Annotated in this window: 43 protein-coding genes, 1 rRNA gene and 1 pseudogene (1 of these 45 cut by a window edge); 12 read left to right on the forward strand and 33 right to left on the reverse strand. The window is 72.1% G+C overall.

Going from position 1 to position 47,255, the window contains the following annotated elements; genetic code table 11:
- Positions 1–45: the beginning of an acyl-CoA dehydrogenase family protein gene (locus tag ACFXI4_RS29895; protein WP_384996787.1), read on the reverse strand. Its footprint begins 1,149 nt before the window's first position; the window shows 45 of its 1,194 coding nt (coding positions 1–45); the start codon lies at positions 43–45; its stop codon lies off the left edge, out of view.
- Between the two features lie 81 nt (positions 46–126).
- Positions 127–1,734, reverse strand: coding sequence for an MFS transporter (locus tag ACFXI4_RS29900; RefSeq protein WP_384996789.1), 1,608 nt, complete (start codon positions 1,732–1,734; stop codon positions 127–129).
- Positions 1,735–1,994: 260 nt separating this feature from the next.
- Here ACFXI4_RS29900 and ACFXI4_RS29905 point away from each other — a divergent pair, with 260 nt between their 5' ends.
- Together ACFXI4_RS29905 and ACFXI4_RS29910 are read left to right on the forward strand one after the other, a co-directional pair.
- Complete coding sequence (locus ACFXI4_RS29905) at positions 1,995–3,326, forward strand: mannosyltransferase family protein (RefSeq protein WP_384996791.1); 1,332 nt, start codon at positions 1,995–1,997, stop codon at positions 3,324–3,326.
- 238 nt (positions 3,327–3,564) lie between these two features.
- Positions 3,565–4,599: a phosphatase PAP2 family protein gene (locus ACFXI4_RS29910; RefSeq protein ID WP_384996793.1), complete on the forward strand. Its 1,035-nt coding sequence runs from the start codon at positions 3,565–3,567 to the stop codon at positions 4,597–4,599.
- 110 nt (positions 4,600–4,709) lie between these two features.
- Here the strand turns inward: ACFXI4_RS29910 and ACFXI4_RS29915 are convergent, their stop codons facing one another.
- Positions 4,710–4,925 (reverse strand): I78 family peptidase inhibitor, encoded by a 216-nt coding sequence (locus tag ACFXI4_RS29915; RefSeq protein WP_362726997.1) that lies wholly within the window; start codon positions 4,923–4,925, stop codon positions 4,710–4,712.
- Positions 4,926–5,387: 462 nt separating this feature from the next.
- Positions 5,388–6,068: a transglycosylase family protein gene (locus ACFXI4_RS29920; RefSeq protein ID WP_384996795.1), complete on the reverse strand. Its 681-nt coding sequence runs from the start codon at positions 6,066–6,068 to the stop codon at positions 5,388–5,390.
- Between the two features lie 541 nt (positions 6,069–6,609).
- Between ACFXI4_RS29920 and ACFXI4_RS29925 the strand changes: the two genes are divergently transcribed.
- Both ACFXI4_RS29925 and ACFXI4_RS29930 read left to right on the forward strand, forming a co-directional pair.
- Positions 6,610–7,395: a hypothetical protein gene (locus ACFXI4_RS29925; protein ID WP_362726991.1), complete on the forward strand. Its 786-nt coding sequence runs from the start codon at positions 6,610–6,612 to the stop codon at positions 7,393–7,395.
- A 100-nt stretch (positions 7,396–7,495) separates the two neighbouring features.
- Positions 7,496–7,903, forward strand: coding sequence for a hypothetical protein (locus ACFXI4_RS29930; RefSeq protein ID WP_384996797.1), 408 nt, complete (start codon positions 7,496–7,498; stop codon positions 7,901–7,903).
- Positions 7,904–7,981: 78 nt separating this feature from the next.
- Here the strand turns inward: ACFXI4_RS29930 and der are convergent, their stop codons facing one another.
- From der to ACFXI4_RS29960, 6 genes are all read right to left on the reverse strand, one after another.
- Positions 7,982–9,460, reverse strand: coding sequence for a ribosome biogenesis GTPase Der (der, locus tag ACFXI4_RS29935; RefSeq protein WP_362726986.1), 1,479 nt, complete (start codon positions 9,458–9,460; stop codon positions 7,982–7,984).
- Positions 9,461–9,522: 62 nt separating this feature from the next.
- Positions 9,523–10,230, reverse strand: coding sequence for a lysophospholipid acyltransferase family protein (locus ACFXI4_RS29940; RefSeq protein ID WP_384996799.1), 708 nt, complete (start codon positions 10,228–10,230; stop codon positions 9,523–9,525).
- On the reverse strand, positions 10,188–10,874 hold the full coding sequence (cmk, locus tag ACFXI4_RS29945) for a (d)CMP kinase (protein ID WP_384996801.1): 687 nt from the start codon (positions 10,872–10,874) through the stop codon (positions 10,188–10,190). The genes ACFXI4_RS29940 and cmk overlap by 43 nt, the downstream gene beginning before the upstream one ends.
- A 95-nt stretch (positions 10,875–10,969) precedes the next feature.
- On the reverse strand, positions 10,970–12,055 hold the full coding sequence (locus ACFXI4_RS29950) for a prephenate dehydrogenase (RefSeq protein ID WP_384996803.1): 1,086 nt from the start codon (positions 12,053–12,055) through the stop codon (positions 10,970–10,972).
- The gene (gene aroH, locus ACFXI4_RS29955; protein ID WP_384996805.1) at positions 12,052–12,414 is read right to left on the reverse strand and encodes a chorismate mutase; all 363 of its coding nucleotides are present in this window, start codon (positions 12,412–12,414) and stop codon (positions 12,052–12,054) included. The genes ACFXI4_RS29950 and aroH overlap by 4 nt, the downstream gene beginning before the upstream one ends.
- 106 nt (positions 12,415–12,520) lie before the next feature.
- Complete coding sequence (locus tag ACFXI4_RS29960; RefSeq protein WP_384996852.1) at positions 12,521–12,964, reverse strand: YidB family protein; 444 nt, start codon at positions 12,962–12,964, stop codon at positions 12,521–12,523.
- A 12-nt stretch (positions 12,965–12,976) separates the two neighbouring features.
- On the opposite strand from ACFXI4_RS29960, the pseudogene ACFXI4_RS29965 reads away from it, so the two are divergent.
- From ACFXI4_RS29965 to ACFXI4_RS29975, 3 genes and pseudogenes are all read left to right on the forward strand, one after another.
- A pseudogene (locus ACFXI4_RS29965) lies at positions 12,977–13,117 on the forward strand (hypothetical protein); the annotation flags it as partial.
- Between the two features lie 81 nt (positions 13,118–13,198).
- Entirely contained in the window at positions 13,199–13,654 is a 456-nt protein-coding gene (locus ACFXI4_RS29970; RefSeq protein WP_384996854.1) for a Rieske (2Fe-2S) protein, read from the forward strand.
- A gap of 22 nt (positions 13,655–13,676) precedes the next feature.
- On the forward strand, positions 13,677–14,420 hold the full coding sequence (locus ACFXI4_RS29975; RefSeq protein ID WP_384996807.1) for a DNA polymerase beta superfamily protein: 744 nt from the start codon (positions 13,677–13,679) through the stop codon (positions 14,418–14,420).
- Here the strand turns inward: ACFXI4_RS29975 and ACFXI4_RS29980 are convergent.
- The 12 genes from ACFXI4_RS29980 to ACFXI4_RS30035 all read right to left on the reverse strand — a co-directional run bounded on the left by ACFXI4_RS29980 (position 14,346) and on the right by ACFXI4_RS30035 (position 27,844).
- Positions 14,346–15,092: a DNA polymerase beta superfamily protein gene (locus ACFXI4_RS29980; RefSeq protein WP_384996809.1), complete on the reverse strand. Its 747-nt coding sequence runs from the start codon at positions 15,090–15,092 to the stop codon at positions 14,346–14,348. The genes ACFXI4_RS29975 and ACFXI4_RS29980 overlap by 75 nt on opposite strands.
- Positions 15,093–15,096: 4 nt before the next feature.
- Complete coding sequence (locus ACFXI4_RS29985; protein WP_384996811.1) at positions 15,097–16,119, reverse strand: ADP-ribosylglycohydrolase family protein; 1,023 nt, start codon at positions 16,117–16,119, stop codon at positions 15,097–15,099.
- On the reverse strand, positions 16,116–16,865 hold the full coding sequence (locus tag ACFXI4_RS29990; protein ID WP_384996813.1) for an NUDIX domain-containing protein: 750 nt from the start codon (positions 16,863–16,865) through the stop codon (positions 16,116–16,118). The genes ACFXI4_RS29985 and ACFXI4_RS29990 overlap by 4 nt, the downstream gene beginning before the upstream one ends.
- Positions 16,866–17,029: 164 nt before the next feature.
- The gene (locus ACFXI4_RS29995; RefSeq protein WP_384996815.1) at positions 17,030–18,151 is read right to left on the reverse strand and encodes a pseudouridine synthase; all 1,122 of its coding nucleotides are present in this window, start codon (positions 18,149–18,151) and stop codon (positions 17,030–17,032) included.
- Positions 18,151–18,804 (reverse strand): SMC-Scp complex subunit ScpB, encoded by a 654-nt coding sequence (gene scpB / locus ACFXI4_RS30000; RefSeq protein ID WP_362731970.1) that lies wholly within the window; start codon positions 18,802–18,804, stop codon positions 18,151–18,153. The genes ACFXI4_RS29995 and scpB overlap by 1 nt, the downstream gene beginning before the upstream one ends.
- Positions 18,801–19,802, reverse strand: a complete 1,002-nt coding sequence (locus tag ACFXI4_RS30005; protein ID WP_384996817.1) for a segregation and condensation protein A — start codon at positions 19,800–19,802, stop codon at positions 18,801–18,803. The genes scpB and ACFXI4_RS30005 overlap by 4 nt, the downstream gene beginning before the upstream one ends.
- An 18-nt stretch (positions 19,803–19,820) precedes the next feature.
- A complete protein-coding gene (locus ACFXI4_RS30010; RefSeq protein WP_384996819.1) occupies positions 19,821–20,447 on the reverse strand; it encodes a hypothetical protein in 627 nt (208 codons plus the stop codon).
- Positions 20,432–21,559: a ParA family protein gene (locus ACFXI4_RS30015; RefSeq protein ID WP_384996821.1), complete on the reverse strand. Its 1,128-nt coding sequence runs from the start codon at positions 21,557–21,559 to the stop codon at positions 20,432–20,434. The genes ACFXI4_RS30010 and ACFXI4_RS30015 overlap by 16 nt, the downstream gene beginning before the upstream one ends.
- A gap of 412 nt (positions 21,560–21,971) precedes the next feature.
- Positions 21,972–23,096: an alanine dehydrogenase gene (gene ald, locus ACFXI4_RS30020; RefSeq protein ID WP_362729941.1), complete on the reverse strand. Its 1,125-nt coding sequence runs from the start codon at positions 23,094–23,096 to the stop codon at positions 21,972–21,974.
- Between the two features lie 135 nt (positions 23,097–23,231).
- Positions 23,232–25,289: a tetratricopeptide repeat protein gene (locus tag ACFXI4_RS30025; protein ID WP_384996823.1), complete on the reverse strand. Its 2,058-nt coding sequence runs from the start codon at positions 25,287–25,289 to the stop codon at positions 23,232–23,234.
- A gap of 174 nt (positions 25,290–25,463) precedes the next feature.
- Entirely contained in the window at positions 25,464–26,090 is a 627-nt protein-coding gene (locus ACFXI4_RS30030; RefSeq protein ID WP_384996825.1) for an NUDIX domain-containing protein, read from the reverse strand.
- 83 nt (positions 26,091–26,173) lie between these two features.
- A complete protein-coding gene (locus tag ACFXI4_RS30035) occupies positions 26,174–27,844 on the reverse strand; it encodes a CTP synthase (protein WP_362726072.1) in 1,671 nt (556 codons plus the stop codon).
- Positions 27,845–28,348: 504 nt separating this feature from the next.
- Between ACFXI4_RS30035 and ACFXI4_RS30040 the strand changes: the two genes are divergently transcribed.
- From ACFXI4_RS30040 to ACFXI4_RS30050, 3 genes are all read left to right on the forward strand, one after another.
- Positions 28,349–30,151, forward strand: a complete 1,803-nt coding sequence (locus ACFXI4_RS30040; RefSeq protein WP_362726075.1) for a glycoside hydrolase family 15 protein — start codon at positions 28,349–28,351, stop codon at positions 30,149–30,151.
- A gap of 148 nt (positions 30,152–30,299) precedes the next feature.
- On the forward strand, positions 30,300–31,682 hold the full coding sequence (locus ACFXI4_RS30045) for an FAD-binding oxidoreductase (RefSeq protein WP_384996827.1): 1,383 nt from the start codon (positions 30,300–30,302) through the stop codon (positions 31,680–31,682).
- 43 nt (positions 31,683–31,725) lie between these two features.
- Positions 31,726–33,366 carry a PucR family transcriptional regulator gene (locus ACFXI4_RS30050; RefSeq protein WP_384996829.1) on the forward strand — a complete coding sequence of 547 codons (1,641 nt, stop codon included), beginning with the start codon at positions 31,726–31,728 and terminating at the stop codon, positions 33,364–33,366.
- 3 nt (positions 33,367–33,369) lie between these two features.
- Here the strand turns inward: ACFXI4_RS30050 and ACFXI4_RS30055 are convergent, their stop codons facing one another.
- The 5 genes from ACFXI4_RS30055 to ACFXI4_RS30075 all read right to left on the reverse strand — a co-directional run bounded on the left by ACFXI4_RS30055 (position 33,370) and on the right by ACFXI4_RS30075 (position 38,828).
- Positions 33,370–34,503, reverse strand: a complete 1,134-nt coding sequence (locus ACFXI4_RS30055) for a glycosyltransferase family 4 protein (protein ID WP_384996831.1) — start codon at positions 34,501–34,503, stop codon at positions 33,370–33,372.
- Between the two features lie 262 nt (positions 34,504–34,765).
- Complete coding sequence (gene recN, locus ACFXI4_RS30060) at positions 34,766–36,484, reverse strand: DNA repair protein RecN (protein WP_384996856.1); 1,719 nt, start codon at positions 36,482–36,484, stop codon at positions 34,766–34,768.
- A gap of 289 nt (positions 36,485–36,773) precedes the next feature.
- Entirely contained in the window at positions 36,774–37,679 is a 906-nt protein-coding gene (locus ACFXI4_RS30065; RefSeq protein ID WP_384996833.1) for an NAD kinase, read from the reverse strand.
- Positions 37,676–38,491, reverse strand: a complete 816-nt coding sequence (locus ACFXI4_RS30070; protein ID WP_384996835.1) for a TlyA family RNA methyltransferase — start codon at positions 38,489–38,491, stop codon at positions 37,676–37,678. Before ACFXI4_RS30070 ends, ACFXI4_RS30065 begins: the two co-directional genes overlap by 4 nt.
- A gap of 7 nt (positions 38,492–38,498) precedes the next feature.
- A complete protein-coding gene (locus tag ACFXI4_RS30075; protein WP_384996837.1) occupies positions 38,499–38,828 on the reverse strand; it encodes a hypothetical protein in 330 nt (109 codons plus the stop codon).
- Positions 38,829–38,870: 42 nt separating this feature from the next.
- On the opposite strand from ACFXI4_RS30075, the gene ACFXI4_RS30080 reads away from it, so the two are divergent.
- The gene (locus ACFXI4_RS30080; protein ID WP_384996839.1) at positions 38,871–39,218 is read left to right on the forward strand and encodes a sterol-binding protein; all 348 of its coding nucleotides are present in this window, start codon (positions 38,871–38,873) and stop codon (positions 39,216–39,218) included.
- On the opposite strand, the gene ACFXI4_RS30085 is transcribed toward ACFXI4_RS30080, so the two are convergent.
- The 4 genes from ACFXI4_RS30085 to ACFXI4_RS30100 form a co-directional block, all read right to left on the reverse strand.
- Positions 39,202–40,068, reverse strand: coding sequence for an ABC transporter ATP-binding protein (locus ACFXI4_RS30085; RefSeq protein WP_384996841.1), 867 nt, complete (start codon positions 40,066–40,068; stop codon positions 39,202–39,204). The genes ACFXI4_RS30080 and ACFXI4_RS30085 overlap by 17 nt on opposite strands.
- Positions 40,065–41,132, reverse strand: a complete 1,068-nt coding sequence (locus ACFXI4_RS30090) for a FecCD family ABC transporter permease (RefSeq protein WP_384996858.1) — start codon at positions 41,130–41,132, stop codon at positions 40,065–40,067. The genes ACFXI4_RS30085 and ACFXI4_RS30090 overlap by 4 nt, the downstream gene beginning before the upstream one ends.
- A gap of 26 nt (positions 41,133–41,158) precedes the next feature.
- On the reverse strand, positions 41,159–42,202 hold the full coding sequence (locus ACFXI4_RS30095; RefSeq protein WP_384996843.1) for a FecCD family ABC transporter permease: 1,044 nt from the start codon (positions 42,200–42,202) through the stop codon (positions 41,159–41,161).
- Positions 42,203–42,334: 132 nt separating this feature from the next.
- Complete coding sequence (locus tag ACFXI4_RS30100; RefSeq protein WP_384996845.1) at positions 42,335–43,363, reverse strand: HAD-IIA family hydrolase; 1,029 nt, start codon at positions 43,361–43,363, stop codon at positions 42,335–42,337.
- An 84-nt stretch (positions 43,364–43,447) separates the two neighbouring features.
- On the opposite strand from ACFXI4_RS30100, the gene ACFXI4_RS30105 reads away from it, so the two are divergent.
- On the forward strand, positions 43,448–44,731 hold the full coding sequence (locus ACFXI4_RS30105) for a DUF1015 domain-containing protein (protein WP_384996847.1): 1,284 nt from the start codon (positions 43,448–43,450) through the stop codon (positions 44,729–44,731).
- Positions 44,732–44,806: 75 nt separating this feature from the next.
- Here the strand turns inward: ACFXI4_RS30105 and ACFXI4_RS30110 are convergent, their stop codons facing one another.
- Positions 44,807–45,631 carry a tetratricopeptide repeat protein gene (locus tag ACFXI4_RS30110; protein WP_384996860.1) on the reverse strand — a complete coding sequence of 275 codons (825 nt, stop codon included), beginning with the start codon at positions 45,629–45,631 and terminating at the stop codon, positions 44,807–44,809.
- Positions 45,632–46,962: 1,331 nt separating this feature from the next.
- A 5S ribosomal RNA gene (rrf, locus tag ACFXI4_RS30115) occupies positions 46,963–47,079 on the reverse strand.
- Positions 47,080–47,255: the final 176 nt, after the last annotated feature.

The following is a 47,255-nucleotide window of genomic DNA, read 5'->3' on the forward strand; positions in this document are numbered from 1 at the left end:
CGGATCACCGGCATCGAACGGAGGCAACTTCCCGGACGCGGACATGAAAACCCTCCTAAAACTAGCACCGCTAGTTACCCCAGGCTACGCGCAGTCTCCCTGTTCGCACAGCCTCGCAGGGGCGGGTCATGCCGAGACACGGGACATCTGGGGCTCCCTGGGAGCCGGGAGCTCCACCGCGGGCTCCTCGCACTGCATCGCCCGGGGCAACCGCAGCGCCATCACCGCGCCCAGCAGCAGCAGTCCCGCGCTCACCAGCAGCGTCACGTGCAGACCGTGAACGAAGGAGTCCCGCGCCGCCCGGCGCAACGCCGCACCCGTCGGGCCGCCGAGCCGTCCGGCGACCTCGTAGGCCTCGCCCAGCGAATGGCTCGCGGACGCGGACGCCGACTCCGGCACCCCGGGGACCCGGGACAGCCCGGGCGCGTACGCCGCGTTCATCACGCTGCCGAGGAGCGCGATCCCGATGCCCGCCCCCAACTGGTAGGAGGTCTCGCCGATCGCCGCCGCTCCGCCGGCCTGCGCCGCGGGCGCCTCGCTCAGCATCGACTCGTACGCCCCGAAGAGCGTAGTCTCCAGGCCGAAGCCGAGCAGCACGAAGCCGAACAGCAGCAGACCCGCGTTGTCCACCCCGCCCATCGAGGTCAGCATCAGCACCGCCGCCGCGGTCAGGCAGAACCCGAAGCACACCATCCGGCGCGGCCCGACCCGCCGCAGCAGCCGTGCCCCGGCCAGCCCGGCCGCCATCGCGGCGAGTGTGAGCGGCAGCAGCCGGAGCCCCGTCTGCAGGGGCGAGAGGCCCAGCACCAGTTGCAGGTACTGCGCGGCGATCAGTTCGAGCCCCACCAGTGCGAGCATCGCCAGCACGATGCAGCCCACCGCGGTGCTGAAGGCCGGCCGCGCGAACATCTTCAGGTCCACCAACGGGTATGTACGCCGCCGTTGCCGCCGCACGAACAGGAACAGCAGCAGCGCACCGCACACCAGCGGCGCCACCGTCAGCGCGTCGGCGGCCGGCTCACCGCTGCCCAGCCGCTTCACGGCGAACACCACGCCGAACAGCCCGACCGCCGCCATCAGGGCGCCCACGACGTCCCAGGGCCCGGTGCGGTCACCGCGCGACTCGGGCAGCAGCAGCCGCCCCACCGGGAGACTGATCAGCATCAGGGGGATGTTGACCAGGAAGACCGAGCCCCACCAGAAGTGTTCGAGCAGGAAGCCGCCCAACAGCGGCCCCACGGCCGCGCCGACGGCCGCCACCGCGCTCCATACGCCGATGGCCAGGGCGCGTTCACGGCGGTCGGGGAAGACCTGCCGGAGGATCGACAGCGTCGCCGGCATGATCATCGCGCCGCCGACACCGAGCAGCGCCCGGGCCCCGATCAGCGCCTCGGCGGTCGGTGCGACGGCGGCCAGCGCCGAGGCGATCCCGAACAGGGCGTACCCGAGGAGCAGGACGCGCCGCCGGCCCACCCGGTCGCCGAGCGTGCCGAAGAGGATCAGCAGCGAGGCGCAGACCAGCGGGTAGACGTCGACGATCCAGAGCAGTTCCATGGCGCCGGGCTTGAGGTCCTCGGTGACGGCCGGCACCGCGACGTGCAGCACGGTCGCGTCGAGGGCGACCAGCAGCAGGCTGACGCAGAGGACGACGAGGACGACCCAGCGGTTGGCACCGGCCCGGGCACCGGTCGCCCGACGGCGCGGCCGTACGGCTGCCGTGGTCGTCCCGGACATGAACGTACCTCCCAGGTGATCCCTCGCGTGCGGCGGAATCGGCGGGGCGGGGACTCCCCGTCGTACGGCCGGAGAGGAGCGGGATCTCCGGCCCGCGCATACGAACGCGAGTGACACATCAGCGTACGCGAGTTCGTTCCGGTGGCACGTGGCGGACCTCTCACACGCTCTGCGGAAGTCGTGTGGCGTACACCACTGACCCCCCGCGCACCACGCCGGGGTGGGGCCCGCGGTTCCGAGGCCCGTCGATAATCGAGCCTGTGACCGATCTTGACACGCCCGTGGCGGCTCCACGCGTCCCGGCCCTGCGCCGGGCGGTGCCGGCCCTGCTCGGGTACGCCGCCGTGCGCGCCCTCGGCCTGCTCGCGCTGGCCGTGTGGAGCGGGGCGCGCGGCAAGAGCGCGTACACCCTGTTGACGGCGCGCTGGGACTCCCTGTGGTACGCGCGCGTCGCCGCGCACGGGTACGGCTACGAGGTACGGCTGCCGAACGGCGACGTCCACTCCGACCTCGCCTTCTTCCCGCTGCTGCCCTGGCTGGAGCGGGGGCTGCACGCGCTCACGCCCCTCTCCTGCGCCGGCGCGGGCTTCACGGTCGCCCTGCTCGCCTCGCTCGCCGCGGCCTGGGGGATCTTCTCGGTCGCGGACTTCGTGTACGGCGCGCGGACCGGCCTCTGCGCGGTGCTGCTGTGGGCCGTCCTGCCGGTCGGGATCGTGCAGTCGATGGCCTACAGCGAGTCCCTCTTCACGGCGCTGGCCGCGTGGTCGCTGTACGCCGTGCTGACCGGCCGCTGGGTCGCGGCGGGTGTGTCGGCCGCGCTGGCGGGGCTGACCCGGCCGGTGGGGCTCGCCGTCGTGGCGGCGGTGTGGACGGCCGGCGTGGTCTCGTTCGTGCGAGACCGGAGCGTGGGCGCGCAAGACAGTAGCCAGAAGCACGCACCCGGCGTGCGGGACGACGGACACGCCCCGGAACCGTCCGACGCCGCCCGCGCCCGGCGCGTTCGGCGAACATCCGGCGCACCCCCCACGATGTGCGCCCCACACCTGTCACGCGCCCCCCGCACCGCCGGCGGCACACCCGCCCCCGGCGCACCCCCGTGGCGCCGCGCCCTCGGCATGCTCCTCGCCCCCGCCGGCGCCGCCGCCTATGTCCTGTGGGTCGGCCACCGCACCGGCAAGGGCCCGCTCGGCTATCTGGACGTCCAGGCGGGCTGGCGCAACGGCTTCGACGGCGGTTACGCGTTCGCGCGCTTCGTCGCCGACAAGTTCACGTCAATTCCGTCCGCCCTCGCCGGAGCGGGTTTGATCGCCGGCGTCTGCCTGCTGCTGTGGCTCTACGTGACCGGCGTCCGGCAGCGGCAGCCTCTTCCCCTGCTGGTCTACACAGGTGTCGTCCTCGCGCTCGCGCTCTGCGCGTCGAGCTACTTCGGCTCCAAGCCGCGCCTGCTGATGCCGGCCTTCCCGGTGCTGCTGCCCCTGGCCCGGGCCCTCGCCCGGGCGCGCACCCGTACAGCGGTGCTGGTGACGGCCGCGGTGGCGGTGGCCTCGGCGCTGTATGGCGCGTTCTGGCTGAACGGCTCGGGGCCACCATGATCATCGGCGTGGCGACGGTGAGCAGCCGGAGGATTCCACACCACGCCTTGGTTAACGAATTCATAAGTGCCATAAAACGGCCGCCCGGCATGATCAAAGGAATTGAAGGGCGGGCCCGCCGAGGATTACGGAATCCTTAGAATTCGGAGACCTCCTGAGAGCTTTCCCACATCACATCGTCATCACAAAGCCGCTGTTTCGACCGGGAACAGAGCTCACTCGCTGTAACGTCGATTGGGTGCGTACCGAACGAAACCTCACCCGTCTGGACCGGGTGTTCGCCAGGCTGGACCGTGAGCCGGAACGACCGGCCCACATTGATGTGCCGAAGATGAGCCGGCACCGGGTCGTGTTGTTCACCGCGACCCTCGCCTTCTACCTGGCGATCGTGTGGGCCGTCGTGATCACGTCCTGGCTGGTCCGGCTCGACTGGCAGGTCATGTTCTTCCGGCCGTACCAGCAGTGGTCGGGAATCCACTGGTTCGTCGACTACTACGTGGTCCTCGGCCAGCGCGGCCCGACCGCCGTGATGGTCGCGGCCTGGCTGGGCTGGCGCTCCTGGCGGCAGCACACCCTGCGCCCGATGCTCACCCTCGGCGCCTCACTGCTGCTGCTCAACATCACGGTCGGCGCCGCCAAGCTCGGCATGGGGCGCCTCGGACCGCACTACGCGACCCTGATCGGCTCGAACGAGATGGGCCTGGGCGGCGATATATTCCCCAGCGGGCACACCGCCAACGCGGTGGTGACCTGGGGAATTCTTGCGTATCTGGCCTCCACCCCGCGAGCTCGCCGCTGGCTCTCCGCGGCCTCCGCGGTCACCTCGCTCGGCGTCGGCATGTCCACCGTCTACCTCGGTACGCACTGGCTGAGCGACGTGTTGCTGGGCTGGGCCGCGGGGCTGCTGATCCTGCTGGCACTGCCCTGGTGCGAGCCGTTCATCGCCCGTGCCGAGACCTGGCTCTTCGACCTGCGCGACCGCTGGCGCGCCGGCCGCGGCCGCACGGCCCCCCTGCCCGCGCCCGTCCCGGTCTCGCCGGTGGTGCTCAAGCCGCGCACGGCGCCCGCCGAGGACGCGCCCGCACCGGAGCGCGAGCCGGTCTCCTCGGCCCGCTCCCCCCGGGCCCCGATCCACCTGGCCCCCGGCCCGCACACGGCACGCTCGGAGCGCACCCCGGTGACCCCGGTCGGCAGCCGCCGGCCGCAGCACCCCGAGCGTCAGCCGCGCGGCGGCGGCGCCACCCAGCCGGCCCGCCCGCTGACGGGCGGCTGACGGCCGGACGGACACGGCGGCGCGGGCGCCCGGTACGCACAGCCGGCCCGCACGCCGAAGGCCCCGGTTCCCCACCGCGGGAACCGGGGCCTTCGCCGTCGTCCGGCCGGTCAGCCCTTCCAGGCACGCGCCACGACGCCGTCCCGTACCTCGAAGTTGAGCCGTCCCGTCCGGTACTCCATGGTGATGATCGCGCCCGGCGGCAGCGACCGGACCGTCGGCCATCCCCGCTGCCGGGCGAGCCGTTCCGCGTCGCCCGCCTCGAGGCCTACGTACCCCTGCGGGCTGTCCTGGGGCTCCTTCGGCGGAGCCGGATTCGGTGCCATGCGGCCACGCTAGGCCGCTTCCCGCGGCGACGGAAGTCGAGAACGGCCCGCGAAGTCCGCCGTCCCTGGCCGGTCACGCTTCTGTCACAGAATCACGACACGCGTTTCGTTCGAACTCCGTCACACGTATGGGCGGTCCAGTACACCTTCCTGGCTCATTCTCGTGCAATTACCGAACGCCGGTAGGGTCTTCCGAAAAGCCAGCCGGAAAGAACCGGAAGTAAGGATCAGAGGCGCTCACGGGAGTCCATTTCATTCCGAATCCACGGGCCTCCGCGGAAGCTGACACCGCATAAGAGTTTCACCGCTTCGGCACAGAACCCCCGTACGGGCGCGGGCCGAAGCCGGTTCCGGGCGGGCGAACTCGGAGCCGCTCGGCCTCCCGTGAATCACCCTCACAACGCGCCCTGCCCCGCCCGGTCGGACCGGGCGGGGCAGGGCGGTGCGGGGCAGGGGCGCGCGTCAGAGCGCGAGACGCTGCCCGGGCACGATGAGGTTCGGGTCGTCGCCGATGACGGCCTCGTTGGCGGCGTACAGGCGCTGCCAGGTGGTGCCGTGGCGCTCGGCGATCCGGCTCAGGGTGTCGCCCTCACGGACGGTGTAGTCACCCCGGGCGGAGTCACGGCCGGTGTGGGCCGCCGGGCGCTGGGCCTTGCGCTGCGCAGGGGCCGACCTGGCGGCCGATCCGCCGGTGGACCTGGTCGCCGGCTCGGTGCGGCTCTTCGTGGTCGCGGAGGCGCCCTCTGGTGCCGAACCGGCGGCTCCGGCCCGCGCCGAGCAGACCGGCCATGCGCCCCAGCCCTGGGCCTGCTGAACCCTGGTGGCGACGGCTATCTGCGCTTCCCTGGAGGCCTGGTCGGCCGTCGACGCGTAGGCGGAGCCGCCGTACGCGCGCCAGGTGGAGGCGGAGAACTGAAGTCCGCCGTAGTAGCCGTTGCCGGTGTTGATGTGCCAGTTGCCGCCGCTCTCGCACTGGGCGATGCGGTCCCACACCCCGTTGTCCGCCGCCTCGGCGTTGCCGGTCGCGGCCAGCAGGCCCAGCGGGGCGAGCAGCGCCGCTCCGGCCAGGGCCGCCGTCGTACGGCCCTTGCGGGAGCCGTTCTTGGCGACGGTCTCACGGGTGGTATCGGCACACTCGGACATGTATTTCCCTCTCCACATACCCGGGATCCCCCAAGCGGGACGCGGTCCCCGCGCGATGGGCGCGGTTCGTCGCGCTCGCCCCGTCCGCGGCGGCCTGTACGGCGATGGTGCTCTGCCTGGTGCCGGCCGGCGGACGTACCCGAGCGGTGCTCGTTGCACACGGCGCAGGAATCTAGAGATCGGGAACGTCCGAAATCAACCAACTCCCCGTCGGGCCAGGCCAGTTCGACGTTACCGCAGGTAGCGGCGATTTCCGGCCACCCACTACATTCCCTGATTTCATCATTTGTCGACCATGTGATCGATGGATCTGTGACCCACTTCACCGCGTCAAACTCCTTTGGCTTGCGCAGAGTTGACGAAGAGTGCGGTTTTGCGCACGTTGAGTGACACCGCGTGAGGGATGGTCGGATCCCGATCCCTCCGGGGCGTGACCACCACCACAGATCACCCGTTGTCTTCTTCATGAGCCCGCAACCCCTGGGGCTCATGGGCCGGGATCCACCCGGTCCTTCACGTACCGCACCCCGAGGGAGCCACCGTGCCGCGCATGCTCGACGTCAGCGACGAGGTACGCGCCGAGATCGGCGACGAAGAAGCCGACCGGCTGCTCGCCGGAGACAACGCCCCGGGCAGTTACGACTGCACCTCCTGCCGTACCCCGGGCGACTCCGAACAGGAGCGCACCAGCACCGTCCTGTTCATCGGGGACGAGACCGCCGTCCTCGCCTTCGCCCACGCGGGCTGCCTGCCCTCGCAGGTCGTCCAGGTCACCGAGGAACAACTGCAGGGCGCAGTCCGCTCCATCAGCGGTGACGGCGCGCCGGGCGGCGGGGGGCAGAAGTCCGTACCCGAGCAGGCGGTGCTCGGCGTGACCAGCGGACTCGTACTGATCGCCGGGGAGTTGCACCCCGCGCTCGTCGTCGAGCCGACCTCGCCGATCGTGCGGCCGGGCACGGACGGGGTGGGCGACGACTTCCTGCCGCTCCTCATCGAGCAGGGCTTCATGCCGGTGACACAGCTGACCGGGGTGCCGCCGGTGCTGCACGGATGGTCGGTGCTGCTGGCGGTGGGCCAGCTGCACGCGGTGCTCCAGCCGGGGAACAACGGCGGCCAGCCGGTGGCCTGGTGGCAGGCGCACCAGCCGCTCCAGGTGACCGACGGCTGGCGGGCCGCCGCCAACAAGCACCAGCAGGTGCTGATGTTCGCGGCGCCGGTGGGGTCGATCGGGCGGCAGCCCCGGGAGGACCTGCTGCGCGACGCGCTCGACAAGGCCGCGGCGAACGGGAAGCTGGTGGCGGCGGCGCTTCCCCTCGCGGGGATCTGAGGGGCGCCTGCACGGCGGCGGCACATCCCCCGCAGGCCGGCGCCCCCAAAAGCCCTCCGGCGGGCCGCATCCCCGAGAGAACCCGGTCGTTTGGACATACGTGCACGCATACGACCTTCCGCCTCGCCGGCCGTCCTTCTCCGCTGTCCCGTCCGCTCGAACGGCACAGGAGGCGTCAGGCGGGGTCTCCGCCACGCCGATCTACGACTCGCTCTACACGGAGTGGGTCAAGAACTTCCGGACGCTGCCGGGTGACCGCAGCGGTGAGGAGGAGCTGGGCTTCGTCGCCTTCGGGACGACTCCGTTCAGCACCGGCACGTACGCCCTGGGGATGTACGGGGGGAACCCGTACAGCGCGTACAGCGCGGGCGCCTACAGCGCCCGCAACGGCGGTGACCAGCCGCAAGCGCCCCAGTGGCAGCGGATCGGGACGCTCGGGCGCTCCCACGACACCGGGATGATCCCGGTACCTGCGGCGCTTCCACCGGCGCCGCGCCGGGGTCTGTGAAGATCCGTCGCGGGTTCGCCCGCAGTCACGCCTGAGGGGCGGCCACCGAGATCGGTGACCGCCCCTCAGGCGTGGCGTCTACTTCTTCTTGCCGCGCTTCTCGCGCACCCGTACGGAGATGTGGATCGGGGTGCCCTCGAAGCCGAACTCCTCGCGCAGCCGGCGCTCGATGAAGCGCCGGTAGCCCGCCTCGATGAAGCCGGAGGCGAAAAGAACGAACCGCGGCGGCTTGGTGCCGGCCTGCGTGCCGAACAGGATGCGGGGCTGCTTGCCGCCGCGGACCGGATGCGGGTGGGCCGCCACCAGCTCGCCGAGGAAGGCGTTCAGGCGGCCGGTGGGGACCCGCGTCTCCCAGCCGGCGAGGGCGGTCTCGATGGCGGGGACCAGCTTCTCCATATGGCGGCCGGTCTGCGCGGAGACGTTGACCCGGGGCGCCCAGGCGACCTGGGCGAGCTCGGTCTCGATCTCGCGTTCCAGGTAGTAGCGGCGCTCCTCGTCGAGGGTGTCCCACTTGTTGTAGGCGACGACGATGGCGCGGCCCGCCTCGACGGCCATGGTGACGATCCGCTGGTCCTGGACCGAGATGTTCTCGGAGGCGTCGATCAGGATGACCGCGACCTCGGCCTTCTCGACGGCGGCCGCGGTGCGCAGCGAGGCGTAGTAGTCGGCGCCCTGCTGGAGGTGGACCCGCTTGCGGATACCGGCGGTGTCGACGAACTTCCAGGTGATCCCGCCGAGTTCGATCAGCTCGTCGACCGGGTCGCGGGTGGTGCCGGCGAGTTCGTTGACGACGACCCGCTCCTCGCCCGCCACCTTGTTGAGGAGGGAGGACTTGCCGACGTTCGGCCGGCCGATGAGCGCGATCCGGCGCGGGCCGCCGACCGCCGTGCCGAAGGTCTGCTCGGGCGCCTCCGGCAGCGCCTCCAGGACGGCGTCGAGCATGTCGCCGGTGCCGCGGCCGTGCAGGGCGGAGACGGGGTGCGGCTCGCCGAGGCCGAGGGACCAGAGGGAGGCCGCGTCGGCCTCGCCGCTGGGGCCGTCGACCTTGTTGGCGGCCAGCACCACGGGCTTGCCGGCCTTGCGCAGCAGCCGTACGACCGCCTCGTCGGTGTCGGTGGCGCCGACCTTGGCGTCCACGACGAAGACGACCGCGTCGGCCGCCTCGATCGCGTACTCGGCCTGGGCGGCCACGGAGGCGTCGATACCGAGGACGTCCTGCTCCCAGCCGCCGGTGTCGACGACCTTGAAGCGCCGGCCGGCCCACTCGGCCTCGTAGGTCACCCGGTCGCGGGTGACACCGGGCTTGTCCTCGACGACGGCCTCGCGGCGGCCGATGATGCGGTTCACGAGAGTCGACTTGCCGACGTTCGGGCGGCCGACGACCGCGAGCACGGGCAGCGGGCCGTGGCCCGCCGCCTCGATGGCACCCTCGACATCCTCGATGTCGAAGCCCTCTTCGGCGGCGAGCTCCATGAACTCCGTGTACTCGGCGTCGCCGAGCGCCCCGTGGTCGTACTCGTGCTCAGCCGAGTCGCCGGGCTGGATGTGGTCGTTCATGAAGTCCGTACCTCGTCGTTCATCGTGGTGATCGGTGGACAGGCCCGTACCGGGCTGATCCACTACTTAAGTGTCGCCCAGCGTCCGGTCTGACGCCTGGCGTTTTCCAGGTGGCTGGTGAGCTGCTTCTGGATGCGCTCGGTGGCCTGGTCCAGGGCGCTGCGGGTGCGCCGGCCGCTGCCGTCCCCCGCCTCGAAGGGGTCGCCGAAGACGACGTCGACGCGGGCGCGCAGCGGGGGCAGGCCCTTCACCAGCCGGCCGCGCCGCTCCGAGCTGCCCAGCACGGCCACGGGAACGATCGGCGCCCCGGAGCGCACCGCGAAGTAGGCGAGGCCCGCACGCAGCGAGGCGAAGTCGCCCTCGCCCCGGCTGCCCTCGGGGAATATGCCGAGCACTCCCCCGGCCGCCAGCACGCCGAGCGCGCGGGTGACCGCCGTGCGGTCGGTGGACTGCCGGTCCACCTTCAGCTGGCCGATCCGGTTCAGGAACGGGTCCAGCGGCCCGATGAACGCCTCCTTCTTGATGAGGAAGTGCGTCGGCCGGGGCGACACGCCCATGACCATCGGGCCGTCGATGTTGTGCGAGTGGTTCACGGCGAGGATCGCGGGGCCGTTGGCCGGCATCCGCCAGGCACCGAGCACGCGCGGCTTCCACAGCCCGTACATGAGGCCGACACCGATGCGCCGGCCCACCTCGGCGCCCCGCTGTGACGGAATAGACGGAAGACTCACTTCCCCGCCCGCTTCTCCTCGACGAGGGTGACGACGCACTCGATGACCTGGACCAGCGTCAGCTCGGTGGTGTCCACCTCGACCGCGTCGTCCGCCTTGGCGAGCGGCGAGGTCTTGCGGGTGGAGTCGGCCGCGTCCCGCTTGACCAGGGCCTCGCGGGTGGCGTTGACGTCGGCGCCCTTGAGTTCCCCGCTGCGCCGGGCCGCACGGGCCTCGGCGGAGGCGGTGAGGAAGATCTTCAGGTCGGCGTCGGGCAGCACGGTCGTACCGATGTCCCGGCCCTCGACGACGATCCCGGTCGCGGTGGCACGGGCCAGCGACCGCTGCAGCTCGCTGATCCGGGTGCGCACCTCCGGGACGGCGCTGACCGCGCTGACCTTGGAGGTGACCTCGTCGCTGCGGATCGGGCCGGCGACGTCCACGCCGTCGACGGTGATCGTCGGGTGGGCCGGGTCGGTCCCGGAGACGATCTCCGGCTTGCCGGCGACCGCGGCGATGGCGGTCGGGTCGGTGAGGTCGATGCCGTTGTGCACCATCCACCAGGTGATCGCCCGGTACTGGGCGCCGGTGTCCAGGTAGCTGAGGCCCAGCTTGGCGGCCACGGCCTTGGACGTGCTCGACTTGCCGGTGCCCGAGGGGCCGTCGATCGCGACAATCACGGGCTTTGCGGCGCCGTTTTCCACGGGGGGACACCTTCCGGGTGCAGGGTGGTGGGTGGTGGCGGGGCGCCGTCGCGCCCCGCACAAGGTTACCGGCCCCCGCGACCGCCTGATTCAGCCTATTGCCGCAGCGCCCAGCCGCGGTCCCGCAGCGCCGCGGTGAGCACCGGCACCGCCTTGGGCTCCACCCAGATCTGGACGTGACCGGCCTGCTGTCCGGTCGCGTGCTCGATGCGCACGTCCTCGATGTTGACCCCGGCCGCGCCGGCGTCCGCGAAGATCCTGGCCAGCTGGCCGGGCTGGTCGTCGATGAGCACCGCCACGACCTCGTAGGCGCGGGGTGCGGACCCGTGCTTGCCGGGCACCCGGACCTGGCCCGCGTTGCCGCGCCGCAGCAGGTCCTCGATGCCGGCTCCGCCCTCGTGCCGCTTGACGTCGTCCGAGGACTGCAGGGCCCGCAACGCGCGCACGGTCTCGTCCAGGTCGGCGGAGACGTCGGCGAGCAGGTCGGCGACGGGGCCGGGGTTCGCGGAGAGGATGTCGATCCACATCCCGGGGTCGGAGGCGGCGATCCGGGTCACGTCCCGGATGCCCTGCCCGCACAGCCGGACGGCGGCCTCCTCGGCGTGCTCCAGCCGGGCCGCGACCATGCTGGAGACCAGGTGGGGCATGTGGGAGACCAGGGCCACGGCGCGGTCGTGGGCGTCGGCGTCCATGACGACCGGCACGGCACGGCAGTGCGAGACCAGCTCCAGGGCGAGGTTGAGCACCTCGGTGTCGGTGTCCCGGGTGGGGGTGAGCACCCAGGGGCGGCCCTCGAAGAGGTCGGCGGTGGCCGCCAGCGGCCCGGACTTCTCCCGGCCGGACATGGGGTGCGTCCCGATGTACGACGCCAGGTCCAGGCCCCGCGCCTCCAGCTCGCGGCGCGGGCCGCCCTTGACGCTGGCCACGTCGATGTAGCCGCGGGCCAGGCCCCTGCCCATCGCGTCGGCGAGGACGGCGGCCACGTGGGCGGGCGGGGCGGCGACGATCGCCAGGTCGACGGGTCCACGCGGGGTCTCGTCGCTGCCGGCGCCGAGCGCGGCGGCCATGCGGGCCTGCTCGGGGTCGTGGTCGGCGAGGTGGACGACGACACCGCGCTGGGAGAGGGCGAGAGCGGCGGACGTACCGATGAGACCGGTACCGATGACGAGCGCGGTCCTCACTGGGCGATGTCCTTGCGCAGGGCGGCCGCCGCGCCGAGGTAGACGTGGTTGATCTCGGTGCGGGGCCGTTCGGACTCGATGTGCGCGAGGACCCGTACGACCCGGGGCATGGCGCCCTCGATGTCCAGCTCCTGGGCGCAGATCAGGGGGACGTCGACGATGCCGAGCTTGCGCGCGGCGGCCGCCGGGAAGTCGCTGTGCAGGTCGGGCGTGGCCGTGAACCAGATGCTGATCAGGTCGTCGGCGGTCAGCCCGTTCCGCTCCAGGACGGTGGTGAGCAACGCTCCGACCTGCTCGTCCATGTGGCCGGCCTCGTCCCGCTCCAGCTGGACGGCCCCCCGGACCGCTCGTACCGCCACGGCGCTGCTCCTGTTCTCACGTCGTCCCACGTCGTCGTCCTGATCCGTCCAGCCTAGTCAGACCGCCGGCGGGCCGGTGCGCGGTGCCCGCCCGCTGAGACGGCGGTCACCGGGTCTGCTCCCGGACCAGTTCCTCGATCGAGGCCCGCGGCACCGCGCCCTCGGGGGTGAGCCGGTCGACGACCTGGGGCAGTTCCCAGGCGATCCGGTCGGCGGCCTGCCGCGGGCTGACGCCGGCCTGCTCGGCAACCTCCTGGAGGGTGTCGTCCGGCAGGGCCTGCTGGATCTGGTCTCCGGTGACGGGCTGGTTGGTGCCGGTGCCGACCCAGGAGTCCTTCTGCGTGGCGAGACCGGACCTGGCCAGGCTGTCGAGGAGGCCTCCCAGCGAACCGCCGCCCTGGCCGTGACTGAGGGAGCCGATCAGCGCGCCCAGGAGCCCGGCGTCCTTGCCGTCGCCGCCCAGCAGGCTGCCGAGCATGCTTTCCAGATCGTTGCCTGCCATGACCATGCCTTTCCACGTCTCCGAGACGACGCCGGCGGGCGCCGGCAGACCCCCTGGTCAATGTCGTCCGGATCACCGCGTCCCGCTACTCGGGCGGAACGCCCGTCCTGCCTGAGCCGTCCGGGCTCGTTGGGCTGTCAGACGTACGGAAAGCGCGTTTTGCGGTACTTCATACCGATCTGCTTCGTCTTCGGCGCTTTCGATGCCAAGATGCTGCTGCTCCGCTCGGAGCGACTCCCTGGCGTCCGCCTCCTGGTTCTTCCGCACGTTCGGAGTGACGACATGACCGACGGATCCACCCGCCGCACAATGCTCACGACGGGCGCGTCGGCGCTCGCGGTGTGCTGTGTGGGATGCGGCAGCGACAACGGCAACGGCTCCTCCGGTTCCTCCGAATCGGCCGCCGCCTCCGCCGAGGCGCCCTCCTCCGGGCCGGCGAGCGCGGCCGCCGGGAAGGCGCTGGCGCAGACCAGCCAGATCCCGGAGGGCGGCGGCGTGATCTTCAAGGAGCAGAAGATCGTGGTGACGCAGCCGGCGAGGGGCGAGTTCAAGGCCTTCTCGGCGATCTGCACCCACGAGGGCTGCACGGTGTCGCAGGTGGCGGACGGCACCATCGACTGCCCCTGCCACGGCAGCAGGTTCCACATCGCCGACGGCTCGGTGGCGCACGGCCCGGCCACCAGGCCGCTGCCCACGGAGTCCATCACGGTGAGCGGAAATTCGATCACCCTGACGTGACGGGCCGCGTACGCTCCGGGGCATGCAGCCCGAGGACCTGGTACGCGCCCACACGGTCTACACCTGCGTCATGGGGTCGCGCGCCTTCGGACTGGCCACGCGGGACAGCGACACCGACCGAAGGGGCGTGTTCCTCGCCCCCACGCCCCTGTTCTGGCGCTTCGAGAAGCCGCCGACGCATGTGGAGGGTCCGGGCGAGGAGCGGTTCTCCTGGGAGCTGGAACGATTCTGCGAGCTGGCGCTGCGGGCCAACCCGAACATCCTGGAGTGCCTGCACTCGCCCCTGGTCGAGCACGCCGACGACACCGGCCGCGAGCTGCTGGCGCTGCGTGACGCCTTCCTGTCCCGGCTGGCGTACGGCACCTTCACGCGGTACGCCCTCGGCCAGCGCAGGAAACTCGACGCCGACGTCCGTACGCACGGCGCCCCGCGCTGGAAGCACGCGATGCATCTGCTGCGGCTGCTGATCAGCGCCCGGGACCTGCTGCGCACCGGAGCCCTGACGATCGACGTCGGCGACCGGCGCGAGGAACTGCTGGCGGTGAAGCGGGGCGAGGTCTCCTGGGCGCAGGTCGAGTCCCGGATGGCCCGGCTCGGCGAGGAGACCGACCGGGCCCTGAGCGTCAGCCCGCTGCCGGCCGAGCCGGACCGCGCACGGGTGGCGGACTTCCTGTTCCGGGTCCGGCGCGCGTCAGCCCTTGAGGCGCGCCCGGACCACCAGGTCGTGCAGGGCGTCGTGCCCGGCGGGGGTCCCTGGCAGCGCTGAGGTGTGCTGCGCGTCGTCGAGCAGCCCGTGCAGCCGTCCCACGTCGGCCGCCACGCGCGCGTGCTCGGCACCGGCTCTGCCGTGTTCCCGCTCGGCCTTGGCGGCTATCAGCTCGGGCAGGTAGGCCGGGGCCTCGGCGACCTCGTCGACGAGGGTGGGCAGATGGGCCTGCACCTCGCCGCTGCGCATCAGATGGATCCCGGTGAGCAGCACCCGGAACGTGTAGAGCAGCGGCTTGAGTTCACCGGACTTCTCGAACAGCCGCCACTGGGTGACCCCGAAGCCCCGGTAGTGGTGGGCGTGGTGGCTGGTGAGCACGCCCGGGGCCAGGGCGGCCAGCTCGCGGTGCGTGTCACCGGTGTGCGCGACGAGCGGCGACAGGAGCTGCTCCAGCACGTAGCCGTTGCGGCGCAGCATCAGCCGGACGAACTTGCGCAGGTCGTGGGTGACGAGGTCCATCTCCACGCCGTGCTCGACCCACATCCGTGAGCGGGTCTCCTCCGGCTCCCGCAGTCCGAGCAGGTCGGCGGCGGGCAGCAGATGGACGCCCCGCAGGTCCACGTCGGAGTCCCGGGACGGGAAGCCGTACAGATGCGCCCCGGAGACGGTCGCGAACAGCAGCGGGTGGGGCTGTTCCGCGACTATGTGCGTCAGGTCGATGTCGTCGATCACGGGGCTAAGCGTCCCAGAGCGCTCCGAGCGTCATCAGGTCCGCCCGGTGCTCGATCCGGTCGGCCCACTGCGCCGGCCAGGCGTCGGCGCCCAGCCAGGCTCCCGCGAAGGCGCCGGTCAGGCAGGCGATGGAGTCCGAGTCGCCGGAGGTGCAGGCGGCCCGGCGCAGGGCCGTGACCGGTTCACCGGGGAAGAGCAGGAAGCACAGCAGCCCGGTCGCCAGCGCCTCCTCGGCGATCCAGCCGGCGCCGGTGGCCAGGCACGGGTCGTCCTCCGGGGAGGCGGTCCGCACGGCCTCCTGGAGGCGGTCGAGTGCCGCCAGGCACTCGTCCCAGCCGCGCGCGGCGAACGTCTCGGGGCTCGCGTCGTGGCTCCGGGTCCACAGGTCGCCGAGCCAGGTCTGGCGGTAGTGGGTGCGGTTGTCGAGGGCGTAGTCCCGCAACCGCCCGATCAGGGCGGCCGGTTCGGTCCCGGTCGCCAGCAGCCGCACGGCCCGCGCGGTCAGGTCGGAGGCGGCCAGGGCGGTGGGGTGCCCGTGGGTGAGCGCGGACTGCAACTGGGCGGCGCCGGCGCGCTGTTCGTCGCTCAGCCCGGGCGCGAGCCCGACCGGCGCGACCCGCATGTTGGCCCCGCACCCCTTGGAGTCGATCTGGCTGGCGTCCTGCCAGGCCCGCCCCTCCTTCCTCAGCAGCTCGCAGGCCCGCAGGCAGGTCCGGCCGGGCGCCCGGTTGTTCTCGGGCGACTGGTACCAGTCCACGAACTCCTCGCGCAGCGGCCGCTCCAGCCGCTTGGGCGCGAGCACGCCCCGGTCCATGGCGGTGCGCAGTCCGCGCCCGACCGCGAGGGTCATCTGGGTGTCGTCGGAGACGAAGGCCCGCGCGGGCAGTTCCATCTCGCGCCACGGACCGCACTTGGCGAGGATCGAGGGCACGTCGTTGAACTCGGTCGGGAAGCCGAGCGCGTCCCCGAGGGCGAGACCGATCAGGGAGCCGCCGGCGGCACGCTTGTAACGGAGGGGCGAGGTCATGGGCGTCCTTCCCGGGACGGGCGGAGCAGGGGCGGGTGGAGCGTGGCGGCGGTGCCCGCGCGGTAGAGCGCGGCCGGCTTGCCACGGCCTCCGGTCAATCGGGCGGCGCCCGGCACCGGTTCGACGAATCCGGGCGTGGCGAGCACCTTGCGGCGGAAGTTGGGGCGGTCCAGCTCGACGCCCCAGACGGTCTCGTAGACGTTCTGCAGCTCGCCGAGCGTGAACTCGGGCGGGCAGAAGGCGGTGGCCAGACAGCTGTACTCCAGCTTCGCGCCGACGCGTTCGTGGCCGTCGGCCAGGATCCGCTCGTGGTCGAAGGCGAGCGGCCGCGCCGGGTCGTACGGCAGCCACCGCGCCTGGGCCGCGTCACCGCCGCCGCGCGGTTCGGGCGCGTCGGGCAGCAGCGCGGTGAAGGCGACGGAGACGACCCGCATCCTCGGGTCGCGGTCCGGCTCGCTGTAGGTGCGCAGCTGCTCCAGGTGCAGCCCCGACACGTCCGACAGTCCGGTCTCCTCGGCGAGTTCCCGCCGGGCCGCCGTCTCGGCCGACTCCCGGGGCAGCACGAAGCCGCCCGGCAGCGCCCACTGGCCGGCGTACGGCTCCTGCCCGCGCTCGACGAGCAGCACGTGCAGGGCCCCCGCGCGGAGGGTGAGGACGGCGAGGTCGACGGTGACGGCGAAGGGTTCGTAGGCGTGCTTGTCGTAGCCCCGCACGGGCCCGTCCACCCCCTTGCTGGTCACGGTCACGGATCACTCCCGTTAATAGTCTCTACGACTATAAAGAATGCGCCGGTTCCCGCGCAAGGCCCTCAGCGGCCGCTGGAGCCCCGTTCGCGGAAACGACGACGGCCGGCCCCGCCACACACGGAACCGGCCGTCAGGAGAAGGCTCAGACCTTCTCGCAGGGCTTTCTAGAGGTCGACTTCCTTCATCAGCATCCCGACCTCGGTGTTGGACAGACGGCGCAGCCAGCCCGACTTCTGGTCGCCGAGGGTGACCGGCCCGAAGGACACCCGCACCAGCTTGTCGACCGGGAAGCCGGCCTCGGCCAGCATGCGCCGCACGATGTGCTTGCGGCCCTCGTGCAGGGTGACCTCGACCAGGTAGTTCTTGCCGGTCTGCTCGACGACCCGGAAGTGGTCGGCGCGCGCGTACCCGTCCTCCAGCTGGATGCCGTCCTTGAGCTTCTTGCCCAGGTCGCGCGGGATGGGGCCCACGATGTGCGCGAGGTAGGTCTTCTTCACGCCGTACTTGGGGTGGGTCAGCCGGTGCGCCAGCTCGCCGTGGTTGGTGAGCAGGATGACGCCCTCGGTCTCGGTGTCCAGGCGCCCCACGTGGAAGAGCCGGGTCTCCCGGTTGGTGACGTAGTCGCCGAGGCACTGCCGCCCGTCCGGGTCCTCCATGGTGGAGACCACACCGGCCGGCTTGTTCAGCGAGAAGAACTGGTACGACTGCGTGGCGACGGTCAGTCCGTCGACCCTGACCTCGTCCTTCTCCGGGTCGACCCGCTTGCCCTGCTCGACGACGATCTCGCCGTTGACCTCGACCCGGGACTGCTCGATCAGCTCCTCGCAGGCACGCCGCGAGCCGTAGCCCGCGCGGGCGAGGACCTTCTGCAGCCGCTCGCCCTCCTGCTCGGCGCCCGGGAAGGTCTTGGGGAGCTTCACGTCCGGCTTGCCGGCGTACCGCTCCCGGTTGCGCTCCTCGGCGCGGGCGTCGTACTCACGGGAGCTCGCCGGCGCCGTACGGCCGCGCCCGGTGCCCTGACCCTGCCGGGGGCCGCCCTTGGCGCCGCCGCGCGCCGAGGCGCCACGGCCCGACTTCGGGCCGTCCTGGGTGGCGCCGGGGCCCACGTCGTAACGCCGCTCCTCCGGGCGCGGCTTCTTCGGCCGGCCGCCCTGCTTGTCGTCGCGGGCGTTTCCGGCACCGCGGTAGTTACCGCGGCCACCGCTGCTCCCGCCGCGGCCGCCGCTGTTGCCACCACGGCTCCCGCCGTTGTTTCCGCTGCTGTTCCTGCCGCTGCTGCTTCGCATCAAAGTTCCGTCTTGTCGTCTGCGTCCTCGGAATCCGGAGCGTCCGGATCGAACGACGGCACGCCCTCCTGGGTCTCGGCCTCGATCGCCTCCGCCTCCGGGAGGAAGGGCGCGAGTTCCGGGAGTTCGTCCAGGCCGCGCAGGCCCATCCGCTCCAGGAAGTAGTTCGTCGTCCTGTACAGGATCGCACCTGTTTCGGGTTCCGCGCCCGCCTCCTCGACGAGACCGCGCTGGAGGAGGGTGCGCATCACACCGTCGCAGTTGACTCCCCGCACGACCGAGACGCGGCTGCGGCTCACCGGCTGGCGGTACGCGACGACCGCCAGGGTCTCCAGCGCGGCCTGGGTGAGCCGGGCCGTCTGGCCCTCCAGGACCAGCCGCTCGACGGCGGGCGCGAACTCGCCCCGGGTGTAGAAGCGCCAGCCGCCCGCGACGAACCGCAGCTCGAAGCCGCGGCCCTGGGCCGTGTACTCCTCGGCCAGGGCCCGCAGCGCCTTCGTGATCGTCTGCCTCGGCCGCTCCAGGATCTTGGCAAGGTGCTCGGCGGTGGCGGGCTCGTCCACGACCATGAGGACGGCCTCCAGGGCCGGCTTGAGATCGAGTTCGGCGACCGGGCGCAGCCCGGCCGGCAGCTCTGTGGTGTTCTCGCTCACGCCTTGTCCTCCTTGGGCGGCTCCGGCGGCCGGTCGAACTCGTCGGTCACCATGGGCCGGGACTCCCCGTCCCCGCCCGTCCACCGCACGATCAGATCGCCGAGCGCGGTCTCCTGGTCCAGGGCGACGGCCTTCTCGCGGTACAGCTCAAGGAGGGCCAGGAAGCGGGCTACGACGGTGAGGGTGTCGCCGGTGTCCTCGATGAGCGACTGGAAACTGGCCTCGCCCAGCTCACGCAGCCGGGCCACCACGATCTGGGCCTGCTCCTGCACGCTGACCAGCGGGGCGTGGATGTGGTCGACGTACACCTGCGGTCTGGGCTTGGGCTGCATCGCCTTGACCGCGAGCTTGGCGAACCCCTCGGGACCGATGCTGATGACGACCTCGGGCAGCAGCTCGGCCAGGTGCGGCTCCAGACCGACGGTACGGGGCCAGCGGCGGGCCTCCTCGTCCAGGCGCCGGTTGAAGATGTCGGCGATCTGTTTGTACGCGCGGTACTGCAGCAGCCGCGCGAAGAGCAGGTCCCGGGCTTCGAGGAGCGCGAGGTCGGCCTCGTCCTCGACCTCGGCGGCGGGCAGCAGCCGGGCGGCCTTGAGGTCGAGCAGGGTGGCCGCGACGACGAGGAACTCGGTCGTCTGGTCCAGGTCCCAGTCCGGACCCATGGCCCGGATGTGCGCCATGAACTCGTCGGTGACCTTGGAGAGCGCGACCTCGGTGACGTCCATCTTGTGCTTGGAGATCAGCTGGAGGAGGAGGTCGAAGGGACCCTCGAAGTTGGCGAGCCGGACCTTGAAGACGCCGTCGGGGACGGGCTCCGGCTCCCCTTCGACGGGTTCGGGCACCGTCACGACGGCCTCGGGCGCCACCTGCGCCGCCGCCTCGGGCTCCGCCGACTCCGCCTCCGCCTGCGCGGGAGCGGTCGCCGTGCCGGGCCCCTGCCCCAGCACACGCCGACGGCCCCCGGAGGGGCCGGAAACGGGAGCGTCGGTCGAGGTCATAGCCCCCGCAGGCTACCCCTAACGGCCGCGCAGCCGTCGTACGAGGATGCTCGCGTCCCCCCGGGACTCCAGGTCGGCCAGCACCACGGCGACCGCCTCGCGGACGATCCGTCCCCGGTCCACGGCCAGTCCGTGTTCACCTCGGAGCACGAGACGCGCGTGCTCCAGGTCCATCAGCTCCTCGGCGGAGACGTAGACGGTGATCTTCTCGTCGTGCCGTTCGCGGCCGCTGGGCCGCCGCGAGGGTGCCCGGCCGCCGCGCTTGCGGGGCTGGGCCTGCTCGGCGGCGGCGCCAGAACCTTCCTGCGCCGCCTGCCGCCGCCCGGACCGGTCCGCCGACGGCGTGATCGTCGCCGAGGACCCGGCCGGCGCCGGGACGTGGTTGCGGGACTCGCCGGCGCCGGCCGGTTCGGCATCCGCCGCCGCGTGCTCCGCGCCCTCGCCGTCGCCGCCCTGCACGGGCACCGACTGCGGCGCGTCGGCGCCGGACTCCGCCGCCGCGTCCTCGCTCTCCGCGGGACTCGCGGGAGCCGGCACCCGGGCCTCGCCGTTGGCCGGGCGCCTGGGAGTGGACGGCTGCAGCGCCATCCCCCCGGTCGTACGGAACAGTTCGTCGGCCCCCGGCAGACTCACTCGGCGTGACACCGGGCGAGCACCTCCCTGGCGAGCTGGCGATAGGCGGCGGCACCGACGGAGTTGGAGGCGTACGTGGTGATCGGCTCACCGGCGACCGTGGTCTCCGGGAAGCGGACCGTGCGGCCGATGACCGTGTGGTAGACGTGGTCGTCGAAGGCCTCGACGACACGCGCGAGCACCTCACGGCTGTGCACGGTGCGGGAGTCGTACATGGTGGCGAGGATGCCGTCGAGCTCCAGCTCCGGGTTGAGCCGTTCCTGGACCTTCTCGATGGTCTCGGTCAGCAGGGCGACACCACGCAGCGCGAAGAACTCGCACTCCAGCGGCACGATCACCTTGTGGGCGGCCGTCAGCGCGTTGACCGTGAGCAGGCCCAGCGAGGGCTGACAGTCGATCACGATGTAGTCGTAGTCGGGCAGCAGCGGCTTCAGGGCGCGCTGCAGCGTCGACTCCCGGGCGACCTCCGAGACCAGCTGGACCTCGGCGGCCGACAGGTCGATGTTGGAGGGCAGCAGGTCCATGTTGGGGACCGCCGTCTTCAGAAGCACCTCGTCCGCCGCCATGCCCCGCTCCATGAGCAGGTTGTAGACGGTGAGGTCGAGCTCCATCGGGTTGACGCCCAGACCGACCGACAGCGCGCCCTGCGGGTCGAAGTCCACGAGCAGCACCCGCCGGCCGTACTCCGCGAGTGCGGCACCCAGGTTGATGGTCGACGTCGTCTTGCCGACGCCGCCCTTCTGGTTGCACATCGCGATGATCGTCGCGGGGCCGTGACTGGTCACCGGGCCCGGGATCGGGAAGTACGGCAGTGGGCGCCCGGTCGGGCCGATGCGCTCACGGCGCTGGCGGGCCGCGTCGGGCGCCAGCGTGGCCGCGTACTCCGGGTCGGGCTCGTACTCGGCGTCGGGGTCGTAGAAGTGCCCGTCGGGCAGTTCGTCGTAGTCGGCGAACTGGCTGTGGGGCGCGCCACTTCCGTCGCCGGCCATGGCGTTCACGTGATGGCCATCCATGCTCTGGTGTGCTGTCCGCGTGGTCAGCGAACTCTGATGGGCTGCGAAGGTGCGCACCGCGACGGAGCCGACAGCCTCGAACCCCGCGGGACCCTGGTCCCTCACCGGCATTCCTGGTTGACCACCCCCGGGAGAAAATGTCGACTCATTCACAAGTCGTCTTACCTCCTTGGTGACCAGGAAACTTCTAGACAGGTCAGCGTGGCACCATGCCGACAGTCGGCGACTCTATGGCGTGTCGGGCGTCCGCAGCAACACAATCCGCCGGACCCGGCAGGATGTGTCGGCAATGAAACATCTCGCTGTCAAGGGCGTACGGCCGTCGCACAGCAGGTTTCACCGGTGTACGAATCGGTTGAAGAGTTACGTTCGAGGCGAGTTGGCCGAGCGTCGCAAAGTGACCATACACACATCCGGCCGGACCTTGTCGGGCAAGGTCCGGCCGGATGGGCGTGCTTGACGCGGCTTGTTGACGTATCGCCTTTACGAAAAGGTGACTTAGTCACCGCCGCGGAACGGCGGCTCAGTCCAGCAGCGTGTCGAGCTCGATGTGCTCCAGGCCGTGCGCCTCGGCGACCTCGCGGTAAACGACCTTGCCGTCATGGGTGTTGAGGCCCCTGGCGAGCGCGGCGTCGCGGCGCAGCGCCTCGACCCAGCCGTTGTCCGCGAGCGACACGATGTAGGGCAGCGTGGCGTTGGTGAGCGCGTAGGTGGAGGTGTTGGGCACCGCGCCGGGCATGTTGGCGACGCAGTAGAAGACCGACTCGTGGACCCGGAAGGTCGGCTCGGCGTGCGTGGTGGGGCGGGAGTCCTCGAAGCAGCCGCCCTGGTCGATCGCGATGTCGACAAGAACACTTCCCGGCTTCATGCGGGAGACCAGCTCGTTGGTGACCAGCTTGGGGGCCTTGGCGCCCGGGATGAGCACCGCGCCGATCACCAGGTCGGCCTCCAGGCAGGCCTTCTCCAGCTCGAAGGAGTTGGACATGACGGCCTTGACCCTGGTGCCGAAGATCTTGTCGGCCTCGCGCAGCTTGTTGATGTCGCGGTCGAGCAGGGTCACGTCGAAGCCCATGCCGATGGCGATCTGCACGGCGTTCCAGCCGGAGACGCCACCGCCGATGACGACGGCCTTGGCGGGCAGCACACCCGGGACGCCGCCGGGCAGGACGCCGCGGCCGCCGGCCGCGCGCATCAGGTGGTAGGCGCCGACCTGGGGGGCGAGCCGGCCCGCGACCTCGGACATCGGCGCGAGCAGCGGCAGGGCGCGGCTCGGCAGCTCGACGGTCTCGTAGGCGATGGCGGTGGTGCCGGACTCCAGGAGGGCGTCGGTGCACTCCTTGGACGCGGCCAGGTGCAGGTAGGTGAAGAGGGTCTGGTCCTTGCGCAGGCGGTGGTACTCCTCGGCGATCGGCTCCTTGACCTTCAGCAGCAGGTCGGCCGTGGCCCACACCTCGTCGGCGGTGTCCAGGATCTGCCCGCCGGCGGCGATGTACTCCGCGTCCGGGATCGACGAGCCGACACCGGCGCCGCGCTCGATGACGACCTGGTGGCCGTGGCGCACCAGCTCGTGCACACCGGCGGGGGTGATGGCCACCCGGAACTCGTTGTTCTTGACCTCGCGGGGGATGCCGACCTTCACGTGGATCACGGTCCTTGGCTCAGAGGGTGTGGGGGCACAACAGCACATACCCGGCATGAAGGAGCACACCAGGAGACACCGCAGGAGAACCGGCGGCAGAGCCAGTTTAATGAAGGCGTTCCGACTGTCTAGCCTTTCATTGCATCAATCTTCGCCGGAGACGCTACGGATTTCGCAGGCGTTATCTCGCTGTTCCGGGCTGGAGTCCTGGCCGGGGGGCTCCTCACCCAGCATGCGCTCGGCGGCCGAGCGGTGCAGGCTCGCGGCGGCGGAGTCCCCGAGGCGCTCCAGCGTGTCGGCGAGCCGCAACTGGAGCGCGGCCTGGAGCCGGGTGTCCTCGGCGCGCCGCGCCCACTCGACCGCCTCCTGGCAGGTGCGCAGCGACTCCGCGGGCCGGCCGGCGTACTCCTGCACCCGGGCCAGCTCGCTCAACGCCCGTGCCTGCGCGGCCACATCGCCGTTCTTGCGGTGCCCGGACACGGCCGCCCGCCAGGCCCGCAGCGCCTCGCCGTAGCGGCCCGCGTAGGTGTGCGCCCCGGCGATGCGGCCGTAGAGCCGGGCGGCCTCGGCCCGCTCGTCGCGGGCGAGCCGCTCGGCGAGGGCGCGGCCGAACCAGTCGGCGGCCCGGTCGTAGTCCCCCAGCTCCTGGTACGCGCCACCTACGGATTCCATTGCGCGACCGGTCGCGTACGGGTCATTTGCACTGCGTCCGGCGTCCAAAGCAGACCGATAGCGCACCAGCGCGTCCATGGTGCGTCCGGTCTGCGCGTCCAGGTCGGCCAGGTTCAGCAGCGCGGCGGCCTGCTCACGGGGCAGGTGGCGGCGCTCGGCGACATCGAGCACCAGCCGGTGGATCCCGTACAGGTCGGGAGCGGCCGCCTGGGTGCCGAAGTGCGCCGCCATGGCCTTGACCAGCTGGGACATCAGCCGGCGGGCCAGGGTGTCCAGCTCGCCGTCGACGACCGCCGCGCGGGCCGCGGCGAGCAGGGCCGGGCGCCTGATCCGCAGCCAGTCGGCGGCGGCCCGAGGCGTGGGGAAGCGCAGCTCGCGGGGGAGCGCCTGGAGTTTCTCGCGGGCCTGCGGGTTGTCCGTCTCGGTGATCGCCCGGCAGGACTGCAGCAGCCGTACCGTGCGCTCCAGCATCCGGGCCCGGGCCAGCTGGAGTTCCCCGGCGCGTTCCTGGGTCTCGGCCAGTCCCCGCAGCAGGGGGTGCAGACAGCCGGGGACCTCGTACTGGGGCAGCGAGGTGGCCAGTGGGTGCAGCAGGCCGAGGCGGGCCAGCTCGTCCAGGGTGGTGCGGGCGGTGTCGACCGAGCAGCCGGCCAGCGCCGAGGCGGTGTGCGGGTCGACCAGGCCGGCCGGGGCCAGCGAGAGAAGTCGCAGTATCCGGGCGGCCTGGGCGGGCAGGTCGCCGTGGACGAACCGGAAGACCCGGGCGAGGGCGGTGCCGTCCTCGGGGTCGGCGTGCAGCCGCTTGGCGAGGTCGGAGACGGCCACCTGGGGGTGTGCCGACAGCCAGCCGCCCGCCAGGGTGAGCGCGGCGGGCTGCCCCTGGCACACCTCGGCCAGCGCCTCGGCGGAGCGCGGGTCGACGGTGACGCGGACCGAGCCGGTGTACCGGGCCAGGAGTTCCACGCCCGACTTGGTGTCCAGGCCGCCCAGTGTGCACGGGCGGACGTCGGAGATCCCGGTGAGAGGGCCGCCGGAGACGGCGACGGCCAGACAGTCGGGCGTGTCCGGGAGCAGCGCGTCGACGTGTTCGGCGCCGGGCGCGTCGTCGAGCAGGAGCAGCATCCGGCGCTCGGCGAGGGCGGTGCGCAGCGCGTGGGTGAGGTCGTCCTCACCGGCGCCGGCCGGAGTGGGCAGCCGCAGGGCGGTGAGGAGCTCGCGGGCGGCGCGCTCGACGGGGACGGGGGTGCCGTCGGGCTCGGCGAGGCGGGCGCGCAGCACCCCGTCGGGGTAGTCGGCGGCGACCTGCCGGACGAGTTCCGCGGCCAGGGCGGTGCGTCCGGATCCGGGTCTGCCCGCGATCAGCAGGACCCGGGCACGGGGGGCCTTGCGGCCGGCGATGGTGTCCAGGCCCGCGCGCTCGATGTCGGCGCGCAGTTCCTTCAACTCTCTTGTACGGCCCAGGAATTGGTCGTCCGGGGCCGCGGGCACCGCGAGTCGTGCACCGCCTGTGTCCACCGCCTGATCCGTCACGGGCCACACTCCCGTCCCACCGCACACGCCTGCCCGCCGGGACTCCGGTTCGGGCCTTTCGGCTCAATCGCGTCGAGCCTAGTTCACGTGCACGGACGTTCCGGGCGGAGCGCGGCGGGGACATCGCCCGATCGGATCAGGCGATGGTCACACCACTACGCCCGAAGGGTGGGCTCAGGACGCGAAGGGGCGGGCCGGCCAGGGCGCGTCCGCCGGGCGCAGCGCGTCGACGCCGTCGCCGGTGCGGGCGGCGACCAGCGAGAGGACACCCGTCACCAGGCAGTTGTTGTGCACGTCGCCGGCGAGCACCAGGCGCACGAGTTCGTCGACCGGCACGCGGGCGTACTCCAGGTCGATCTCCTCGTGCTCGGTCTCGAAGCGCTCTCCCTCGGCCTCGGACAGGTCACGGGCGAGGAAGATCCGTACCGCCTCGTCGCATCCGCCGGGAGTCGTGTAGAGGTCGGTGAGCACCCGCCACTCCCCCGCCTTGACGTGCGCCTCCTCGTACAGCTCACGCTGGGCCGCGTGCAGCGGGTTCTCGCCAGGGACGTCGAGCAGCCCGGCCGGGATCTCCCAGAGCTTCTGCCGGACCGGGTGCCGGTACTGGCGGATGAGCAGCACCCGGTCCTCCTCGTCCAGGGCGAGGACGGCGACCGAGCCGGGGTGGACCTGGTAGTCACGGCGGACCACCGACCCGTCGGGCATGACCACCTCGTCCGTGCGCACGGAGGTCTTGTTGCCCACGAAGGGGGTCTCCGTCGCCCGGATCTCCCACTCCTCGGGGGTGTCCTTGATGGTCATGCCGTGCCGCCTTCCACGTGCGGAGAAGAAAACCGGGGCGCGCCTTTGAAGGGATGCGCCCCGGCCACCGTACAACTGGTGTGTTACTTCGAATTCTCCTGCTCGGCGGCGCCCTGCTGACGGGCGACCGCCGCCTTCACCAGGCCTGCGAAGAGCGGGTGCGGGCGGGTCGGGCGGGACCGCAGCTCCGGGTGCGCCTGGGTGGCGACCAGGTAGGGGTGGACGTCACGCGGGTACTCGACGTACTCGACGAGCTTGCCGTCCGGGGAGGTGCCGGAGAACTGGATGCCGGCCTTCTTCTCCAGCTCCGCGCGGTAGGCGTTGTTCACCTCGTAGCGGTGCCGGTGGCGTTCCTCGACGTACTCCTTGCCGTCGTACACCTCGCGCACGATCGAGCCCTCGGCCAGCTTGGCCGGGTACATGCCCAGTCGCATGGTGCCGCCCATGTCGCCCTCGCCGGCGACGATGTCCAGCTGCTCGGCCATGGTGGAGATGACCGGGTGGCCGGTGGCGGAGTCGAACTCGGTGGAGTTGGCGTCCGGGATGTCGGCCAGGTTGCGCGCGGCCTCGATCACGATGCACTGCAGGCCCAGGCAGAGGCCGAGCAGCGGGATCCGGTTCTCGCGGGCGAACCTGATGGCGCCGACCTTGCCGAGCACACCGCGGTCGCCGAAGCCGCCCGGGATGCAGATGCCGTCGACGTCACCGAGCTGCGCGGCCGCCCCGGCCGGGGTCCTGCAGTCGTCCGACGTCACCCACTTGATCTTCACGCGGGCCTTGTTGGCGAAGCCGCCCGCGCGCAGCGCCTCGGTGACCGAGAGGTAGGCGTCGGGCAGGTCGATGTACTTGCCGACCAGCGCGAGGGTGATCTCGTGGTCGGGGTTGTGGACGCGGTCGAGCAGGTCGTCCCAGGTCCGCCAGTCCACGTCCCGGAACGGCAGGTCCAGCTTGCGGACGACATAGGCGTCCAGGCCCTCGCCGTGCACGGTCTTCGGGATGTCGTAGATCGAGCGGGCGTCGGGGCAGGCGACCACGGCGGCCTCGTCGACGTCGCACATCAGCGAGATCTTGCGCTTGATGGCGGTGGGCACCTCGCGGTCGCAGCGCAGGACGATCGCGTCCGGCTGGATACCGATGTTCCGCAGGGCGGCCACGGAGTGCTGGGTGGGCTTGGTCTTCAGCTCTCCGGACGGGCCGATGTACGGAAGGAGCGAGATGTGCACCACGAAGACGTTGTCCCGGCCGACCTCGTGGCGGACCTGGCGGACCGTCTCCAGGAACGGCAGCGACTCGATGTCGCCGACCGTGCCGCCGACCTCGGTGATGACCACGTCCACCTCGTCGGTGGCCATCCGCCGGATGCGGTGCTTGATCTCGTTGGTGATGTGCGGGATGACCTGGACCGTGTCGCCCAGGTACTCGCCGCGCCGCTCCTTGGCGATCACCGTCGAGTAGACCTGACCCGTGGTGACGTTGGCGGAGCCGTCCAGGTCACGGTCGAGGAAACGCTCGTAGTGGCCGATGTCCAGGTCGGTCTCGGCACCGTCGTTGGTGACGAACACCTCACCGTGCTGGAAGGGGTTCATCGTGCCCGGGTCGACGTTCAGGTAGGGGTCGAGCTTCTGCATCACCACACGCAGGCCGCGGGCCTTGAGCAGCATGCCCAGGCTGGAGGCGGTGAGGCCCTTGCCGAGCGAGGAGGCGACACCCCCGGTGACGAAGATGTGCTTGGTCGTCGTGGATTTCGGCGGCATGGCCAAGAGGGTGCTCCCGTGGTCGCGGTCTGTCATGCGGTCCGGCACCGGATTTCCGGGGGTGCCGTCGCTGCGGTTCGGGGGTTTCGGGCCCACCGGTCCACGGGCTACCAGGGTATCAGCGCCGCGGAGAGATGGCTTACGGCCACGCTCCGTACACACATCGGTACGGACGTGGTGCCTGCTTACCGGGTTTTCACTCAGGGCTCACCCATTCGGCCCACGCGGGTTGCCCGGAGCGGCACGCAGATCATCTACGTGCGTCGTATCCTGCTCGGACACTCGCTGCCGAGCCGGCCGGAAAACACGGCACACCCCCGCCCGTCACCCCCGGAACACGAGAGCTCGGCAGTTCGTTGAGCTATGACTGTCGTTTTGCCTCAGGGCGCGGCGGGCTGCTTTGCTTCACCGCTTAACGACGCACAACAACAACCCCCCTTGACCGCACTAGCGACAGCCCCCTTCTGCCTGGGGGGTGACGTGGCCGTTCGACTGGAGTTGCACGTGGCCGGGCGCATCGAAGACTACGCACTCATCGGAGACATGCAGACCGCGGCATTGGTCTGCCGGGACGGCACGGTGGACTGGCTGTGCCTGCCCCGCTTCGACTCGCATGCCATCTTCGCCGGTCTGCTCGGCACCGAGGAACACGGCTTCTGGCGGCTCGGCCCGGCCCACGCGGCCGACTCCGAACCGCCGACCGCGGCCCGCCGTACCTACCGAGGCGACTCGCTGATCCTGGAGTCGGAGTGGGACACCCCGCGCGGCACGGTCCGGGTCACCGACTTCATGCCCCCGCGTGACGGCGCGCCCCAGCTGATCCGGATCGTGGAGGGCGTCACCGGCCGGGTGCCGATGCGCTCGGTGCTGCGGATGCGGTTCTCCTACGGCCGGGTCGTCCCCTGGGTGCACAAGCACGAGGGCCGTACGGTCGCCGTCGCCGGACCCGACTCCGTGTGGTTCGACACCTCGGCGGAGACCTACGGCAAGGCGCTCACCACCTACGCCGACTTCACCGTCGCCCCGGGCGACCGGATCGCGTTCACCATCTCGTGGGAGCCCTCGCACAAGGAGCCGCCGGCGCTGCCGGAGCCCGAGCAGTCGCTGGAGGCGACCGAGGAGTTCTGGCGCGAGTGGGTCGAGCACTGTACGTACCACGGCCCGTACCGCGAGGCGGTGGTCCGCTCCCTGATCACGCTGAAGGCGCTGACCTACGCCCCCACCGGCGGCATCGTCGCCGCGCCCACCACCTCCCTGCCGGAGGACATCGGCGGCGTCCGCAACTGGGACTACCGCTACACCTGGCTGCGCGACGCGGCCATCACGCTCTCCTCGCTGCTGCGCACCGGATACCGCGAGGAGGCCCGTGCCTGGCGCGAGTGGCTGCTGCGCGCGGTAGCCGGCGACCCGGAGAACCTGCAGATCATGTACGGCATCGCGGGCGAGCGCGAACTGGGCGAGGCGGAGCTCGACTGGCTGCCCGGCTACGAGCACTCCGCTCCGGTCCGGGTCGGCAACGGCGCGGCGCACCAGCTCCAGCTGGACGTCTACGGCGAGGTCACCGAGGCCCTGCACCTGGCCCACATGACCGGCCTCGCGCGCAACGACTACGCCTCCCTCCTCCAGCTGAAGCTCATCCGCTACCTGGAGGACCACTGGGACGAGCCGGACGAGGGCATCTGGGAGGTGCGCGGCCCGCGCCGGCACTTCGTCCACTCCAAGGTGATGGCCTGGGTCGCGGTGGACCGCACCATCAAGCTGATCGAGTCCGGGGACGCGGACGGCCCGCTGGAGCGCTGGAAGGAACTGCGCGACGACATCCACCGGGACGTCTGCGAGAAGGGCTACGACAAGGAGCGGAACACGTTCACGCAGTCGTACGGCTCCCAGGAGCTGGACGCGTCGCTGCTGCTGATCCCCCAGATGGGTTTCCTGCCGCCGGACGACAAGCGGGTGATCGGCACCATCGAGGCGATCCAGCGCGAGCTGTCCACGTCGGACGGTTTCATCCTGCGCTACCCGACCTCGGGCGGCGAGGAGGGCGTGGACGGCCTTCCCGGTGACGAGGGGGCATTCCTGGCCTGCTCGTTCTGGATGGCCGACGACCTCGCGATGATCGGCCGCGTCGACGAGGCCCGCAAGCTGTTCGAGAAGCTGCTCGCGCTGCGCAACGACCTCGGGCTGCTGGCCGAGGAGTGGGATCCGCGGCTGCAGCGGCAGGTGGGGAACTTCCCGCAGGCGTTCAGCCATGTGCCGCTGATCGACACCGCGCTGCGGCTCACGGCGTCCGGGGCGTACGGAGGGTAGGGAGCGGTCGTTCTTCGGCCGCGGGTGCGTGGCGGCTGGTCGCGCCCGCGCGGCGGCAGCCGCGTGTCCGACGCTTACCCGCGCCTCTTCGGGGCGCTCTGCCTAGGCTGGTCGGGAGAGACTCCTCCTTTTTCGGAAGGGGACTGCCATGGCTTCCCCGTCCAAGGCGGGTACGGCGCTCGCCGCGCTGCGTGAGGATCTGGCCGGTGCGGTGTTCGCGCCGGGGGACGTCGGGTACGACGACGCCCGTGCCGTCTTCAACTCCATGATCGACCGGCGGCCCGCCGTCATCGCCCAGTGCGCGGACGACGCCGACGTGGTCCGTGCGGTGCGGTTCGGCCGGGAGCTCGACCTCTCGATCGCGGTGCGGGGCGGCGGTCACAGCGTCGCGGGTTCGGCGAGCGGCGACGGCGCGCTCGTGGTGGACCTGCGCCGGATGCACGCGGTGGCCGTCGACCCGGCCGGGCGGGCGGTACGCGTGCAGGGCGGCGCCACGATGAGCGATCTGGACGGGACGGCCGAGCCGTACGGCCTCGCCACCACCGGCGGGCGGGCATCCACCACCGGGGTCGGCGGTTTCGTGCTGGGCGGCGGCACGGGCTGGCTGGACCGCGCTTTCGGTCTGGCCGTCGACAACCTGCTCGGCGTCGAGCTGGTCACCGCCGACGGCGAGCGCGTGCACGCCAACGCCGACGAGAACCCGGAGCTGTTCTGGGCCCTGCACGGCGGCGGCGGGAACTTCGGCGTCGCCACCGCCCTCACCCTCGAACTGCACGAGCTGCCGGCGTTCTCGGTCGCGGTGCTGGTGTATCCGCCGCAGTCCGGCCCGGACGTGGTGCGCACCTTCCGCGAGGTGATCCGCACCGGTCCCGACGAGGCGGCCGGCGCGGTGCAGTACCTCACCGGCCCGCCGCTGCCGTTCGTACCGGAGCACCTGGTGGGCAGTCCGGTGTGCGTCGCGCTGGTGACCTACGCGGGCGGCGAGGAGGACCTGCGGAAGGTCGTCGAGCCGTTGCTGGCGCTGCCGCACGAGGCCGAGGTGGTCGGCCCGATGCCGTACACCCAGGCCCAGTCCATGCTCGACTTCCCGGCGGGGCAGCGGAACTACTGGTCGGCCGAGTATCTGGACGAGCTGCCCGACGGGGCGGTGGACGCCTACTGCGCCTGCGCGGAGGGCATGCCGGTGCCGACCGGCACCCAGCACGTGCTGTTCCCGCAGGGCGGGGCGATCGCGGCCGGTCCGGCCGAGTACCCGGTGCCGTACCGGGGCGCGTCCTGGGCCGTGCACCCCTTCGGCATGTGGGCGGAGCCCGCTGACGACGAACGGGCCATCGCCTGGGTGCGGGACGTCCGGACCGCCGTGGGGCCCTGGTCCACCGGCGCGGTCTATCTCAACTTCATCGGGGACGAGGGCCCCGACCGGGTGCGGGCCGGCCTCGGCGCGGCGAACTCGCTGCGGCTCGGCAAGGTGAAGCGGACGTGGGACCCCGACAACGTCTTCCGCTTCAACCACAACATCGAACCGCTCTAGCGGAAGGTGCCGGGAAGGCGTTCGCCCAGGTAGCGTCCGCTCCATGGACAGCGGTACGGGCAGCGGATTCGACACCCGGGGCGGGATCACCGTGCAGCGGGCGCTGGAGCTGCCCGGGCTGCGCAGCGGGCTTCCGGAGATCCTGGCGGGCGCCGACCGGCTGGGCCGGACCGTGCGCTGGGTGCACGCCGGCGAGGTGCCCAACATCGCCTCGCTGCTGAAGGGCGGCGAACTCCTGCTCACCACCGGATACGGGCTGGGCACCCGGCCGCACGACCAGCGGGCGTTCGTGCGCACGCTCGCCGAGCGGGGCATCGCCGCCCTGGTGGTGGAGCTGGGCCCGCGGTTCTCCCGGCTGCCCGCCACCCTCGTCGACACCGCCCGGACGATGGGGCTGCCGCTGGTCGTGCTGCACCGCGAGGTGCCCTTCGTGACGGTGACGGAGGAGATCCACACCGAGATCGTCAACCACCACTACACGCTCCTGCAGCGCGCCGAGGAGATGCACCGGCGCTGTACCGAGGCCCTGCTGGGCGGCGGCGGGGTCCCCCAGGTCCTCGCGATCCTGGCCGGGTTCAGCGGCAACCCGGTGTTCCTGGAGACCACCGACGGCCAGCTGCTGTACGCCGCCGGATCGGGGCCCGAGGGCGCTGATCCGCTCCAGGTGTGGGAAGGGCTGCGCGGCCAGCACAAGCACGCGCCGCCGCCGACCGGTTCGGTCCTGGTGGACGTGCCGGGCGGCGGGCCGGGGAGCGGCTCGGTGCGGGCCCGGCTGGTACTGCTGCCGGTCCTCGGGCAGCTCACCCCGGTGCACCGGATCGCCGCCGAACGGGCCGCCGGCATCCTGGCCGTCGTCCTGATGCAGGCCCGTCAGGAGGAGGAGCTGGCGGCCCGCGGCCGCGGCGACTTCCTGACCGACCTCGCCGAGGGCCGCATCAGCGCGGCGGACGCCCCGGCCCAGGCCCGCGTCCTCGGCTTCAAGCCCGGCGCCGGCCCGCTGCTGCCGGTGGTCATGCGGGTCGGCGACTCCCTGTCCCCGGGCGGCGGCTGGGCGGTGCTGGCCCGGGCGGTCGGCGAGGAGCTGGCGGCCGTGGGCGTGCCCGTGCTCCTTGGCGTACGGCCGGTGGAGGGCCGGGTGCCGCTCCTGCTGGGCCTGCGCGCGGAGGCGGAGCGGACGACGGTCGCGGACCGGGTCGCGGCGGCGCTGCGCGCGGGCGTGGAGCGCGCCGGGATGCGGCGCCCCGGGTCCGCTCCCCCGGTCGTGGTGGTCGGGGTGGCCGGCGGCTGGGCGGCCGCCTCGGCGGGGCTGCGGCACGCGGCCGAGACCGCGACGGCGGCCCAGGGCCTCTCCGACCGCCCCTGGTACGACGCCCGCCGCCTCGACATCGACCTCCTTCTGTGGCGGCTGCGCGACCACCCGGACCTGGCGGCCTTCGTGGACCGGGCGATCGGACCGCTCCGCGACCACGACAACCGCTCCAGGCCGCCCCTGCTGCCCACCTTGGAGACCTACCTGGCACACGCCGGCCGCAAGGCGGAGACGGCCCGCGAACTCCACCTCAACCGGCAGACCCTCTACAACCGCCTCGCCCGCATCGGCGAGTTGCTCGGCACCGACCTCGACGACCCCCAGGTGGTACTGGCGTTGAGCCTCGCCCTGCGGGCCCGCCGGCACGTCCTGTGACCGCTACAGCGGCCGGGGCTGGGTCAACTCGTCGTACACACTGAGCACTTGGGTGACCGTCTCGTCCTCCGTGGGCCAGCTCGCCGCCTGCCGGGCACCCTTCTCGCGCAGTTCCTCGCAGCGTCCGGGGTCGCCGAGCAGGCGTAGCACGGTGTCGGCGAGGGCGATCGCGTCGCCGTAGGGCACGAGTTCGGCCGCGTCGCCGACCAGGTCGGGGATCCCGCCCACGGCGGTCGCGACGAGCGGCACGCGCGCGTGCAGGGCCTCCTGGGCGAGCACCGAACGCGACTCCCAACTGCTGGGCAGCAGGGCCAGATCGGCGGCGGCGAGCAGGTCGCCGACGTCGTCGCGACGGCCGATGAGCCGGACGGGCAGCTCCTCGGTCTCGATCCGCCGCTGCAACACCGTACGCAGCGGGCCCTCCCCCGCGATGACGAGCAGCGGTACCGGATCGAGCCGGCGCCAGGCACGCGCCGCGTCCAGCAGGACGTCATAGCCGCGGTGCCGGTCGAGGGAGCCCACGGCGATGAGCAACGGCCGTCCCATGGCTCCGAGTTCGGCGCGCACCTTGGGCCGCAGCCGGTCCGCCTCCTCCTGTTCGCCGGGGCTTCGCAGACCGGGCAGTGTCACGGCGGCGAGCCGCGCGTCCCGGGCGCCGGTGCGGCGGGCCCGGTCCACCAGGTCGGAGGTCGTGCCGAGCACCACGGCGGCGGTTCGCACCACCCGCCGTTCCAGCATCCGCAGCAGCTGCGCCCGGGCGCCCTCGGCCTCCGCCCGGCTGTGCCAGGTGACGATGAGCGGGGTACGGCGGCCGCTGAGCGCCAGCACGGCACGGAAGGACGCGTGCAGACCGTGGGCGTGCACCAGGTCGGCTTCGGTGCAGGCGGCCCGCAGCGCCGCCACCGACCCCGGGTCACTGCTGCGCGGTACGTGGACGTGGTCGGCGCCGACACCCGAGAAGTCATAGGCGCGATCGGCCTCGACGGGGGCGCACACCGTGACCCGCACGCCCCGTGCGACAAGACCGGCGGCGAGCGAACGCACGTGCGCACTGCTGCCGGCGTTGCCACCGCCCAGCACCTGCACGGTGCGCAGCGGCGACTGACCGTGCGATGCGTTGCTGCTCACGGGGCTCACGCAGCCGGGCTCCTGTGTTCGGCGTCGGGGCGGTCACGAGGGTACGTGGAGACGGTATCGGGCCGCGGGGGGCACTGCGGGGCTCCGGGAAGGGGCATACCGGGGCGGGGCGGGACACGCGCCGGAGTGTGTCACCCGTGAGAGTGACAGTACGGCAAACCGGGCGAGCGACGGTCCGGGCGCGCGCAGGACCGGGCGGGCGCGTTGTCGCGTCCGCCCGGCGGCGCCGGCGTCCGTCGGCCCGCGCCCCCGCCGTGACGCGTCAGGCGTCCGCTCTCGCGGTGGCGAGCAGTTCCTCCGCGTGGGCCCGGGCGGTCTCCGAGTCCTCCTGGCCGGCCAGCATCCGGGAGAGTTCCCGGACCCGCTCCTCGCCCTCCAGGACCTTCACGCCCGAGCGCGTGACCGAGCCGTCGTTCGTCTTCTCGACCAGCAACTGCCGGTCGGCGAAGGCGGCGACCTGCGGGAGATGCGTGACCACGACCACCTGCGCCGACTTGGCGAGCTTCGCCAGGCGGCGTCCGATCTCGACCGCCGCCTTGCCGCCGACGCCCGCGTCGACCTCGTCGAAGAGGTAGGTGGGGACCGGGTCGGTGCCCGCGAAGACGACCTCCACCGCGAGCATCACACGGGACAGCTCACCGCCGGAGGCGCCCTTGGCGATCGGGCGGGGCGGGGCGCCGGGGTGCGGGGCGAGGAGCAGTTCGACCTCGTCGGCGCCCGAGGGGCCGTACGCGACCGCACGCCCGCCGACCTCCACGCCCTCCGGGTCCTCGGTCTGGCGGATCTCGAAGGACACCCGTGCGTGCGGCATCGCCAGGGAGCCCAGCTCGGCGGTGACGGCGGCCGCGAAACGCTCGGCGGCCCCCGTGCGCGCGTCGGTCAACGCCTGGGCGAGCCCGCCCAGTTCCGCGCGCAGGGCATCGCGCTCGGCGGTCAGCTCGTCGATCCGCTCGTCGTCGCCGTCGAGTTCGGTCAGCCGTGCGGCGCCCCGCTCGGCCCACGCCAGCACCGCGTCGACGCTCTCGCCGTACTTCCGGGTGAGCGCGGTGAGCGCGGCGCGGCGCTCCTCCACGGCCGCGAGCCGCAGCGGGTCGGCGTCGAGGTCGTCGGCGTAGCCTGCCAGCTCGCCCGCCACGTCTCCCAGCAGGATCCCGACCTCGCCGATGCGGTCGGCGAGCGCGGCCAGCGCCGGATCGTGCGACCTCACGGCCTCCAGCGCACGGTGGGCGCCCGCCACCAGGGTGCCGGCGTCGATCCCCTCAGGGTCCTCGGGGTTGCCCGCGAGCGCGGAGTGCGCTGCGGTCGCGGCCGAGGACAGCGCCTCGGCGTGTCCGAGCCGCTCGGCCTCCTCGGCCAGCTCCAGGTCCTCGCCGGCCCGCGGTTCGACCCCCGCGATCTCGTCGAGCCCGTAGCGCAGCATGTCGGCTTCCTGGGCCCGCTCCCGTGCCCGGGTGACGATCTCCTCCAGCTCCACCACCACGGCCCGCAGCCGCCGGTAGGCCTCGCCGTACTTGGCGAGCGGCACGGTGACCCCGTCGCCCGCGTACCGGTCCAGGGCCTGCCGCTGCCGGGACAGCTTCAGCAGGCCCTGCTGGTCGGTCTGTCCGTGCACGGCCACCAGGTCGTCGGCGAGTTCCGCGAGCAGCCCGACGGGCACGCTCCGGCCGCCCAGGTGCGCCCGGGAGCGGCCCTCGGCGGAAACGGTACGGCTGATCAGCAGCGCCCCGTCGTCCAGCTCCGCACCGGCCTCCTCGGCCCGTAGGACCGCCGAGGCGCCCGGTGGCACGGTGAGCCGCCCCTCGACGACCGCCTTCTCGGAGCCGATCCGCACGAGCGCGGGATCGGCCCGCCCGCCGAGCAGCAGCCCCAGGCTGGTGACCACCATGGTCTTGCCCGCACCGGTCTCACCGGTCACGGCGGTGAACCCCGGTGACAACTCGACGACGGCGTCGTCGATGACACCGAGCGACCGTATCCGCATTTCTTCCAGCACGGAGAAGACCTTACGAGGTAGGGCAGGAGAAGCGCGAGGCACCCTGTCACCCGGGCGAGTGGCGCTGCGCCCCGAAGCGGCGCGGGAGGGCACCGACGCGCGGCCGCCTGGACACCCGGCGAGCCCACCCGCCCAGGGGCGCCGGGCCGTACCGATGCCCGGCCGTCTCACCCCCCGGCGAGCGCACCTGGCCACAGGCGTGGGGAACTGCGCGATCAGCCCCCACGCACCCGCACCCGTACCCGCCTGCGTGCCGGAAACCAGCCCCCACCGACCGCTACTGCGGCGCACCCCGCCAGCCGGACACCGGCAGCGCGAACTTCGCCACCAGCCGGTCCGTGAACGAGGCGTGGTGCAGCCGGGCGAGCCGCACCGGCACCGCGCCCCGCCGCACCTCCACCCGCGCCCCCGGCGGCAGCTCGACGGTCCGCCGCCCGTCACACCACAGCACACCCGGCTGGATGTGCGGCAGCACCTCCACCGCCAGCACCGAGTCCGGCGACGTCACCAGCGGCTTCGCGAACAGCGCGTGCGCGGAGATCGGCACCATCAGCAGCGCCTCCACCTCCGGCCACACCACCGGCCCGCCGGCCGAGAACGCGTACGCCGTGGACCCGGTCGGCGTCGACAGCACGATCCCGTCGCAGCCGAACCCGGTCACCGGCCGCCCGTCGATCTCCAGCACCACTTCGAGGAGCTTCTCGGCGCCCGCCTTCTGCACGGCCGCCTCGTTCAGCGCCCAGTCGGTGTGCACGATGTCCCCGTTGCGGTGCACGACGACGTCGACGGTCATCCGTTCCTCGACCTCGTACGCCCGGCTCACCACCCGGTCGACGACCTTGTCGAGGTCGTCCCGCTCGGCCTCCGCGAGGAAGCCGACGCTGCCGAGGTTGACGCCGAGCATCGGCACCCCCGAGGCCCGGGCGAACTCGGCGCCGCGCAGCAGCGTGCCGTCACCGCCGAGGACGATCAGCAGCTCGCAGCCGTCGAGGCTGTGCGGCGACGCCTCCTCGACGATTTCGACCTCGTCCGGCAGCGGCAGGTCCGCGGCCTCGAAGTCCAGTACCCGTACGCCGACTCCGGCCGCCAGCAGCCCCTTGACCACGAGTTCGGCGCTGCGGATCGCCGCAGGCCGCCCGGTGTGGGCCAGCAGGAAAACAGTACGAGCTCGGTTCTGTGTCAACGCGGCCCCTCCGCCACTGCACGGTCAATGTCGGCCGGGTCCAGTGGGGGTGCCCCGGCCCGCAGCCACAGAAAGTACTCGACATTGCCGGACGGCCCGGGCAGCGGACTGGCGGTGACACCGTTCGCCCCGAGTCCCAGCTCCCACGCCTTGTCGGCAACCCCCCGCACGGCGTCCGCCCGCAGCTGCGGACTCCGTACGACTCCCCCGCTGCCCAGCCGTTCCCTGCCCACCTCGAACTGCGGTTTGACCATCATCACCAGGTCGGCGTCCGGCTTCACACACCGCGCCAGGGCCGGCAGCACCAGCCCGAGCGGGATGAAGGACAGATCACCCACGACAAGATCCACAGGCTCCCCATCGATCGCTTCAAGCGTCAACTCGCGTACGTTCGTACGGTCCTTGACGGTGACGCGTTCATCGCTCCGCAGAGACCACGCGAGTTGGCCGTATCCGACGTCGACGGCGACGACGTGCGCCGCGCCCGCGCGCAGCAGCACGTCGGTGAAGCCCCCGGTGGACGCACCGGCATCCAGCGCCCGCCGCCCCTGGACCGCGAGGCCCCGCGGGACGAACGCGGCCAGCGCCCCCGCCAGCTTGTGGCCGCCCCGGGAGACGTACTCGGGGTCGTTGTCGTCGGACTGCACGACGATGGCCGCGGCGGTCTCCACCTGGGTGGCCGGCTTGGTCGCGAGGGTCTTGCCGACGGTGACCCGCCCGGCGGCGATCAGCTGGCTGGCGTGCTCGCGCGAGCGCGCCAGCTTCCGGCGGACCAGCTCCGCGTCCAGACGGCGGCGTGCGACTCCTGCCACGTTCGGTTCAGCTCCTGCTCTGGTGGTACGACGGTGCGGGCGCCCTGTTGCCGTACGGCGGTGCGGGCGGCGGGGGACTGGGCGGCCCCGGGCGGGCGTCGAGCTCGGTCAGCGCGTCGCGCAGCCCCCGGTGTACATCCTCGTACACCTCCAGGTGCCCGTCCGTGGCGAGGTGGTCGGCGTCGCCCAGCCGGTCGAGCCGCTCGTCGACCTCGGCGTTGCCGGTGGGGGTGCGGGGGACGTTCAGCGGGGCGGGGGCGGCGGGGTCGTACGCGGGCTCGGCCGGTACCGCTTCCGCCGCCTCCGCCGTCCGGCCCTCGGGCACAGAGTCGGTCATGCCCCGACGCTACCTCGAACCGCTGGGGTACCGTCGATCGCGATGGCCACGATCGAGGAGTGCCGCGCCGCACTCGACAAGCTCTCCCACACCATGGGCGGCGCCGAGGGGGACGTCCGTGCGGCCGCCGCCATGGACCGCACCGTCAGCTGCCACATCACCGACCTGGACGTCACCTTCGCGGGCCGGCTCACCGGCGGCCGGATCGAGGTGGAGGAGACGCATCCCGGGCCGCCGCGTCAGAAGGCACAGATCGGGCTGGCCTTGGCCGGCGACGACCTGGTGGCCCTGGTCGACGGCGAGCTGAACTTCGCCGGGGCCTGGGGCTCGGGCCGGGTGAAGCTGGACGCGAACCTGCTGGACCTGTTCCGGCTCAGGAAGCTGCTGTGAGCCGCGCCTTCCGGGCCGCGGGCACCACCAGCGGGGTCCCGGTCTCCGGGTCGTCGATGATCTGACAGCGCAGTCCGAAGACCTCCTCGACCAGCTCCGCGGTGACGACGTCGTTCGGGGCGCCCTCGGCGACCACCTCGCCGCCGCGCAGCGCGATGAGATGGGTGGCGTACCGGGCCGCGTGGTTGAGGTCGTGCAGCACCGCGACCAGCGTCCGGCCCTGCTCCTCGTGCAGCTCGGCACAGAGGTCGAGGACGTCGATCTGGTGCTGGATGTCCAGGTAGGTGGTCGGCTCGTCGAGGAGCAGCAGCGGGGTCTGCTGGGCCAGCGCCATGGCGATCCACACGCGCTGCCGCTGACCGCCGGACAGCTCGTCGACGTACCGGTCGGCGAGCTCGGCGACCCCCGTCTGCGCCATCGCCTCCTGGACGACCCGCTCGTCCTCGGTGGACCACTGGCGCAGCAGTCCCTGGTGCGGGTAGCGGCCGCGGCCGACCAGGTCGCCGACGGTGATGCCGTCGGGCGCGATGGACGACTGGGGCAGCAGTCCGAGGGCGCGGGCGACCTTCTTCGCCGGCACCGACTGGATGACCTGCCCGTCGAGCAGCACCCGGCCCTGGCTGGGCTTGAGCATCCGCGACAGCGCGCGCAGGAGCGTCGACTTGCCGCAGGCGTTGGGGCCCACGATCACCGTGAAGGAGTTGTCGGGAATCTCCACCGACAGCTGCTCGGCGATGACGCGCCGGTCGTAGGCGAGGGTGACGTTCTGGGCGGACAGGCGGTTCACTGTGCTCCTCTTGCTTTCTGGCTGGGGGTTCGCGCTCAGGTCCCGCCCACCGCGGGCGCTCATGTCCGGCCCGCCCTGCGCTCGGTGACGAGGAGCCACAGCAGGTAGACCCCGCCCAGGACTCCGGTGACCACGCCCACGGGCAGCTGGTCGGCGCCGAAGGCACGCTGGGAGGCCCAGTCGGCGGTGACCAGCAGGGTGGCGCCCGTACAGAGGGAGGGCAGCAGGTTGGGGCCGGGCGAGCGGGTGAGGCGGCGGGCGAGCTGCGGGGCGGTGAGCGCCACGAAGCTGACCGGGCCCGCGGCGGCGGTGGCGGCCGCGGTCAGCAGCACCGCCGACACCATCAGCAGCAGCCGTACCCGCTCCACACGCACCCCGAGGGCGTTGGACACGTCGTCGCCCATCTCCGTCATCCGCAGGCCGCGCGCGTTGGCCAGCGACAGCGGGACGAGGACGGCGCACAGCGCGAGCAGCGGCCGGACCTGGCTCCAGTCCCGGCCGTCGAGGGATCCGGTCATCCACACGACCGCGCGGGTCGCGTCGACGAAGTCGGCCTTGGTGAGCAGGTAGCCGTTGACCGCGGTGACGACCGCGGAGACACCGATGCCGACCAGCACCAGCCGGTAGCCGTGCACGCCCCGCTTCCAGGCGAGCAGGTAGATGGCGAGACCGGTCAGCAGACCGCCGACCAGCGCGCCGAACGTGACCTGGGCGGCGCCCCCGGACGTCAGCACGATGACGACGAGCGCGCCGGACGTCGCGCCCTGGGAGAGGCCGAGGACGTCCGGGCTGCCGAGCGGGTTGCGGGAGATGGCCTGGAACAGCGCCCCGCCGAGGCCGAGCGAGGCGCCGACCAGCAGACCGACCAGAACGCGCGGCAGCCGCAGTTCGTTGACGATGAAGTCCTGGCCCGGGGTGCCGTTGCCGGCCAGCGTCTTCACCACGTCGCCGAAGGAGACCGGGAAGTCACCGGTACCGATCAGCACGACACTCGCGGCACACGCGGCCAGCAGCAGCGCCGTCACGACGACGAGCGCGCGCACGTCCGTCCGCAGGGAGAGCCCGCCGGGGATGCGCAGCGTACGCGTGTTCCGCACGGCACTCGTCTCCCCCGCGGTGTTCTTCATGGCGGTGTTCTTCATGGCGGTGTTCTTCACAGCTGGGCCGTCCTGCGCCGTCGTACGAGAAGAATGAAGACCGGCCCGCCGATGATCGCGGTGACGATGCCCACCTGGAGCTCGGAGGGGCGGGCGACGATCCGGCCGACGACATCGGCGCCGAGCAGCAGCACGGGCGACAGGATCGTCGCGTACGGCAGGATCCAGCGCAGGTCGGGGCCGGTGAAGGAGCGCACGACGTGCGGGACCATCAGGCCGACGAAGGCGATCGGGCCGCAGGCCGCGGTGGCCGCGCCGCACAGCACGACGGCGGCCAGCATGGAGAGGGCCCGGGTACGGCCCAGGTTCGCGCCGAGGGCACGGGCGGTGTCGTCGCCCATCGCCACCGCGTTCAGCGGCCGGGCGAGACCGAGCGCGAGCAGGGTGCCGCCCGCCAGGAACGGCAGGACCTGCACGATCGTCGAGTCGTTCGCGGCGGCCAGCGAACCGACCGTCCAGAAACGCCACTTGTTGAGCGCCGCGCCGTCCGTGATCATCACGGCCTGGAGGTAGCCGTAGAGCGCCGCGCTGGTCGCCGTGCCGGCCAGCGCCAGCCGGACCGGGGTGGCGCCCCGGCTGCCGCCCAGGAACCACACCAGCGCGCCCACCGCGGCCGCCCCGAAGAAGGCGAACCACACATAGCCGTTGAGCGTGGTGACACCGAAGTAGGTGATGGCGGTGACGACCGCGGCCGACGCGCCCGCGTTGATGCCGAGCAGCCCGGGATCGGCGAGCGGGTTGCGGGTGAGTGCCTGGAGCACCGCCCCGGACAGGCCCAGGGCGGCACCCGCCAGCAGGCCGAGCGCGGTCCGGGACAGCCGCTCGCCGACGACCACGTCACCGTAGGTCCCCGTGTCGTGGAACAGGCCGTGCCAGACCTGGTCCAGCGGCAGCTCTTTCGCCCCGATCGCGATGCTCGCCAGGGCGACGAGCATCAGGATCACGACGGAGACGAGGAGCCCAAGGGCGCGTATCGCCCGGCGGGTCGGGGGCGCGGGGGCGGTCTCCGCGCGCTGTTCAGGAGGACTGTCGACCAACACCCGGTTAGGTTAGCCTACCCTCTCCAATGCTCTCGATGGCCGGTCCGGGCGAGCGGCGCCCGGTCCCCGTGAGCGGCGGGTGCGCACCGGCGAGCGGCGCGCACCGGTGACCAGCGGGCGAGCACCGTGGACTCAGAGCCCGAGCCGTGCCAGCGCCTTGCCTCCGTCCGCCTCACAGGAGCCGTCCCCGGCCGCCGTCCAGGCGGCCGCGCACAGCGCCCGCAGCCCGTCCAGGGCCTCACCGTCACCCTCCAGCGCCAGCCGGTCCGCCCCTGCCGTGGCCGTCCAGCCGCCGCAACGGAAGCCGTCGCCCGCCGCCGTGACCTTCGGCTGCCCGGTGAGCAGACCCCGCAGATCGGCGTCGACATAGGTCGGCCGGTGCTGCGGCGGCGCGGCGAGCAGCTGCCGCCCGTCGGTGACACCGGTCAGGACGAGCAGCGAGTCGACCCCGCCGTTGAACGCGCCCTCGATGTCGGTGTCCAGCCGGTCCCCGACCACCAACGGCCGCTTCGCCCCCGTCCGCAGGACCGTCTCCCGGTGCATCGGCGGCAGCGGCTTGCCGGCCACCTGCGGCTCGGCACCCGTCGCGATCCGGACGACTTCCACCGCCGCGCCGTTGCCCGGCGCGATCCCGCGCCCGCTGGGAATCGTCAGATCGGTGTTGGACGCGAACCACGGCACCCCGCGCGCGACGGCGTACGACGCCTCGGCGAACCGCGCCCACGTCAGGTCGGGGCCGCCGTACCCCTGCGCGACGGCCGCCGGGTCGTCGTCGGCGGAGTCCACCGGTTCGAGTCCCCGCTCCCGCAGGGCGACCCGCAGCCCCTCCCCGCCGATCACCAGCACCCGCGCCCCCGCCGGCACCTGCTCGCTGATCAGCCGGGAGACCGCCTGCGCCGAGGTGATGACGTCTTCGGCGCCGGTCGGGATGCCCAGCTCCGTGAGGTGCCCGGCCACCGTGTCCGGCGTCCGCAGCGCGTTGTTGGTGACGTAGGCCAGATGCATCCCTTCCTCGCGTGCCGTCGCCAGCGACTCCACCGCGTGCGCGATCGCACTGCCGCCCGCGTACACCACGCCGTCCAGATCGAGCAGCGCCGTGTCATACGCCCTGTTCAGAGCCTGTGCGCTGCCCTCGGGACCAGTCCTGACACTCTGGCTCATTCCCTGTTACTCCTCGTCACTCTTCGTTGCCCCGCCTCTCCCCATCGATCATCCCGCACGCACTGACACACGTACGATGCCGGGATGAACACTGCAGGTCACTCGGAAGCAACGGAGCACCGAGGCCTGGAACTCAACCCGTTCCGAGGCCTCCGCTACGACCCCGACCGGGTCGGCAGCCTCGCCGCCGTCACTTCCCCGCCGTACGACGTCGTCGTACGCCCCGACGGCGTACACCACCTCCAGTCCGCCGACCCGTACAACATCGTCCGCCTGATCCTGCCCCAGGCAGGTACCCCCAGTGCCGGTACTGAACAGGCGGCCGACACGCTGAAGCGGTGGCAGGCCGAGGGCATCCTCACCGCTGACCCCGAACCCGGCCTGTACGTCTACGAGCAGCACGACGGCGACGGCATGCTCCAGCGGGGGGTCATCGGCGCCCTTCGCGTCTCGGAACCCTCGGAGGGCGTGGTCCTGCCGCACGAGGAGGTCATGCCCCCGGTGGTCGCCGACCGCGCGGCCCTGATGCGCGCGACCTCCGCGAACCTCGAACCCCTGCTCCTGACCTACCGGGGCGACGGCGCGACCGCCGAGGTCGTCGAAGCTGCCGCCGACCGCCCCCCGCTCCTCGCCACCACCACGGAGGACGGCTTCCACCACCGCCTCTGGTCGGTCACGGACCCCGGCGAGGTGGCCCGGGTCCAGTCCGACCTGTCCCACCACCAGGCCCTGATCGCCGACGGACACCACCGCTGGGCCACCTACTTGCGTCTACGCGCGGAGCACCCCTCCCCCAGTCCCTGGGACTACGGTCTGGTCCTCCTGGTCGACACCGGCCGCTACCCGCTGCGCGTGCGCGCCATCCACCGCCTGCTGCACGGCCTGTCGGTCCCGGACGCCCTGACGGCCGTACGGGATCATTTCCGGGTCCGGCGACTCGACGTGCCCCTGCCACAGGCGCAGGAGGCGCTCGCCGACGCGGCCCGCACCGGGAACGCGTTCCTGCTGGCCGGTGACGGCACGTTCCACCTCATCGACCGCCCGGACCCGGACCTCCTGGCCCGCACGATCCCCGCCGACCGCCCGGACGCCTGGCGCACCCTCGACGCCACCGTCCTGCACGCCACGCTCCTCGACCACGTCTGGCGCATCCCCGAGGACTCGAACGCGCACATCGCGTACATCCACGACACGGCGGCGACGGTCGCCAAGGCCGAACGCGCCGGCAGTACGGCCGTCCTCCTGCACCCGGTCCGCGAGGAGGTCGTCCGCGACCTGGCCCGCCAGGGCGTGACGATGCCCCGCAAGTCGACGTCCTTCGGCCCGAAGCCGGCATCGGGGCTGGTGCTGCGGGCGCTCGACTCCTGACGCCCGCCAAGAGCGGCTGGGAGTACGACGAAGGGCAGGCCCCGGTCGGGGCCTGCCCTTCGTCTGACGCGGTGATCAGTCCTTGTCGGCCTCGGACTCGGACTTCGAGTCGGCAACCGTCTCCGGCTCGGCCTCGGTCGCGGCCTCGACAGGGGTCTCCTCGGACTCGTCCGCCTCGCCCTCGACCTCGTCGGCGTCCGTCTCGTCGTCCTGGTCCTCGTCGTTCAGGGCGTCGACGAACTCGACCCCGTCCAGCTCGGCCAGTCGGTCGGAGGCGTCCGTGCTGCCGTCCCGGTCGGCCTCCACGGCCTTGGCGAACCACTCCCGTGCCTCGTCCACGCGGCCGGCCGCAAGCAGTGCGTCGGCGTAGGCGTACCGCAGCCGTGCGGTCCACGGCTGTACGGAGCTGGACGCCAGCTCGGGGCTCTGCAGCGTGACGATCGCCGCGTCCAGCTGACCCATGTCACGCCGGGCACCAGCGGCGACCAGGCGCATCTCGACCTGGCCGGCCTTGTCGAGCTTGTGCACCTCGGGCGTGCCGGCCATGTCCAGCGCCTTCTCCGGCCGCCCGAGCCCGCGCTCGCAGTCGGCCATGACCGGCCACAGCTCGACGCTGCCGGTCATCCGCCGCGCGGCCCGGAACTCGGCGAGCGCCTCGCTGTACTTCTGGTTCGCGTACGCGGCGAATCCGGCGGCCTCCCGTACGGCTGCGACACGGGAGGCGAGGCGCAGCGCCACCCTGGAGTAGCCGTACGCGCCCTCGGGGTCCTCGTCGATGAGCCGCGCGACCATCACCAGGTTCTTGGCGACGTCCTCCGCGAGCGTCTTGGGCAGGCTCTGGAGCTCCTGCCGTACGTCCTTGTCGATCTCGTCGCCGGTGACGTCCTCCGGGATCGGCAGCCGCTTGATCGGCTCGCGGTCGCGGTCGCGGTCACGCTCGTCACGGCGTCCGTAACCGCCGCCACGCCGGTCGTCACCACGCCGGTCGTCGCGACGGTCGTCACGGCCGCGGTAACCGCCGCCGCCACCGCGGTTGTCGTCACGGCGGAAGCCGCCACGGTCGTCCCGGCGGTCGTCACGCCGGGGGCCACGTCCTCGGTCGTCGCTGCGGGGACCCCGGAAGCCACCCCGGTTGTCATCGCGCCGGTCGTCGCGGCGCTCGTCACGCCGGTCGTCACCACGTCGGTCGTCACGGCCGCGGTAACCGCCACCGCCACCGCGGTTGTCGTCACGACGGAAGTCGCCGCGCCCGCCGCGGTCGTCGCGGTCATCACGACGGAACGCGGGGCGGTCACCACGGTCGTCCCGTCGGTCGTCACGTCGATCGTCCCGGCGGTCGTCACGGCGGAGGCCGCCACGGTCGTCCCGGCGGTCGTCCCGCTGGAACGCCGGACGGGAGCCGCGGTTGTCGTCACGACGGCCGTACCCACCACCACGGTTGTCATCGCGACGATCGTCACGACGCACGTAGCCGCCACCACCACGGTTGTCGTCACGGCGACCGCCGTAGCCACCGCCGCCCCCGCGATTGTCGTCGCGTCGGTCGTCACGGCCGCGGTAACCGCCACCGCCACCGCGGTTGTCGTCACGACGGAAGTCGCCGCGCCCGCCACGGTCGTCGCGGTCATCACGACGGAACGTCGGACGGTCACCACGGTCGTCCCGGCGGTCGTCACGGCCACGGTAACCGCCACCGCCACCGCGGTTGTCGTCACGACGGAAGCCGCCACGGTCGTCCCGGCGGTCGTCCCGCTGGAACGCCGGACGGGAGCCGCGGTTGTCGTCACGACGGCCGTACCCACCACCACGGTTGTCGTCACGGCGGCTGTCGTCACGGCGATTGTCGTCACGGCGACCGAGGCCACCGCGGTCGTCGCCCCGCCGCTCGTCACCACGGCGGTCGTCCCGACGGCCGTACCCACCACCGCGGTTGTCGTCGCGACGAGCGTAGCCGCCGCCACCGCCACCGCCACGGTTGTCGTCCCGCCGGCCGTAACCGCCGCGGTCTCCACGGTCGTTGCTGCGGTCGTTACCGCGGTCGTTGCGGTCTCCGCGGTACCCGCCACGGTCACCACGGTCACCACTGTCCCGTCGCCGCTGGTCGCGCTCCGGTCGCTCGTCGGGAGAGTTGGTGGACATGGTGACTCCTGTCTTCGGTACCGCAAGCATTGTAAAAACAAAAGGACCCCTGGTCCCAGCTGAACGCTGGTGACCAGGGGTCCTCAAAAATTGTTCGGCGGTGTCCTACTCTCCCACAGGGTCCCCCCTGCAGTACCATCGGCGCTGTGAGGCTTAGCTTCCGGGTTCGAAATGTAACCGGGCGTTTCCCTCACGCTATGACCACCGAAACCCTAATGGTTTCGAGCGAACAAGCACACTTTTTATTTGTGTGTTCAGCTCTAGCCGGCAACGGTCGTTGCCTCAGAACTAACACAGTGGACGCGAGCAACTGAGGACAAGCCCTCGGCCTATTAGTACCGGTCACCTCCACACCTCACGGTGCTTCCAGATCCGGCCTATCAAC

Source organism: Streptomyces sp. NPDC059224, assembly GCF_042754285.1.
GTDB lineage: Bacteria > Actinomycetota > Actinomycetes > Streptomycetales > Streptomycetaceae > Streptomyces.

What these genes read in the sequence shown, in the direction of transcription:
- ACFXI4_RS29900 (WP_384996789.1), bottom strand. Translation starts at nt 1,734, where the DNA reads ATGTCCGGGACGACCACGGCAGCCGTACGGCCGCGCCGTCGGGCGACC.
- ACFXI4_RS29915 (WP_362726997.1), bottom strand. Translation starts at nt 4,925, where the DNA reads ATGGCACCGAATCCGGCTCCGCCGAAGGAGCCCCAGGACAGCCCGCAG.
- ACFXI4_RS29920 (WP_384996795.1), bottom strand. Translation starts at nt 6,068, where the DNA reads ATGTCCGAGTGTGCCGATACCACCCGTGAGACCGTCGCCAAGAACGGC.
- der (WP_362726986.1), bottom strand. Translation starts at nt 9,460, where the DNA reads ATGAACGACCACATCCAGCCCGGCGACTCGGCTGAGCACGAGTACGAC.
- ACFXI4_RS29970 (WP_384996854.1), top strand. Translation starts at nt 13,199, where the DNA reads ATGACCGACGGATCCACCCGCCGCACAATGCTCACGACGGGCGCGTCG.
- ACFXI4_RS29975 (WP_384996807.1), top strand. Translation starts at nt 13,677, where the DNA reads ATGCAGCCCGAGGACCTGGTACGCGCCCACACGGTCTACACCTGCGTC.
- ACFXI4_RS29985 (WP_384996811.1), bottom strand. Translation starts at nt 16,119, where the DNA reads ATGACCTCGCCCCTCCGTTACAAGCGTGCCGCCGGCGGCTCCCTGATC.
- ACFXI4_RS29995 (WP_384996815.1), bottom strand. Translation starts at nt 18,151, where the DNA reads ATGCGAAGCAGCAGCGGCAGGAACAGCAGCGGAAACAACGGCGGGAGC.
- ACFXI4_RS30005 (WP_384996817.1), bottom strand. Translation starts at nt 19,802, where the DNA reads ATGACCTCGACCGACGCTCCCGTTTCCGGCCCCTCCGGGGGCCGTCGG.
- ACFXI4_RS30015 (WP_384996821.1), bottom strand. Translation starts at nt 21,559, where the DNA reads ATGCCGGTGAGGGACCAGGGTCCCGCGGGGTTCGAGGCTGTCGGCTCC.
- ACFXI4_RS30030 (WP_384996825.1), bottom strand. Translation starts at nt 26,090, where the DNA reads ATGACCATCAAGGACACCCCCGAGGAGTGGGAGATCCGGGCGACGGAG.
- ACFXI4_RS30035 (WP_362726072.1), bottom strand. Translation starts at nt 27,844, where the DNA reads ATGCCGCCGAAATCCACGACGACCAAGCACATCTTCGTCACCGGGGGT.
- ACFXI4_RS30045 (WP_384996827.1), top strand. Translation starts at nt 30,300, where the DNA reads ATGGCTTCCCCGTCCAAGGCGGGTACGGCGCTCGCCGCGCTGCGTGAG.
- ACFXI4_RS30050 (WP_384996829.1), top strand. Translation starts at nt 31,726, where the DNA reads ATGGACAGCGGTACGGGCAGCGGATTCGACACCCGGGGCGGGATCACC.
- recN (WP_384996856.1), bottom strand. Translation starts at nt 36,484, where the DNA reads ATGCGGATACGGTCGCTCGGTGTCATCGACGACGCCGTCGTCGAGTTG.
- ACFXI4_RS30075 (WP_384996837.1), bottom strand. Translation starts at nt 38,828, where the DNA reads ATGACCGACTCTGTGCCCGAGGGCCGGACGGCGGAGGCGGCGGAAGCG.
- ACFXI4_RS30080 (WP_384996839.1), top strand. Translation starts at nt 38,871, where the DNA reads ATGGCCACGATCGAGGAGTGCCGCGCCGCACTCGACAAGCTCTCCCAC.
- ACFXI4_RS30085 (WP_384996841.1), bottom strand. Translation starts at nt 40,068, where the DNA reads ATGAGCGCCCGCGGTGGGCGGGACCTGAGCGCGAACCCCCAGCCAGAA.
- ACFXI4_RS30090 (WP_384996858.1), bottom strand. Translation starts at nt 41,132, where the DNA reads ATGAAGAACACCGCGGGGGAGACGAGTGCCGTGCGGAACACGCGTACG.
- ACFXI4_RS30100 (WP_384996845.1), bottom strand. Translation starts at nt 43,363, where the DNA reads ATGAGCCAGAGTGTCAGGACTGGTCCCGAGGGCAGCGCACAGGCTCTG.
- ACFXI4_RS30105 (WP_384996847.1), top strand. Translation starts at nt 43,448, where the DNA reads ATGAACACTGCAGGTCACTCGGAAGCAACGGAGCACCGAGGCCTGGAA.